The sequence below is a fragment of the Micromonospora sp. GCM10011542 genome, from assembly GCF_042650685.1.
GTDB lineage: Bacteria > Actinomycetota > Actinomycetes > Mycobacteriales > Micromonosporaceae > Micromonospora.
Map to the genome: position 1 here is coordinate 1 of NZ_JBHSBO010000045.1, position 57,434 is coordinate 57,434.

General features: G+C 72.8%; 48 protein-coding genes, 1 tRNA gene and 1 riboswitch (1 of these 50 running past the window's edge). Of the genes, 16 read left to right on the plus strand and 33 right to left on the minus strand.

Annotation, left to right across the window (positions count from 1 at the left end; translation table 11 throughout):
• Window positions 1–95 precede the first annotated feature (95 nt).
• Window positions 96–1,136, minus strand: coding sequence for an NlpC/P60 family protein (locus ACFOW4_RS16485; RefSeq protein ID WP_377528577.1), 1,041 nt, complete (start codon window positions 1,134–1,136; stop codon window positions 96–98).
• 12 nt (window positions 1,137–1,148) lie between these two features.
• A riboswitch (cyclic di-AMP (ydaO/yuaA leader) is annotated at window positions 1,149–1,285 on the minus strand.
• A 230-nt stretch (window positions 1,286–1,515) separates the two neighbouring features.
• On the opposite strand from ACFOW4_RS16485, the gene ACFOW4_RS16490 reads away from it, so the two are divergent.
• Entirely contained in the window at window positions 1,516–3,534 is a 2,019-nt protein-coding gene (locus tag ACFOW4_RS16490; protein WP_377528579.1) for an N-acetylmuramoyl-L-alanine amidase, read from the plus strand.
• Between the two features lie 57 nt (window positions 3,535–3,591).
• Here the strand turns inward: ACFOW4_RS16490 and ACFOW4_RS16495 are convergent, their stop codons facing one another.
• The 5 genes from ACFOW4_RS16495 to ACFOW4_RS16515 form a co-directional block, all read right to left on the minus strand.
• Complete coding sequence (locus ACFOW4_RS16495) at window positions 3,592–4,605, minus strand: NlpC/P60 family protein (RefSeq protein ID WP_377528581.1); 1,014 nt, start codon at window positions 4,603–4,605, stop codon at window positions 3,592–3,594.
• A 167-nt stretch (window positions 4,606–4,772) separates the two neighbouring features.
• Complete coding sequence (locus ACFOW4_RS16500) at window positions 4,773–5,774, minus strand: hemolysin family protein (RefSeq protein WP_377528583.1); 1,002 nt, start codon at window positions 5,772–5,774, stop codon at window positions 4,773–4,775.
• On the minus strand, window positions 5,767–7,080 hold the full coding sequence (locus ACFOW4_RS16505) for a hemolysin family protein (protein ID WP_377528719.1): 1,314 nt from the start codon (window positions 7,078–7,080) through the stop codon (window positions 5,767–5,769). The genes ACFOW4_RS16500 and ACFOW4_RS16505 overlap by 8 nt, the downstream gene beginning before the upstream one ends.
• A gap of 155 nt (window positions 7,081–7,235) precedes the next feature.
• Window positions 7,236–9,434, minus strand: coding sequence for a (Fe-S)-binding protein (locus tag ACFOW4_RS16510; RefSeq protein WP_377528585.1), 2,199 nt, complete (start codon window positions 9,432–9,434; stop codon window positions 7,236–7,238).
• Window positions 9,435–9,726: 292 nt separating this feature from the next.
• On the minus strand, window positions 9,727–9,990 hold the full coding sequence (locus ACFOW4_RS16515; protein ID WP_377528587.1) for a cell division protein CrgA: 264 nt from the start codon (window positions 9,988–9,990) through the stop codon (window positions 9,727–9,729).
• A 231-nt stretch (window positions 9,991–10,221) separates the two neighbouring features.
• Here ACFOW4_RS16515 and ACFOW4_RS16520 point away from each other — a divergent pair, with 231 nt between their 5' ends.
• Genes ACFOW4_RS16520 through ACFOW4_RS16535 form a run of 4 tightly spaced genes read left to right on the plus strand, consistent with a single transcriptional unit; the run spans window position 10,222 to window position 13,756 of the window.
• The gene (locus ACFOW4_RS16520) at window positions 10,222–11,025 is read left to right on the plus strand and encodes a DUF881 domain-containing protein (protein ID WP_377528589.1); all 804 of its coding nucleotides are present in this window, start codon (window positions 10,222–10,224) and stop codon (window positions 11,023–11,025) included.
• A 55-nt stretch (window positions 11,026–11,080) separates the two neighbouring features.
• Window positions 11,081–12,811, plus strand: a complete 1,731-nt coding sequence (locus ACFOW4_RS16525) for a class E sortase (protein ID WP_377528591.1) — start codon at window positions 11,081–11,083, stop codon at window positions 12,809–12,811.
• Between the two features lie 4 nt (window positions 12,812–12,815).
• Entirely contained in the window at window positions 12,816–13,103 is a 288-nt protein-coding gene (locus ACFOW4_RS16530; protein WP_377528593.1) for a hypothetical protein, read from the plus strand.
• Between the two features lie 2 nt (window positions 13,104–13,105).
• Entirely contained in the window at window positions 13,106–13,756 is a 651-nt protein-coding gene (locus tag ACFOW4_RS16535; RefSeq protein ID WP_377528595.1) for an aminodeoxychorismate/anthranilate synthase component II, read from the plus strand.
• 31 nt (window positions 13,757–13,787) lie between these two features.
• Here ACFOW4_RS16535 and ACFOW4_RS16540 read toward each other — a convergent pair whose 3' ends face one another.
• From ACFOW4_RS16540 to ACFOW4_RS16580, 9 genes are read right to left on the minus strand one after another with little or no spacing between them, the layout of a single operon-like run.
• Window positions 13,788–14,456 carry a vancomycin high temperature exclusion protein gene (locus ACFOW4_RS16540; protein ID WP_377528597.1) on the minus strand — a complete coding sequence of 223 codons (669 nt, stop codon included), beginning with the start codon at window positions 14,454–14,456 and terminating at the stop codon, window positions 13,788–13,790.
• A complete protein-coding gene (locus ACFOW4_RS16545) occupies window positions 14,453–15,382 on the minus strand; it encodes a hypothetical protein (RefSeq protein ID WP_377528599.1) in 930 nt (309 codons plus the stop codon). Before ACFOW4_RS16545 ends, ACFOW4_RS16540 begins: the two co-directional genes overlap by 4 nt.
• A gap of 31 nt (window positions 15,383–15,413) precedes the next feature.
• The gene (gene pknB, locus ACFOW4_RS16550; RefSeq protein ID WP_377528601.1) at window positions 15,414–17,237 is read right to left on the minus strand and encodes a Stk1 family PASTA domain-containing Ser/Thr kinase; all 1,824 of its coding nucleotides are present in this window, start codon (window positions 17,235–17,237) and stop codon (window positions 15,414–15,416) included.
• Window positions 17,234–18,667 carry a protein kinase gene (locus ACFOW4_RS16555; RefSeq protein ID WP_377528603.1) on the minus strand — a complete coding sequence of 478 codons (1,434 nt, stop codon included), beginning with the start codon at window positions 18,665–18,667 and terminating at the stop codon, window positions 17,234–17,236. Before ACFOW4_RS16555 ends, pknB begins: the two co-directional genes overlap by 4 nt.
• A 1-nt stretch (window position 18,668) precedes the next feature.
• On the minus strand, window positions 18,669–20,174 hold the full coding sequence (locus ACFOW4_RS16560) for a peptidoglycan D,D-transpeptidase FtsI family protein (RefSeq protein WP_377528605.1): 1,506 nt from the start codon (window positions 20,172–20,174) through the stop codon (window positions 18,669–18,671).
• Window positions 20,171–21,664, minus strand: a complete 1,494-nt coding sequence (locus ACFOW4_RS16565) for an FtsW/RodA/SpoVE family cell cycle protein (protein WP_377528607.1) — start codon at window positions 21,662–21,664, stop codon at window positions 20,171–20,173. Before ACFOW4_RS16565 ends, ACFOW4_RS16560 begins: the two co-directional genes overlap by 4 nt.
• A gap of 30 nt (window positions 21,665–21,694) precedes the next feature.
• The gene (locus ACFOW4_RS16570; protein WP_377528609.1) at window positions 21,695–23,164 is read right to left on the minus strand and encodes a protein phosphatase 2C domain-containing protein; all 1,470 of its coding nucleotides are present in this window, start codon (window positions 23,162–23,164) and stop codon (window positions 21,695–21,697) included.
• Window positions 23,161–23,646: an FHA domain-containing protein gene (locus ACFOW4_RS16575; protein ID WP_074315675.1), complete on the minus strand. Its 486-nt coding sequence runs from the start codon at window positions 23,644–23,646 to the stop codon at window positions 23,161–23,163. Before ACFOW4_RS16575 ends, ACFOW4_RS16570 begins: the two co-directional genes overlap by 4 nt.
• A gap of 6 nt (window positions 23,647–23,652) precedes the next feature.
• Entirely contained in the window at window positions 23,653–24,441 is a 789-nt protein-coding gene (locus ACFOW4_RS16580) for an FhaA domain-containing protein (RefSeq protein WP_377528611.1), read from the minus strand.
• 207 nt (window positions 24,442–24,648) lie between these two features.
• On the opposite strand from ACFOW4_RS16580, the gene ACFOW4_RS16585 reads away from it, so the two are divergent.
• From ACFOW4_RS16585 to ACFOW4_RS16595, 3 genes are all read left to right on the plus strand, one after another.
• Window positions 24,649–24,734, plus strand: a tRNA-Leu gene (locus tag ACFOW4_RS16585).
• A gap of 64 nt (window positions 24,735–24,798) precedes the next feature.
• Window positions 24,799–25,914: an NAD-dependent epimerase/dehydratase family protein gene (locus ACFOW4_RS16590; RefSeq protein WP_377528613.1), complete on the plus strand. Its 1,116-nt coding sequence runs from the start codon at window positions 24,799–24,801 to the stop codon at window positions 25,912–25,914.
• Window positions 25,911–26,717 carry a WecB/TagA/CpsF family glycosyltransferase gene (locus ACFOW4_RS16595; RefSeq protein WP_377528615.1) on the plus strand — a complete coding sequence of 269 codons (807 nt, stop codon included), beginning with the start codon at window positions 25,911–25,913 and terminating at the stop codon, window positions 26,715–26,717. The genes ACFOW4_RS16590 and ACFOW4_RS16595 overlap by 4 nt, the downstream gene beginning before the upstream one ends.
• Before the next feature lie 78 nt (window positions 26,718–26,795).
• Here the strand turns inward: ACFOW4_RS16595 and ACFOW4_RS16600 are convergent, their stop codons facing one another.
• Window positions 26,796–28,670: a S8 family serine peptidase gene (locus ACFOW4_RS16600; protein WP_377528617.1), complete on the minus strand. Its 1,875-nt coding sequence runs from the start codon at window positions 28,668–28,670 to the stop codon at window positions 26,796–26,798.
• A 221-nt stretch (window positions 28,671–28,891) separates the two neighbouring features.
• Between ACFOW4_RS16600 and ACFOW4_RS16605 the strand changes: the two genes are divergently transcribed.
• Complete coding sequence (locus ACFOW4_RS16605) at window positions 28,892–29,491, plus strand: hypothetical protein (RefSeq protein WP_377528619.1); 600 nt, start codon at window positions 28,892–28,894, stop codon at window positions 29,489–29,491.
• On the opposite strand, the gene ACFOW4_RS16610 is transcribed toward ACFOW4_RS16605, so the two are convergent.
• From ACFOW4_RS16610 to ACFOW4_RS16620, 3 genes are all read right to left on the minus strand, one after another.
• Window positions 29,459–29,860, minus strand: a complete 402-nt coding sequence (locus tag ACFOW4_RS16610) for a hypothetical protein (protein WP_377528621.1) — start codon at window positions 29,858–29,860, stop codon at window positions 29,459–29,461. The two genes, ACFOW4_RS16605 and ACFOW4_RS16610, sit on opposite strands and share 33 nt — an antisense overlap.
• Before the next feature lie 202 nt (window positions 29,861–30,062).
• Complete coding sequence (locus ACFOW4_RS16615) at window positions 30,063–30,284, minus strand: DUF397 domain-containing protein (protein WP_377528623.1); 222 nt, start codon at window positions 30,282–30,284, stop codon at window positions 30,063–30,065.
• Window positions 30,254–31,135: a helix-turn-helix domain-containing protein gene (locus ACFOW4_RS16620; protein ID WP_377528625.1), complete on the minus strand. Its 882-nt coding sequence runs from the start codon at window positions 31,133–31,135 to the stop codon at window positions 30,254–30,256. The genes ACFOW4_RS16615 and ACFOW4_RS16620 overlap by 31 nt, the downstream gene beginning before the upstream one ends.
• 679 nt (window positions 31,136–31,814) lie before the next feature.
• Here ACFOW4_RS16620 and ACFOW4_RS16625 point away from each other — a divergent pair.
• The gene (locus ACFOW4_RS16625; RefSeq protein ID WP_377528627.1) at window positions 31,815–32,099 is read left to right on the plus strand and encodes a hypothetical protein; all 285 of its coding nucleotides are present in this window, start codon (window positions 31,815–31,817) and stop codon (window positions 32,097–32,099) included.
• Window positions 32,100–32,197: 98 nt separating this feature from the next.
• Window positions 32,198–32,635 (plus strand): hypothetical protein, encoded by a 438-nt coding sequence (locus ACFOW4_RS16630; RefSeq protein WP_377528629.1) that lies wholly within the window; start codon window positions 32,198–32,200, stop codon window positions 32,633–32,635.
• Window positions 32,636–32,642: 7 nt separating this feature from the next.
• Here the strand turns inward: ACFOW4_RS16630 and ACFOW4_RS16635 are convergent, their stop codons facing one another.
• Together ACFOW4_RS16635 and ACFOW4_RS16640 are read right to left on the minus strand one after the other, a co-directional pair.
• On the minus strand, window positions 32,643–33,515 hold the full coding sequence (locus ACFOW4_RS16635) for a PASTA domain-containing protein (RefSeq protein ID WP_377528631.1): 873 nt from the start codon (window positions 33,513–33,515) through the stop codon (window positions 32,643–32,645).
• Between the two features lie 114 nt (window positions 33,516–33,629).
• Entirely contained in the window at window positions 33,630–34,310 is a 681-nt protein-coding gene (locus ACFOW4_RS16640) for a PASTA domain-containing protein (RefSeq protein ID WP_377528633.1), read from the minus strand.
• Window positions 34,311–34,444: 134 nt separating this feature from the next.
• Between ACFOW4_RS16640 and ACFOW4_RS16645 the strand changes: the two genes are divergently transcribed.
• Window positions 34,445–35,764: a hypothetical protein gene (locus tag ACFOW4_RS16645; RefSeq protein WP_377528635.1), complete on the plus strand. Its 1,320-nt coding sequence runs from the start codon at window positions 34,445–34,447 to the stop codon at window positions 35,762–35,764.
• Window positions 35,765–35,783: 19 nt separating this feature from the next.
• Here ACFOW4_RS16645 and ACFOW4_RS16650 read toward each other — a convergent pair whose 3' ends face one another.
• Window positions 35,784–37,262, minus strand: a complete 1,479-nt coding sequence (locus ACFOW4_RS16650) for a glutamate--cysteine ligase (protein WP_377528637.1) — start codon at window positions 37,260–37,262, stop codon at window positions 35,784–35,786.
• A gap of 309 nt (window positions 37,263–37,571) precedes the next feature.
• Window positions 37,572–38,153, minus strand: coding sequence for a YceI family protein (locus ACFOW4_RS16655; RefSeq protein WP_377528639.1), 582 nt, complete (start codon window positions 38,151–38,153; stop codon window positions 37,572–37,574).
• 99 nt (window positions 38,154–38,252) lie between these two features.
• On the opposite strand from ACFOW4_RS16655, the gene ACFOW4_RS16660 reads away from it, so the two are divergent.
• A complete protein-coding gene (locus ACFOW4_RS16660; RefSeq protein ID WP_377528641.1) occupies window positions 38,253–38,774 on the plus strand; it encodes a MarR family winged helix-turn-helix transcriptional regulator in 522 nt (173 codons plus the stop codon).
• A gap of 255 nt (window positions 38,775–39,029) precedes the next feature.
• On the opposite strand, the gene ACFOW4_RS16665 is transcribed toward ACFOW4_RS16660, so the two are convergent.
• The 8 genes from ACFOW4_RS16665 to ACFOW4_RS16700 form a co-directional block, all read right to left on the minus strand.
• Entirely contained in the window at window positions 39,030–41,729 is a 2,700-nt protein-coding gene (locus tag ACFOW4_RS16665) for an ATP-binding protein (protein WP_377528643.1), read from the minus strand.
• Window positions 41,730–41,864: 135 nt separating this feature from the next.
• The gene (locus ACFOW4_RS16670; protein WP_377528645.1) at window positions 41,865–43,019 is read right to left on the minus strand and encodes an acyl-CoA dehydrogenase family protein; all 1,155 of its coding nucleotides are present in this window, start codon (window positions 43,017–43,019) and stop codon (window positions 41,865–41,867) included.
• A gap of 95 nt (window positions 43,020–43,114) precedes the next feature.
• Window positions 43,115–44,647 carry an acyl-CoA carboxylase subunit beta gene (locus ACFOW4_RS16675; RefSeq protein WP_377528647.1) on the minus strand — a complete coding sequence of 511 codons (1,533 nt, stop codon included), beginning with the start codon at window positions 44,645–44,647 and terminating at the stop codon, window positions 43,115–43,117.
• A 112-nt stretch (window positions 44,648–44,759) separates the two neighbouring features.
• Window positions 44,760–45,680: a hydroxymethylglutaryl-CoA lyase gene (locus tag ACFOW4_RS16680; protein WP_377528649.1), complete on the minus strand. Its 921-nt coding sequence runs from the start codon at window positions 45,678–45,680 to the stop codon at window positions 44,760–44,762.
• A gap of 210 nt (window positions 45,681–45,890) precedes the next feature.
• Window positions 45,891–47,228, minus strand: coding sequence for an acetyl/propionyl/methylcrotonyl-CoA carboxylase subunit alpha (locus tag ACFOW4_RS16685; RefSeq protein WP_377528650.1), 1,338 nt, complete (start codon window positions 47,226–47,228; stop codon window positions 45,891–45,893).
• A gap of 59 nt (window positions 47,229–47,287) precedes the next feature.
• A complete protein-coding gene (locus ACFOW4_RS16690) occupies window positions 47,288–47,887 on the minus strand; it encodes a TetR/AcrR family transcriptional regulator (protein ID WP_377528652.1) in 600 nt (199 codons plus the stop codon).
• 63 nt (window positions 47,888–47,950) lie between these two features.
• Window positions 47,951–50,872, minus strand: a complete 2,922-nt coding sequence (locus tag ACFOW4_RS16695; protein WP_377528654.1) for a hypothetical protein — start codon at window positions 50,870–50,872, stop codon at window positions 47,951–47,953.
• A 2-nt stretch (window positions 50,873–50,874) separates the two neighbouring features.
• Window positions 50,875–52,662 carry an HSP90 family protein gene (locus ACFOW4_RS16700; protein WP_377528656.1) on the minus strand — a complete coding sequence of 596 codons (1,788 nt, stop codon included), beginning with the start codon at window positions 52,660–52,662 and terminating at the stop codon, window positions 50,875–50,877.
• 118 nt (window positions 52,663–52,780) lie between these two features.
• Between ACFOW4_RS16700 and ACFOW4_RS16705 the strand changes: the two genes are divergently transcribed.
• Window positions 52,781–54,049, plus strand: a complete 1,269-nt coding sequence (locus ACFOW4_RS16705; RefSeq protein ID WP_377528658.1) for an MFS transporter — start codon at window positions 52,781–52,783, stop codon at window positions 54,047–54,049.
• Here ACFOW4_RS16705 and ACFOW4_RS16710 read toward each other — a convergent pair.
• Window positions 53,940–54,506: a VanZ family protein gene (locus tag ACFOW4_RS16710; protein WP_377528660.1), complete on the minus strand. Its 567-nt coding sequence runs from the start codon at window positions 54,504–54,506 to the stop codon at window positions 53,940–53,942. The genes ACFOW4_RS16705 and ACFOW4_RS16710 overlap by 110 nt on opposite strands.
• Before the next feature lie 9 nt (window positions 54,507–54,515).
• Entirely contained in the window at window positions 54,516–55,838 is a 1,323-nt protein-coding gene (locus ACFOW4_RS16715) for an FAD-dependent oxidoreductase (RefSeq protein WP_377528662.1), read from the minus strand.
• Here ACFOW4_RS16715 and ACFOW4_RS16720 point away from each other — a divergent pair.
• Together ACFOW4_RS16720 and ACFOW4_RS16725 are read left to right on the plus strand one after the other, a co-directional pair.
• A complete protein-coding gene (locus ACFOW4_RS16720; RefSeq protein WP_377528664.1) occupies window positions 55,780–56,361 on the plus strand; it encodes a TetR family transcriptional regulator in 582 nt (193 codons plus the stop codon). The two genes, ACFOW4_RS16715 and ACFOW4_RS16720, sit on opposite strands and share 59 nt — an antisense overlap.
• 272 nt (window positions 56,362–56,633) lie before the next feature.
• Window positions 56,634–57,434 carry the 5' portion of a hypothetical protein gene (locus ACFOW4_RS16725; RefSeq protein ID WP_377528666.1) on the plus strand. 258 nt of this gene lie beyond the right edge of the window, so the window shows 801 of its 1,059 coding nt (coding positions 1–801); the start codon lies at window positions 56,634–56,636; its stop codon lies beyond the right edge, outside the window.

Sequence of the window (57,434 nt, forward strand, 5' to 3'; positions counted from 1 at the left end):
GAACCTCGAACACAACAACCCCTGATCAAGTCAGGCATTGCAACGATCCCTAGAACCGAAGCCGCCGGCGTTAAGAAGGGGCCCTTCCTTGCGTCTCAGCCCGGGCGGCCGTAGCTGTGGATCGGGCCGTCGTCGACCTTCTTCATCTTGATCGGCGTGCCGGCCTGGGAGGCGTGCACCACCCAGCCGTTGCCGACGTACATGCCGACGTGGTGGATGTCGCTGTAGTAAAAGACCAAGTCACCAGGGCGTAGGTCGGCCCGGCTGACGTCCTTGGTCACCCGGCTCTGCTGGGCGGCGTTGTGCGGCAGGGACACGCCGGCCTTGGCCCAGGCGGCGAGCATCAGACCGGAGCAGTCGTACGAGTTCGGGCCCTCGGCGCCCCAGACGTAGGGCTTGCCGATCTGGGCGCAGGCGAACTTGACGGCGACGCCGGCACCACCACCGGGGTAGCTGGCCGGGCACGGCGCGGGCCGCAGGGAACCGCCTCCGCCGCTGCCGTACACCTTGAGGCGCAGCTTCTGCAGGCGGTCGATCTCCTCGTTGATCTGCTTCTTCTTCGCCGCCAGCTGGGCCTCGGTGCGGGTCAGCTGGGCGACCATCTCGTCCAGCGGCGCCTTCTGCCGAGCCAGCTCGTCACGCAGGTCGGTCACCTGCTGGACGTCCTGCTGCTGATCGTGGGCGAACCGGTCGAGCATCTCCAACTGCCCGACCATGTCGCTGGGCGACTGGCTGCCGAGCATGGCGTTGACGGTGGAGACGTTTTCGCCCTTGTAGGCGCGTACGGCCAGGGCGCTGACCTTGTCCATCGCAGCGTCGACCTGGCGCTCCAGCGGCGCGATCCGGGCGGCCAGCGCGTCGGCCTGCCTGCGCTTGACGGCCAGGTCGGCCCGGGTGGCGTTGTGCCGTTCGATGATGGGTTCGAGCTTGTTCCAGTCGGCGTCGATCTGGCGCTCGATCTCGGTGACCGACGGGTCGGCGTGGGCCGCCGTCGCGCTGCCGGTCAGGACGACGGCGACGCCGACCAGGGCGGCGAGGGAGGTGGTGAAGCGGGACCAGCGTGGGCGCGGCACGTTCGTCGTCGGGTCGGCTGACGCCGACCGCTCGGACGACGGCCGCCGGGCATGGTGGGCCACCGGGCTCCGTACTCCTTCTTCCTGACCGCCTACCGGGTTAGCTGACGGGTTCGGGCGGGAAGGTAGGCGCCCTACCGCAGTGACTGCGGATTCACCCCGGAAAACCTGGGTCCCCGGTTCGCTCGGAGGCGACTCGGCGGTGTCGGTCCGTTACCGTCCGGGTTGGGCGGAGCTGCTGTCGGGCCGACAAATGACCAGAGTAGAGACGGCTGTTACCGATCCGCAACCCACCCGGCCGTGACACTCCGTACCGATGCCGGATCCGGCGATCCGTCCGAAGATTTTTTTCCACTGGCGTTGCTGCATCGAAAGGTATTGACGTGAGCTCCGGGCGGGACGAGGGTGACCTCACCTTCACCCGTCACATCTGGGGGTATCGATGCATCGTCCAACCCTGTCGGCGAGCAGGCGCGCACTGCTCGCCACGGCCGTGGTCGCCGCCACCGCGGTCACACCGTTCAGCGCCGGTCCGGCCACGGCAGCGCCGGCCGACGACCGGCAGCAGCAGTACGCCGCCGCAGCCGCCGACCACGGCGTGCCGGAGAGCATCCTGCTGGGCGTCTCGTACCTGGAGTCTCGCTGGGACACTCATCCCGGCACGCCGAGCACCAGCGGCGGCTACGGCCCGCTGCACCTGACCGACGCCGCCCACGTGACCTCGCTGCCCGCCGGTGGTCACGTCGACGAGGACGAGGACCCGCGCGGCGACGAATCTCGGCCGCTGACCGTTGCGGCGCCGACGGTGACGGGATCGCGGGAGGCCGCACCCGCCGCAGAGGCGCTGCAGACCCTCCAGGCCGCCGCCGCCCTCATCGGGGCCAGCCCGGAGACGCTCCGCTCCGACCCGGCCGCCAACATCCGGGGCGGGGCCGCGCTGCTCTCCGCGTACCAGAAGGACCTCGGCGGCCCGCTCGGTGGGATGAGTGACCCCGGAGCCTGGTACGGCGCGGTGGCCCGGTACTCCGGCGCCGACACCGAGGACGCCGCGGCGGCCTTCGCCGACGAGGTGTACGACCAGATCCGCTCGGGGGCGAGCCGGCGGACCGACGACGGCCACCAGGTCACCCTCGCCGCGCGGGCGGTCGACCCGGACGACAGCGTGCTTCACCGGCTCGGACTGCGGCGCGCGGAACGGCCGGACGGGCTGGAGTGCCCGGTCCGCCTGGCCTGCGAGTGGATCCCGGCCCCGTACGCGAAGTACGGCCCGCGCGCCGGCGACTACGGCAACCACGACCTGGGCAACCGACCGGCCCAGCAGAAAATCGAGTACATCGTCATCCACGACACCGAGGGCTACTTCGCCCCCAGTGTCGACCTGGTCAAGAAGGCGACCTACCTGGGCTGGCACTACACGCTGCGCTCGGTGGACGGTTACGTGGCCCAGCACATCAAGGCCAAGGACGTCGGCTGGCAGGCCGGCAACTGGTACGTCAACGCCAAGTCGATCGGCATTGAGCACGAGGGCTTCGCCGGGCAGGGCACCTGGTACACCGAGGCGATGTACCGCACGTCGGCCAAGCTGGTGCGGCACCTGGCGCTGCAGTTCAACATCCCGCTGGACCGCCAGCACATCATCGGCCACGACAACGTGCCCGGCACGATCGCGGCGAACGTCGCCGACATGCACTGGGACCCGGGCCCCTACTGGGACTGGTCGCACTACTTCGACCTGCTGAAGGCCCCGTTCCGTACCACTGGCACGGCGCGAACCGGCCTGGTCACGATCGACCCGGACTTCGCCGCCAACCGGCCGGCCTTCTACGGCTGCAATCAGCAGCCGCCCGGCGTGCCCCCGGTGCCGCCAGCCGCGCCGTGCCCGCTACGCGGCTCGTCCGCAGTGCTCCTGCGCAGCGCGCCCAACCACGACGCGCCGCTGGTCAACGACCTCGGCGAGCGCCCGGACGGCTCACCGGACACGATGTACATCTCCGACCACGGCGCCCGCGCCTCGGCCGGCCAGACGTACGCGGTCGCGGAGGTCCGCGGCGACTGGACGGCGATCTGGTACCTCGGCCAGAAGGCCTGGTTCCACAACCCCGCCTCGGCGCCGACCGCGAAGTGGGCCACGGGCTTCGTGGTGACGCCGAAGCCCGGAAGGAACACCGTCCCGGTCTACGGGCGGGCCTACCCGGAGCGGGCCGCCTACCCGACCGGAGTGCCCTACCAGACCATCTCGCCGTTGCAGTACACGTTCGCCGCCGGGCAGCGGTACGCGGCGGGCGGGATCCTACCGAGCGAGTACTACCGCGCGACCACCTTCGACGGAACGTCGCCCGGGGACTGGACGGTCGTCCGCGGTGAACTGCGCTACGTGCAGGTCCAGTTCGGTCACCGGATGATGTACGTCAACCTGGACGACGTGCTGCTGCTTCCGTCCCCGGTGGGCGCACCCAGCTGAAATGAAAGACGAGGGCCCCCAGTCGTACAACCGGGGGCCCTCGTCGTGCCTGCTGGATCAGCTGGGTCTGCGGAACCCGGCGACCGGCATGTAGTTGATGCTCGAAACGTTGACCGGTTTGCCGGCGCGTGGCGCGTGCACCATCTTGTCGTTGCCGAGGTAGAGCCCGACATGGTGCAGGTCGCTGAAGAAGAAGACCAGGTCACCCGGGCGCGCCTCGGAGCGGGGGATGGCCTTGCCCTCGTTCCACTGGGCGCCGGTGAAGTGGGTCAGGCTGATCCCGGCCGCCTTGTAGGCGTACTGGGTCAGACCCGAGCAGTCGAACGCGTTCGGGCCGACGGCGCCCCAGACGTACGGCTTGCCGACCTTGCCGCAGGCGGTCCGGATCGCGGTGCGGGCCGCCTCGCTGACCACGCCCTGGATGGTCGGGCAGCCCTCCGTCTTGACCACGGTCTTCGGCAGGGATGCCTCCAACCGCTTAATCTCGGCGTCGATCTCCTTCTTCTTCTTCGCCAGGTCGTCCTGCTGCTTGGTCTGGGTGGCGATCAGGGCGTCCAGCTTCTGCTTCTGCCCGTCGTACTTGGCCCGCACGGCCAGCACACCCTCGACCTCCTTGCGCTCCTGCGCGGCGAGCCGGTCGAGGACGGTGAGCTGCTCGGTGAGGGTGTCCGGCTTGGCGCTGACCAGCAGCGCGCCGATGTCGTGCGAGGGCCCCGACATGTAGTAGCGGGAAGCGAGGTCACCGACGCGGTTGAGCGCCAGCTCGCTCTGCAGGGCCAGCGGCTCGATCTTCTTCTGCAGGTCCGCCGACTTCTTCTTGTTGACCTTCAGCTGGGCCCGTACCTTGTTGTACTGCTCGATGGTGGGCTCCAACTGCTCCCACTGCTTGTCGATCTGCGCCTCGATCTCGTCGACCGAGGGCGCGGCCTGCACCGGCGCGGCCAGCAGGCCGGCACCGACGGCCGCGGCGGCGACCAGCACGAGCAGACGTTGGGTGACCCGGCGCAGACCGCCCGGACGAGCGGACAGTCCCGGGGCGTGACGATGGGGGGGCATGGTTGCCACCGGCACCGACTCCTTTGCAACCGACCGCCGGGCGCCTCGCGTGAGGGAAGGGCCGAGGCAGACGACCCACAGCGGTCGGTGCCCCACACTAGGGAAGCGCCGCAGCGGAATCAAGGCGACGACTGTATACATCACTGTGGCGGGACCGCTTGCACACCAAGGGTATTGACCGATCAGCCAACGATCGCGGTCAATACGTCGTCCAGGGTCACCACGCCGAGCGGCCGGCGCCCGTCGCTGACCAGCACCATATGCCGCCGCTCGCGCCGCATGGCCAGCAGCAGATCGGCGAGCGTACGCTCCGGCGGCACCACCGCCAGCGGGCGGTACACCTGCGCCGGCACCGGCGCCCGGCGCCCCGGCCCGGCGTACCCGAGCACGTCCTTGACGTGCACGAAACCGAGCACCCGCCGGGTCGAGCGCTGCACCACCGGGAACCGGGACCGCCCGGTCCGGGTGGCCAGCACCTCCAGCGACGCCGGCGAGACGTCCTCGGCCACCGTCACCACCGTCGACCACGGCTGCAACGCGTCCGCCGCGGTCCGGCTGTGCAGCGCCAGGGCTCCGGTGATCCGGGCGTGCTCCTCGGCGTCGAGCAGCCCCTCCGTACGCGCCTGGGAGACCAGCCCGGCCAGCTCCTCGGCGGTGAACACCGTCTTCACCGCCTCGGTCGCTTCGATCCGCCAGAGGCTCAGCACCCGGCGGGCCGCCCACTTCATCGCCAGCAGCAGCGGCTTCGTGGCCACGCAGAACGCCAGCATGGCCGGGCCGAGCCAGAGCGCCGACACCTCCGGACCGGCCAGCGTGATGTTCTTCGGCACCATCTCGCCGACCACGGTGTGCAGGAAGACCACCACGCCCAGGGCCAGCACGAACGCCACCGGGTGCACCGCCCGCTCGGGCAGACCGGCCGCGTGGAAGGGCACCTCCAGCAGGTGGGCCAGCGCCGGCTCGGCGATCGCGCCCAGGCCCAGCGAGCAGACCGTGATGCCGAGCTGCGCGCCGGCGATCATCAGCGGGATCTGGTTCATCGCCGACAATGCCCAGCGGGCCCGCTTCGAGCCGGCGGCGAGCGGTTCGAGCACCGTACGCCGGGACGCGATGAGCGCGAACTCGCTGCCCACGAAGAACCCGTTGCCCAGCAACAGCAGCACGGTCACCAGCAGTTCAGTCATCGTCGTCCGGTTCCGCCGGGCGCAGCACCCGGACCTGCTCGATCCGGTGCCGGTCCACCTCCACCACGGTGAACTCCCAGCCGTCCGCCTCGACCGTCTCGCCGGCCAGCGGGATGTGCCCGAGCCGGGCCATCAGGAACCCGGCCAGCGTCTCGTACGGCCCCTCGGGCAGCCGGAAACCGGTCTGCTCGGCCAGCTCGTCGGAGCGCAGCACCCCGTCGACCAGCACGGTGCGCTCCCCACCCGGCACGGTCAGCTCGGCCGGGCCGGTGTCGTCCACGGCGGCCGGGTCGAACTCGTCGGCGATCTCGCCGACCAGCTCCTCGACCAGGTCCTCGACGGTCACCACGCCGTCCGTGCCGCCGTACTCGTCGACCACGATGGCCAGGTCCGCGCCGGCGGCCTTCAGCGCGGCCAGCACGCCGTCCAGGTCCAGGCTCTCCGGCACGTACACCGGCTCGCGGGCCACCGATCCGACCATGGTCGACGCCCGGCGGGCCGGCGGCACCCCCAGCGCGTCGGGCACCCCGGCCACCCCGGTGACCAGGTCCAGGGTCTCCTCGTACACCGGGAACCGGGTCCGCCCGGTCTGCCGGGAGAGGTCGAGCAACTCGGCCACGCTCGCCGTGGCGCGCAGCGCCACCACGTCCACCCGGGGCGTCATCGCCTCGGCGGCCCGCTTGTCGCCGAACCGGATGGTGCGCCGCAGCAGCATCGCGGTGTCCGGGGGCAACGCGCCGGCCCGGGCCGAGATGGCCGCCAGCAGGCCCAGTTCCTCCGGCGACCGGGCGCTCGCCAGCTCCTCCTGCGGTTCGACACCGAGCCCGCGCACGAGCCGGTTCGCCGAGTCGTTGAGCGCCCGGATCAGCCAGCCGAAGGTACGGGAGAAGCGGTGCATCGGGCCCGCCGTGGCCAGCGCGGTGGGCATCGGCCGGGCCAGCGCGAGGTTCTTCGGCACCAGTTCGCCGAAGAGCATGGAGAGCAGCGTGGCCAGCGCGAGGGCCAGGAACGGGGTGAACCGCTCGGTGGCGTCGCCGACCACCGGACGCAGCAGCGGGGTGAAGATCCGGGCCAGCGCCGGCTCGGCCAGGTAGCCGGTCAGCAGCGCGGTGATGGTGATGCCCAGTTGCGCCCCGGAGAGCTGGAAGGAGAGCTCACGCAGCGCCGTACGGACCGTCGTGGCGGCGGCGTCGCCGCCGGCGGCCCGCCGGTCGATCTCGGCCCGGTCCACGGTCACCAGGGCGAACTCGGCCGCGACGAAGAACGCGTTGCCGGCGGTCAGCGCACCGAAGCCGACCAGGGGCAGCAGCGTGGTCAGGAACAGCCCGTCGATGATCGCCTCACCTCGGCGCGATTCTCGCACGGGTGGCGCGCGGTTCACCGGCCGGCGGAGGCTGACACGACGACGGCGGTGCCACCCGAGGGTGCCACCGCCGTCCGGCGTCTTCCGGGGTACGCGCCTCAGCCGGCGACCGGTGCCGCCTGCTTGTCGCCCTGCGGCTGCTCGGGCCGGACCGAGCGGAGCAGCACGCTGGCCACGTCGACGACCTCGACCTGCTCGCCGGCGCCCTTGCCGTTCACCCCGTCGTTCAGCATGGTCGAGCAGAACGGGCAGCCGACGGCGACCGTCTTCGCCCCGGTGGACATGGCCTCCTCGACCCGGTCCACGTTGATCCGCTTGCCGATCTTCTCCTCCATCCACATCCGGGCGCCGCCGGCGCCGCAGCAGAAGGAGCGCTCGCTGTTACGCGGCATCTCGGTGAGCTCGCCCTCGATGGCGGTCCCCAGCACCTCGCGCGGCGGGGCGAACACCCGGTTGTGCCGGCCCAGGTAGCAGGGGTCGTGGTAGGTCACGCCACCGTCGACCGGCTGCACCGGGGTGAGCTTGCCGGTGGAGACGAGATGGGCCAGCAACTGGGTGTGGTGGACCACCTCGAACTCGCCGCCGAGCTGGCCGTACTCGTTGCCCAGGGTGTTGAAGCAGTGCGGGCAGGTCGCGACGATCTTGCGCTTGGCCTTCTCGCGGCCCTCGAACGCCTCGTTCAAGGTCTCGACGTTCTGCTGGGCGAGCATCTGGAAGACGAACTCGTTACCGATCCGCCGGGCCGGGTCACCGGAGCAGGTTTCGCCCTCGCCCAGGATCGCGAACGTCACGCCCGCCTCGTTGAGCAGCGTGGCCACCGCGCGGGTGGTCTTCTTGGCCCGGTCCTCGAAGGCACCGGCGCAGCCGACCCAGAACAGGTACTCGAAGTCGTCCACCTCGCCCACCCGCGGCACCTCGAAGTCCAGGCCCTTGGTCCAGTCCTCGCGGGTGTTCTGCGGGGCGCCCCACGGGTTGCCCTTGTTCTCCAGGTTGCGCAGCATGACGCCGGCCTCGGACGGGAAGCTCGACTCGATCAGCACCTGGTAGCGACGCATGTCGACGATGTGGTCGACGTGCTCGATGTCCACCGGGCACTGCTCGACGCAGGCGCCGCAGGTGGTGCAGGACCAGAGCACGTCCGGGTCGATGACGCCGCCCTCCTCGGCGGTGCCGATCAGCGGCTTGTCCGCCTCGGCCAGCGCCAGCACGTCCATGTGGGCGAGCTGCGCGGCGGTGGCCTTCTCCTCACCGGTCAGGTCCTTGCCGCCGCCGGCCAGCAGGTACGGCGCCTTGGCGTACGCGTGGTCGCGCAGGCTGAGCACGAGCAGCTTGGGCGACAGCGGCTTGCCGGTGTTCCAGGCCGGGCACTGCGACTGGCAGCGGCCGCACTCGGTGCAGGTGCTGAAGTCGAGCAGGCCCTTCCAGGAGAACTGCTCGACCTGTGCGACACCGAACTGGTCCTTCTCCGGGTCGGCCTCCTCGAAGTCCAGCGGCTTGCCCTGGCTGGTCATCGGCCGCAGCGCACCGAGGCCGGAGCCCGCCGGCTTGGCCGGCTCGCGCTTGAAGAAGATGTTGGGGAAGGCCAGAAAGCGGTGCCAGGCCACACCCATGGTCACGTTCAGCGAGATGACGATCAGCCAGGTCATCGAGATGACGATCTTAATGAGCGCGGCGACGCTGGCCCCGTCCTGCCAGTCGGGCAGCACCGCCCCGACCGCGTGGCTCACCGGGGTGGCCCAGAGCGGGTACTCGAAGTGGTCGGTGGCGACCTTGAAGCCCCGGATCACGAACCCGAAGATCAGGACCAGCAGCACGATCCACTCGACGAAGTAGCCCTGCCACATCGTCGAGCCGGTGAACCGGGAGCGACCGCCCGGCCGGGTCGGCCGGTTGCGCAGCCGGATCGCCATCAGCACCAGGATGCCGACCAGGCCGAGCACCCCGATGACCTCGGTGGCCAGGCCGAAGACCGTCCAGTGCCCGACGACCGGCAGACCGCCGGTCGGGGTGACCACCTCGAAGTACGCCTCGAGCACCAGCAGCGACAGCACGATGAAGCCGACCATCACGAACCAGTGCGCGGCGCCCACCACGCTCCACTTCAGCATGCGGGTGTGACCGGCGGTCTCCACCAGCATCGTCCTGGTACGCGCACCCTTGTCGGTGAACCGCTCCGGGGCGGGCTGCCCGAGCCGGATGACTGCCGTCATCTTCATGACCGCGCGTACCGCAAGCCACACCGCCACGGCGGTGATGGCGGCCGCGAGGATCGTCGTGACGATCTGGACGCTGCCCATCGAGTTGGCCTCCCGGTCTGCTGCCTGTCGAGCGGCTCGGCGACCGGGGCCGGGTCAGGCCGGGATCGGCGTCGCGCCGCTGCCACACCTGCGACCGGACCGGTCGATGACCTCGCTCCGCTCGGTCATGCAGTGCAGCCTACGCGCAAGGTTACCCAGCAGTAACGTGAGTCTTCTCGCAACCGGCCACGCCGCCCTGCGGACACCATAGGGTGCCCCGCCCGAACCCGCCGGGCAGGGGCTCCGCGGGGTGACGTGAGCCCTCGATGCGGCCGACGCGACCGCGGCTGGCTCAGCGCCAGCGGGAGAGCAGGACCAGCGAGGCGACCATCGCGCCGAAGCCCACCGCGAGGTTCCAGTAGCCCCAGGCCATGACCGGGTACTGCTGCTCCGAGAGGTAGTAGATGACCAGCCACCCGATGCCGGCGACGATCAGAGCGACCGCGGTGATCGGCAGCCAGACCGGGCTAGGCTTGCGCGACGTGGCCGCCGCCGTCGGACGAACGTCCGTGGGCGCGGTGTACACCTTCTTCTTGCGGACCTGAGACTTGGGCACGACGCTCTCCAGAGGGGGTGACGACCTCGTCCGGCCTGACAACCGGGCGCGGAGGCGACGGTCCATGGCCAATAATGTTCGACAGCTAGCGTAGTCCCGAAGGCCGGCCCAGACCACGAATGGGGTCAGGCCGGTGCACGGAGTGACCGAAAAGGGCGGGACTGTTCGCATCACCGGGCCGGCCGGCCGGGGCGGGGCGGACCGATCCCCGACACGCGGAAGGAACGCTCGGTGGAGTACACATCCGGCGCCGCCTCCTGGCAGAAGGCCCTCCGACGGGCCGTCGCCGGGCTGCTGCCCCGGCGCCCGCGGCAGCGTCGACCCGGCTGGTCGATCGGCGTTCCGCTGATCGCCGCCGCGGCCGGGCTGCTCTTCACCACCACCGCGACCACCGCCGGCGGCACCGCGCTCCGGGAGGACCGCCGACCCCAGCTCAACCAGCTCATCGAGGACCGCCGCGAGCAGGTGGCGGCGAGCGAGCAGCGGGCCGCCACCCTGCGCGACGAGGTCGAGCAGCAGACCGCCGAGCTGGCCGGATCGGACGGCCCGATCAAGGCCCAGCAGGACCGGGCGGAGGGCAGCCTCCAGACCGCCGGCTTCACCGCGCTCACCGGCACCGGCATCACCGTCGAGCTGAACGACGCGCCCCAGCGCAGCGACCAGACGCCCAAGGAAGCCACCAACGACGACCTGGTGGTGCACCAGGGTGACGTGCAGGCGGTGGTCAACGCGCTCTGGGCCGGCGGGGCCGAGGCCATGTCAATCATGAATGTCCGCGTGCTCGCCACCAGCGCGGTACGCTGCGTCGGTAACACCCTGCTGCTGCACGGCCGGGTGTACTCCCCACCATTCAAGATCGTAGCAATCGGCGACCCCGCTGCCCTCCAGCAGGCCCTCGCCAGCTCTGAGGGAGTCCGGTGGTTCAAGGACGCGGTCGACGACTACCAACTCGGCTACAAGGAGACCGTCTCCACGGTGACAGTGCCGGCGTTCGAGGACTCGACCGCCCTCCGCTCGGCGGCGGTTCCCCGATGAGCGGCCGCGCCGAGCCGGGGTGCCCGACCGCCCCGCACACCGCGACGGCGCGCCGATGAGCGGCCCGGACGAGCGTCGCGACGGCCGGCACCGGGACCAGGGCGACGACCCGACGGCGCACCTGCCGACCGTCGACCCGGCCGGGACGGATCGGAGCGGCAACTGGCCGGACCCGGTGCTGCCCTCCCGCCCCCGGGCGGCGCAACCGCCGGCCGCCCCCGAGCCGCCACCCACCCCCGCACCGCCGTGGAACGACCGCCAGCCGCGCGTCGGCCGCGCCGGGCACCCCCCGCGTACCGACCGACCGGCGCAACCGAGCGCCAGCCGACCCGACGCGCAGCGCGCCCCTCACCAGCCAGGCCCCGACACACCGGCCGCGCCGCCGCACTGGCCCGGTGCCGCCCAGGCCGCGAGTTGGCACGGTGGTCCCGGCCGCCCGCCCACATCCGGTCCGGACGCCGGCCGCCCGCCCGCGCCCAACCAGGGCCCGGTCCGCCCGGCCGCCCCCGGCAACGCCCCGACCCGACCGCCCGCACCCGGCGGCGCGACGACCCGACCGCTGGCACCCGGCGGCGCATCGACCAGACCGCCGGCACCCGGCGGTACGCCCGGCCGACCGGGAGCACCGGGCAGCACGCCCATCGGACCGGGCGCCGCCCCGACTCACCCGGGCCCGGCGACCCAACCCGACCCCGCGGCGGCTGGCCCGGCACGCCCGGCCAGCCCCGGTGTCCCGGGCCCGGCCGCGCCGACCGGCGACGCGCCCACCGCGTTCATCCCCAAGGTCGGTGCCGGACCCGCTCGCGGGACCGGCACACCGGCCGTCCCGGTCTCCCCGGCCGGCCCGGACCGCGTGGCCGACCCGGCGGCGACCGCGCTGATCCCGGCCGTACCCGCCGGGCCGCCGACCCGGCCGCCGGCACTCGACTCCACCGCGCTGATGGGCGCCGTCCCGCGCCCGCCGACCACCGACGAGCCGGCCGGCCCCGACGAGACCCCCGGCGAGCCGCCCCGGCCGCGGCGTGGCGAGCGGGTGGTCCAACTCCGGCCGCACCAGACCGGCGAGGGCTACAAGAGCGTCTACTCGGAGCTCACCCGCCCCTCGCTCGCCTCCCGGCTGCGCAGCGGCATCCGGGTCACCGGCGAGGTCCTGATCACGTTCGGCCTCGTGGTGCTGCTCTTCGCCGGGTACGAGGTCTGGGGCAAGTCCGCCATCGTCGACGCGCACCAGGACGACCTGAGCAACCAACTGGCCCAGGCGTGGGCCCCGACCGGCGACCCGACCGTCGCGCCCCCGTCGGCCCGCCCGAGCGCCAAGCCGTCGCCCGCGGTGCACGGCACGCCGATCGCCGGCCTCTACATCCCCAAGCTCGACAAGAACTGGGTGGTGGTCGAGGGGGTCACCCAGGCCGACATCCGGTACGCGCCGGGCCACTACCCGACCAGCGCCCTGCCCGGGCAGGTCGGCAACTTCTCCGTGGCCGGGCACCGCAACCGGGCCACCTTCTGGCGGCTGGACGAGCTGGACAACGGCGACGCGATCGTGGTCGAGAGCAAGACCGACTGGTACGTCTACCGGGTCTCGAAGACGCGGATCGTCAAGCCGACCCAGGTCGAGGTCGTGGCGCCGGTGCCCGGCGAGCCGGGCGAGAAGCCGACCAAGCGGATGCTGACCCTGACCACGTGCAACCCCAAGTTCGACAACTACCAGCGCCTGATCATCCACGCCGAGCTGGACCGGACCCAACCCAAGTCGGCCGGTCGCCCGGCGGAGCTGGGAGGCTGACCCGTTGTACGCGTTCATCTGGCGCAAGCTGCCCTTCGGCCTGGCCGGCAAGCTGACCGGCTCGGTGCTGCTCGCCGCCGCCACGGTGGCCCTGCTCTGGTACGTGGTCTTCCCGTGGGCCGAGCCGCTGCTGCCCTTCGACGACGTGCAGGTCACGCAGGACTCCGGCGTACCCGGTGACCCCGCCGGCGGCGGCGACTCCGTCCCCGGGGACGCCCCGGCCGGCGACGACCACGACCTGCCCTACGACACCGACCAGAACAACACCGCGCCCCCCTCCCCGAACAGGTGACCATGCGCGTCCTGGTGATCGACAACTACGACTCGTTCGTCTTCAACCTCGTGCAGTACCTCGGCCAGCTCGGCGTGGACTGCGAGGTTCGGCGCAACGACGAGATCGACCTGGCCGAGGTCGGCCGGGTCGGCGCGGCCGGCATCCTGCTCTCGCCCGGGCCGGGCAGCCCCGACCGGGCCGGCATCTGCCTGGACGTCATCCGGGAGTACGCCGGTCAGCTGCCGATCTTCGGCGTCTGCCTGGGCCACCAGGCGATCGGCAAGGCGTTCGGGGCCACCGTGACCCGCGCCCCCGAGCTGCTGCACGGCAAGACCTCCGAGGTACGGCACCAGTCGGTCGGCGTGCTCGCCGGCCTGCCCGACCCGTTCACCGCCACCCGCTACCACTCGCTGGCCGTGCTCCCCGAGACGCTCCCCGACGAGCTGGAGGTGACCGGCTGGACCGGCTCCGGCGTGGTGATGGCGATGCGGCACCGAACGCTGCCGATCGAGGGCGTGCAGTTCCACCCCGAGTCGGTGCTCACCGAGGGGGGCCACCTGATGCTGGCCAACTGGCTGGCCGCCTGCGGTCACCCGGAGGCGCTGGAGCGGGCTCCCGACCTGGCCGCCGAGGTGGACGCCCGTCGCCGGGCCGCCTTCGCCACCACCTGACCGGCGTCCTCCCGCGCCCTGGAGCGGGCGGTCAACCCCGCAACGCGTCGGACAACGCTGGGCTGGCAGGTGAGTGGACCGCGGGCGGTCTGCGCCGGACCGCGTCCCATGCCGCCTTGCCGCTGGCGAAGTAGTCCCGGACCGACTTCCCGACGAGCAGGACGGGTCCGCAACCGTCGCAGCGCGCCGTCACCCCCTGCACGTCGAGACCGAGGTGCCGACACAGCGTCACGGCCCGGGACAGGTGGTACGACTGGGTCACGATCAGGGCGCGCTGAACTCCGTAGACATCGCGCGCTCGTACGCAGCTGTCATAGGTATCCAGGCCGAACGGGTCCGCCACCACCCGACGGGGATCGACACCGAGTTCGGTGAGGTACGACGTCATCGCCGCCGGCTCATCACCCGACGCGCCGCCCCCGTCGCCCGACACGAGGACCACCCGGGCCCGTCCGCTGTTCACCAACTCGGCGGCGGTCTCCAGTCGGCCGGCCAGCCGGTCCCCGGGTTGGCGTCGATCAGCTGCCACGGCGGTGCCGAGGACGATCACCACGTCGGCGCTCGGCGCGTCGGCCTCGTCGTACAGGTGGCCGTGCGCGGCGATCGTCGTCCAGAGCCAGGGCAGGCTGACGAGCAGCAGTGCGACCAGCCCACCGGCGGCCACACGGGTCAGGCGCCGCCGCCACCTGACGTGGCTCATCCGCCGCGCCGCATGACGGTGGCGAGGCGCTCCGTGGCCAGGCAGGAGACGAGGCAGCGTTCCTTGGCATCGCCCATCAGCTGGGCCGTCCAGGTGGTGAAGCCGCCGTCACCCAGCTCGACCTCGTCCGCACCGTCCCGCACGACCAGCCGCAGCGCGACGTCGGTGTAGTAGCCGCGCCCCCGCGTCCTGGTCGGCTCCTCGACCACCGCGGTCTGCCCGTCCGGCAGCCCCGGCAGGACGCTGTCCACCAGCCGCTCCCGCACGACCGTCTCGTCGAGGACGCTGTACTCGATCCGCGGCGCGGCGTCGGGTACGAGGGCCGCGAGGACCGCACGCCAGTAGCCCAGGTGCAGGGCCAGCAGCCGCGCCTCGGTACGCCCCGAGCCGGCGTCGCGTGCGCTGGACACCAGCGCGAAGAGTCGGAAGTGCGCGGAGAAGCCCGGGGCGAAGACCTGCGCGCGCAGGTGCCGGTGACAGGCGGCCAGGTGCACCTCGCCGGTACGGTGCTGCCGTTGGCGTCGTACTGCCGCTTCGATCGCCAGGGCGTTGGTGGCGTCGCTGAGCACCTCCGTCGAGCGGACGGTGGAGACGATCCGGTTCTGGCTGACCGGCCCGACCGCCGAGCAGGTGCCCAACGGCACGACCGGCGACAACTCGACCCCGTCGACGTCGTCGGGCAGCAGGTGCCACAGCTCCGCCTCAAGGGCGGCCAGGACCCGGGGATCGCTCGCCGCCGGACGGACGAAGCGGTCCTCGCGCCACCGGCGCAGCAGGTCGGCCGGACGGACGGTCGCGGCCCGGGACCGCGCCACGCTCAGCAGCACGGTCCGCAGGTCGGCAGGTGGAAGCCGCTCGGTGAGGGCCCGTTGCGTGCCGTCCGGCAGGCGAGCCCACACCCGGCGTTCGGCGTCCCCGGCGGTCACGCCGACGGCCCCCCGAGCCGGAACACCGCGTCTACTCCTGCGGGTTCCGGACCGGCGGCGGGAAGATCGGCTGGCCGCTGCCGCCACCGGTACCGGGAGTGGTCGGCGTGGGGCTTGGCGTCGTGGTCGGCGACGCCGACCCGGTGGGCGTGGGATCGACCACCTCGGGCTGGCTCACCTTGATGGTCACCGTCGTGTTCCTCGGCTTCTTGTCGCCGCCGTTCGGGTTCTGGTCGGTGACCTTCCCGGCCTCCGCGGCCGGCACGTCCGGGCCGTCCTGCGGGTTGACCTTGAAGCCGGCGTTGCGCAGGGTGCGGGTGGCCTCTTCCTCGCTCAGCCCCACCACGTCCGGCACCGCGCGGACGTTCCCCCTGGACACCGTGAGGGTGACCTTCGTGCCCTCGGGGACGCGCTGCCCCTCGGGCGGGGAGACGCTGAGGACGATGTCCTGGCTCTCCTCGTTGTCGACCTCTTTGATGTCGTAGCCGAGCTTCGCGTCCTTGAGCCGGGCGATGGCGCTCTCCTGCTTGCTGCCCTTGAGCCCGGCCGGGACGGCCACCTCGGGCTTGCCCCCGCAGACCTGGATGGTCACCAGGCTGTTCACCTTCAGCCGTGCATTGGGCTGCGGGTTCTGGCTGACCACGGTGCCCTGCTTGCAGTCGCTGCTCAGCACCGGCTCTCCCAACTGCGGGCGGAGGCCGGCGTTGCTGATCTCGGTGAACGCCACGTCCTGGGTCTTGCCGGCGAGCGTCGGCACCGACTTCAGATCCTTGTCCTGCTGCTGGCTCCAGAGCAGGGCCGCGACCAGGGCGATCACCGCCAGCACGCCGACCGCGCTGAACACGGCGATCAGCCAGGACGACGCCTTTCGTTGGCGCGGATCGCCGACCCGGGCCGGGATCTGCCGGGTCTGCGGCGCCCCGGCGGCGGTCGGGTAGCCCGCCCCACCGCCGGCCGGCGCCATCGCCACCGTCTCCGCCTCGCGCAGCACCGGAGTCGCCAGCACGGGCCGACCGGCGGCGGCGCGGAGCAGGTCCGCACGCATCTCACCGGCGCTCTGGTAGCGGTTGAGCGGGTTCTTCGACAGTGCCTTGAGCACGATCGCGTCGACCGCCGGGTTGACGTCCGGGTTGATGTCGCTCGGGGTCGGCGGTGCCTCCCGCACGTGCTGGTACGCGACGCTGACCGGGCTGTCGCCCACGAACGGCGGGTTTCCGCAGATCAGCTCGAAGAGCACGCAGCCGGCCGCGTACACGTCGGAGCGGGCGTCGACCGCCTCACCGCGAGCCTGCTCCGGCGAGAGGTACTGCGCCGTGCCGATCACCGCGCTGGTCTGCGTCATGGTCGTCGCGCCGCTGGCCAGCGCCCGGGCGATGCCGAAGTCCATGACCTTGACCTGGCCGGTCTGGGTGAGCATCACGTTGCCCGGCTTGACGTCCCGGTGGATGATGCCGTGCCGGTGGCTGAACTCCAGCGCGGCGCACATGTCGGCGCAGATCTCCAGCGCCCGGCGGGGCTGCAACCGACCCTCCGCGCCGAGCACCTCCTTGAGCGTCCGGCCGTTGACGAACTCCATCACGATGAACGGCAGCGTCTCGCCGGTCGGCGCGGTCTCCTCGCCGGTGTCGTAGACCGCGACGATGGCCGGATGGTTCAGCGAGGCGGCGTTCTGCGCCTCCCGGCGGAACCGCATCTGGAAGGTCGCGTCCCGGGCCAGGTCCGTCCGGAGCATCTTGATCGCGACGTCCCGACCGAGCCGGAGGTCGCGACCGCGATGCACCTCGGCCATGCCGCCGTAGCCGAGCAGCTCGCCGACCTGGTACCTGCCACCGAGCAGGCGGGCCTGCGCTGTCATCGCGTCTGTCGTCCTTCGCTCGTCGTCGTCCCGCCGCCATCCGGCTGGAGCCGTACCTCCCGACGGTACGACGTCCGGATCGGATCGTCGCGTCCGTCGAGTCGCAGCGCGCCGGACGCAACGGTGCGCGGAGCGAGCGCGCCGGGTTCACCGGCCTGCGACCGCTTGCGCATGTTGTAGGAAATCACGCCGGAGCAGAGCAGTATCAGCGCGGCCAGGAGGACGGCGAGGAGCACCATCCCGGGCCGGGACCGGCGAGGGGCGGGCGCCGGCAGCGCCGGGCCGGGCTGCCGGGCGTACGCCGGGGGGTGGTCCTGCCGAGCCGGCGGCACCGCCGCGGCGCCGCGCGGATAGCCGGCGGGAGAGACCGGCGGCCGGGAGTGCGGCACGGCCGGTGCGACAGCGGTCGGACGCTGCTGCTGCGCCGGAGCGACGGCGGTCGGACGCTGCTGCCCCGCGCCAGCGGGGCGCGAGCCGGCGGCCGGCGGCCGGTATGGGGCGGCCGGCGGGCGCAGTTGCTGTGCCGACGGCACCTGGGCGCGACCGGGTGCCGCGGGCGAGGCGGGGGCCGCCGAGACCGGCGCGGGATGCCCACCGGCGCGGGCCTGCTGGGAGAGCGCGGCCTTGAGCTGACGGGCCACCCCGGCCAGGGCGGCGGCGCTGGGCCAGCGCGCGGCCGGATCCTTGGCGAGCGCCCGCTCCACCACCGCCCGGACCTGCGGCGGGATGTCGGCGGGCAGCGGCCGGGGCGTTTCCCGGACGTGCCGCATGGCGATGTCGAGGGGGTTGTCCCCCTCGAACGGACGCCGGCCGGCGAGGCACTGGTAGGCGACCACGCCGAGTGCGTACACGTCGGACGCCGGGGTGGCGACGCCGCCGGTGGCCTGCTCGGGCGAGATGTACGAGGCGGTGCCCAGCACCGAACCGGCCGCGGTGAGCTGACCGACCAGATCGGAACGGGCGATGCCGAAGTCGGTCAGCACCAGCGTGCCGTTCGGCCGGACCAGGAGGTTGCCCGGCTTCACGTCGCGGTGCACGATGCCCTTCTCGTGCGCGGCGTGCAGCGCGTCGGCGGCCTGCGCGACCAGCGCCATCGTGCGGGCCGGGGTGAGCCGGCCGACCCGACTCAGCGTGGAGGACAGCGCGTCGCCCTCGACGTACTCCATGACCAGGAAGGCGATCTGCTGGTCGTTGCCGAAGTCGTAGACGTCCACCACGCCGGGGTGGTTGATGGTGGCCATGGTGCGGGCCTCGCCGCGGAACCGCTCGGCGAAGTCGGGGTCGTCGAGGAGCGCCGGGAGCAGGCTCTTGACCGCGACCGTCCGGCCGAGCACCTGGTCGGTGCCGCGCCAGACGTCCCCCATGCCGCCGCTGGCGATCCGCTCGTCGAGGCGGTAGCGGTTGCCGAGCTGGACGCCGGGACTGAGCATGTCAGCGGCCCCCGGAGTCGGCGATGGCCGCCTGCATGATCTTGCCGCCGATCCGGGCCGCCTCGGCGCTGCCGCCGGGGCCGGCCTGCTCCAGCATGACGCAGACCGCGGAGACCGGGGTGCCGTTCTTGTCCAGGGCAAAACCGATGAACCAGCCGTGGTCGGGCCGGTCCGGGGCGGACTGGGCGGTGCCCGTCTTGCCGCCGACCGTGTAGCCGTTGATCTGGGCTTTCTTGCCAGTGCCGTTCTCGACCACGCTGACCATCATGTCGCGCAGGTCGCTGGCGACCGGACCGCTGACCGGCCGCCGCAGCTCGCGGGGTTGGGCGGTGTAGTAGCTGGTGGTGCGGTCCGGGGCGAGCAGCTGCCGGACCAGGTACGGGCGCATCTGACTGCCGCCGTTGGCGACCGCGCCGGCGATCAGCGCCCCCTGCAGCGGCGTCATCCGCACGTCCCGCTGGCCGATCGAGGACTGCGCGAGCGCGGCCTGGTCGACGGTGCCGTCGGCGTTCTGGATGGTGCCGGTCCGGCTGGCCTCGACCGGCAGCCCGTCCTCGCCGATCTGGCCCACGGTGAGGTCGTCCTGCTCGAAGCCGAACTGCCGGGCCTTCTCCTTGATGGCGTCGGCGCCGAGCCGTACGCCGAGCTGGGCGAAGCCGGTGTTGCACGACTCGGTGACCGCCTCCAACAGGGAGACCTGCCGTTCCGGGCAGATCGACGGGGCGGCGTTCTTGATCGGCACGCCGGAGGTGGGCGGGGTGTAGCTGGGACCGGCCAGGATCTGGGTGTTCTTGCCGATGCCGTTTTCCAGCGCCGCCGCGGCCACCACGATCTTGAAGGTGGAGCCCGGCGGCAGCGTCTCGCCGAACGCGCGGTTGATCAGCGGCTTGCCCGGGTCCTGCTCGAGCTTGTTGTACGCCGCGGTCGCCTCGTCGGTGTCGTGGCTGGCCAGCGGGTTGGGGTCGAAGCTGGGCATGGAGACCAGCGCCTGCACCGCCCCGGTACGCGGGTCGATGGCGATCGCCGCCCCCCTCTTCACCCCCTGCTCGTTGTTGCGCATCTGGTCGTACGCGACGTCCTGGGCCCGCTTGGAGAGGGTGAGCAGCACGTTGCCGCCGCCGCTCTCGTCACCGGTGAACATGTCCTTGATCCGGTCGCCGATCAGCTGGTCGCTGGTGCCGGCCAGGAAGTCGTTCTCCACCTTTTCGATGCCCTGGTCGGCCAGGTTGACCGGCTTGTAACCGAGCACGTGCGCGTACTTCGCCCCACCCGGGTAGGTGCGCTTGAACTTCAGCTTGCCGGTGGTCTCCTTGCTGGTGGCCAGGGCCGTGCCGCCGGCCTCGATGTTGCCGCGCTTGCGCTTGTAGTCGGCCACCTGGACCCGGCCGTTGTAGTCGCTGGTGCGGTACTCGTCGGCCTTCTGGAACTGGACCCAGTTGAGGTTCGCGAAGAGCAGGCCGAACAGGACCATGACGACGACGCCGACGCGGCGCAGGGGTGCGTTCACGGCTTGATCACCTCCGTGGGGGCACCGTGCAGCTGCTCCGGCGGACCACCGGCGGGCCGTGCGGCCTTGCCACCGCTCGCGGCGACCGGCCGCCGTGCTCCGTCGGAGACCCGGAGCAGGACCGCGATGAGCAGCCAGTTCGCCATCAGCGACGAACCACCGGCGGACAGGAACGGCGTGGTCTGACCGGTCAGCGGGATGAGCTTGCTGATCCCACCGACGATCACGAAGACCTGCAGGCCGAGGGTGAAGGCGAGACCACCGGCGAGCAGCTTGCCGAACGAGTCGCGCACCGCGAGCGCGGCGCGCAGGCCGCGCTCCACGATCAGCAGGTAGACCACCAGCAGCGCGGAGAGGCCGAACAGGCCGATCTCCTCACCGATGCCGGCGAAGATGAAGTCGTTCTGCACCTCGGGCAGGATGTCCGGCTGACCGCCGCCCGGCCCGGCGCCGAAGAGCCCACCGGTGCCCAGGGCGAGCAGCCCCTGGACCAGTTGGTAGCCCTTGTTGGTCGGGTCGGCGAACGGGTCCAGCCAGATCTCGGCGCGCAGGTAGAAGTTGGCGAACGGGCCGCCGACCATCTCGCCGAGGACGTAGGCGAGGTACGCGCCGCCGAAGAACAGGATCAGGCCGATGAGCAGCCAGCTGACCCGTTCGGTGGCGATGTACAACGTCACCACGAACATGCCGAAGTACAGCAGCGAGGTGCCCAGGTCCTTTTCGAAGACCAGCACCAGGAGGCTGATCAGCCAGACCACGACCACCGGGCCGAGGTCGCGACCACGCGGGAAGTCGATGCCCAGGAGGCGCCGGCTCGCCAGCGACAGCACCTCGCGCTTGCGCACCAGGTAGTAGGCGAAGAAGACCAGCAGCGCCAGCTTGGCGAACTCACCCGGTTGGATCTGCCCCAGCCCGGGCACGATGATCCAGAGCTTCGCCCCGTTGATCTCGGAGAACCGCGACGGCAGCACCGCCGGGATCATCACCAGCACGATGCCGGCCAACCCCAGGGTGTACGCGTACCGGGACAGCGAGCGGTGGTCCCGCATGATCGCCAGCAGCCCGGCGGCGAGGATCACGGCGGCGAGCGTCCAGGCCAGCTGCCGGCCACCGATGCCGGCGAAGATGGCCAGGTCCTCCCGGTCGACCGGCGCCGCCTCGCCGAGGTCGATCCGACGCAGGAAGCCGACCCCGAGGCCGTTGAGCAGGGCCACCGCCGGCAGCAGGGCCGGATCGGCGAACGGGGCCAGGAACCGGATGACCAGGTGCAGGCCGAGGAAGACCGCACCGAGCGCGGCAGCCGGCATCCAGAAGTCGGGGGTGACCGTGTCGAGCAGGTTCGCCTCGACGGTCGCGGAGTATGCGGCCACCAGCACCATGGCGAGCAGCAGCAGGGACAGCTCGGCGTTGCGCCGGGACCGGGCCAGGCGTACGCCGGGCTGCTCGCCCGTGGTGGCGGGCGAGGGTGCCGGTGTGGCCGCTGCGGTCACGGGTGAGTTCCTCGGAATCTCAGCCGACGCTCACTCGGGCGACCGGCAGCCGGCCGGGTCGAGCGCCGGCGGTGCCGAGTCGGAGGGCGTGGCGTCGGTGGTGGCGGTGGGTGCGGGCGTGCCGGCGGCCGTCGTGCCGGCGGCGGTGGTCGCGACGGCGCTCCCGCTGGGGGTCGCCGGTGCGCTGGGGGTGGGGGTGCCGATAGGCGTCTTGGTCGCCCCGGCCGGGCTCGGCGTGGGGCTGGCAACCCCGGCCACCGGGGTCGGTTCGGGCGGGCAGACCGGCTTGAGGTTCGGGTTGCTCGGCGTGTCGCTGGTCAGCTCGGCGAGCTGACGCTCGGCGTCCGGCTCGCTCCTGGCCCGGATGCCCACCTTGACGGTGTCCTGTGCGGCCACGGTCAGGTCGTCCAGCCGGGTCTCGCTGCGGCGGTGCACCGAGGACAGGTCCATGCCGGCGATCTGACCCTGGATGCCACGGAACACGGCGACTTGGCCGTCCTCGGTGGCGCCCACGTAGTACTGCCGCTGGGTGTAGCTCCAGCCACCGAAGAGCGCGCCGCCGAGGATCACCAGCAGCGCCACCGCCATGGCGGCGGCCCGTACCGGTCGGCGCTTCGGCCGGTCCGGCTCGTCGTCGGCGGCCGCGGGCTCCTCCGGCGCGGCCGGACGCGGCGCGGAGAGCGCCGAGGCCCGGGCGGCCGGGGTGGAGTCGTCGGCGGACGTGGCCATGCCGCGGTCCCGGGCGGCGGCGCCGCCCACGATCGGGGTCGCCTCGACGATGTCCTGGTCGGTGGCGTCCGCGATGATCACGGTGATGTTGTCCGGCCCGCCGCCACGCAATGCGAGCTGCACCAGCCGCTCGACGCACTGCTGCGGGTCGGTGTACTCGCGCAGGGTCTCGCCGATGGTGTCGGCACTGACCACGCCGGAGAGGCCGTCGCTGCAGATCAGGTAGCGATCGCCGGGCAGCACCTGGCGCACCGAGTACTCCGGGTCGATGTCCCGGCCGTCGAGTGCCCGGGTCAGCAGCGACCGCTGCGGGTGGCTGCTCGCCTCCTCGGCGCTGATCCGGCCCTCGTCGACGAGCATCTGGACGTACGTGTCGTCCTTGGTGATCTGCGCGAACTCGCCGTTGCGCAGCAGGTAGGCCCGCGAGTCGCCGATGTGGACCATGCCCAGCTTGCTGCCGGAGAAGAGGGTCGCGGTCAGCGTGGTGCCCATCCCCTCCAACTGCGGGTTGGCGTCCACCGTGTCGCGGAGTTGTTGGTTGGCGGTGCCCACGGCCGAACGCAACGCGTCGACGAGAGCGTCCCCTGGGACGTCCTCGTCGAGCGGCGCCATGGCACCGATGACGATGTTGCTGGCGACGTCACCGGCGGCCATGCCGCCCATGCCGTCGGCGACGGCGAGTAGCCGCGGCCCGGCGTAGACGGAATCTTGATTGCCGTCTCGGATCAGACCGCGGTCGCTGTGGGCCGCATAGCGCAGGGTCAGAGTCATGGCCGTAATTCGAGGGAAGTGCGGCCGATCCGGATCGGCACGCCGAGGGGGACGGGGGTTGGTCCGGTGACCTTAGCGCGATCCAGGTAGGTGCCGTTAGTCGAGCCGAGGTCCTCGACGAACCACTGACCGTCGCGCGGCACGAGTCGGGCGTGCCGCGCCGAGGCATAGTCGTCGGTGATGACCAGCGTGGAGTCCTCGGCGCGACCGATGGTGATCTGCGCTTCGCCCAGGGTGATCCGCGTGCCGGCCAGCTGACCGGCGGTCACCACCAGCTGATGTGCCGCCCTGCCCCGCTTCACCTTCGCCGGCTTGGCCGCCTGCCCGGTCGAGGCGCCCACCGCGCGCGGCGCGGCCACCAGGCGACCGGACCGGGCTCCGGCGAAGAGATCCCGACGGATCACGCCCACCACGGTGAACACGAAGATCCACAGCAGGATCAGGAACCCGAACCGGGCAACGGTGATGACGAGTTCCGGCAAGGCGGGTCAGCCGTCCACGCGGAAGGTCAGCGTCGTGGTGCCGAGCTGGATCATGTCGCCGGGGTTGAGCGCCACGGCGGAGACCCGCTGGCCGTTGACCATCGTCCCGTTGGTCGAGCCGAGATCGGTCAGGACGACCTGCCCGCCGTCGAAGTCCAGCCGGGCGTGTCGCCGGGAGATCCCGACGTCGGGCAGACGCAGATTGGCCTGGTCGCCGCGACCGATCACCGTCGAGCCCATCTGCAGGGGATAGGTGCGCCCGTCCCCCGAGACCAGCCGGACGTTGCGGGTGCCGCCGTGCCCGGCCGGTGGGCCGTAGCCGCCACCCTGGTCGTACGCCGGGTAGGCGGGCGGGCCGGCGTCGTAGCCGGGCGCCGAGACCGGGGCGACCTCGCCACCGGTGTAGACCTCGGCGGTGACCCGGAACATGCCGGTGTCCAGGCCCTCGCCTCGCTCGATCTCGACGATCACGTCGCCGTAGACCGTCCAGGCCTGCTCGCCGATGAACTCCGCCTGCGACTGGGCCAGCTCCTGGGCCAGCGCGGCGGCGTACGGCGCCAGACGACTGTGGTCGTAGGGCGAGAGATCGATCACGTAGCGGTTGGGCACCAACGTGCGCCCACCGGCCAGGATCGCCTTGTGCGCCTCGGCCTCCCGCTGCATGGCGTTGAGGATCTCCACGGGGTGGACCACCCCTTTGAAGACCTTGGCGAAGGCCCCTTCTACCAGGCCTTCCAGACGCTTCTCGAAGCGTTGCAGCACGCTCACCGGCTCCTCCTCGGGTCCCGAGGACATGATGGTATCCGGCCGGCGCGCGCGCAGCTCACACGCCGCTCGGCCGCCTGCTACCGGTCCGTTCGGACGGGCCGGGACTGCCGTGCTACTCTTTCGTCCGCCACGAACGGTAACCGCTCGTGGCGAGCACCGGGGACAGCGTAGTATCTCCGGGGCCCGTTGGAGACAGCGGGCTCGGGGCGGCTAGAGTGTTCCGGGTCGTGCCACGGGGATGTGGCGGAATGGCAGACGCGCACGGTTCAGGTCCGTGTGCCCGAAAGGGCGTGGGGGTTCAACTCCCCCCATCCCCACCACAGACGAGGGCTCCGCATTTTGCGGGGCCCTTCCGTCATATCGAGGCGTGCCGGGCGTCACGCTATGCTCCGATGGTTTCTGCCTCCGAATGACCAGGAGTGGCGTGTGAGTGTCGCGTTGGTGACCGGGTCGGGCGGTCTGATCGGCTCCGAGGCGGTCCGGCACTTCGCCGGCCTCGGTCTGGACGTCGTCGGCATCGACAACGACATGCGCCGGTACTTCTTCGGTGCGGACGGGTCCACGGCATGGAGCCTGGAGCGGCTCGGCCGCGACCTGGGCGACTCCTACACCCACTTCGCCGTGGACATCCGGGACCGCGATGGCCTGGAGCAGGTGTTCAAGAAGTACGGCTCGGACATCGCAGTGGTGATCCACAGCGCGGCCCAGCCCAGCCACGACTGGGCGGCCAAGGAGCCGTACACGGACTTCGACGTGAACGCCGGCGGGACGCTCAACATCCTGGAGAACACCCGGCGGCACGCCATCGACGCGCCGTTCATCCACTGCTCGACCAACAAGGTCTACGGTGACCGGCCCAACAGCCTGCCGCTGGTCGAGCTGGAGACCCGGTACGAACTGCCCGAGGACCACCGGTGGTACCAGGGCATCACCGAGGAGATGTCGATCGACCACTCGCTGCACTCGGTCTTCGGCGCCTCCAAGGTCGCCGCGGACGTGATGGTGCAGGAGTACGGGCGCTACTTCGACATGAAGACCGCCTGCTTCCGCGGCGGCACGCTGACCGGTCCGGCGCACTCGGCGGCCGAGCTGCACGGGTTCCTGGCGTACCTGATGCGCTGCGTGATGGAGGGCCGGACGTACAACCTGTTCGGCTACAAGGGCAAGATGGTCCGGGACGCGATCCACTCGCACGACGTGCTGACCGCGTTCGAGGCGTTCTTCCGGGCACCCCGGTCGGCGGAGGTCTACAACCTCGGCGGCGGCCGGCACTCCAACACCTCGCACATCGAGGCGTTCCGGATCGCCGAGGAGATCACCGGTCGCGAGGCCAACATCAACTATGTCGAGCAGGCCCGCACCGGCGACCACCAGTGGTACGTCAGCAGCATGGCCCGGTTCGAGGAGCAGTACCCGGACTGGAAGATCACCTACGACGTCCCGATGATCCTCCAGGAGATCTACGAGGCCAACGTCGACAAGTGGGTGCCGCAGGCATGACCGCCCAGACCAAACGCAACGTGCTCGGCGTCCTGGTCGACGCCACCGACTACGCCACCGCGACCGACGCGGTGGTCACCGCCGCGCACGACCGGCGTCCGCTCGCGCTGACCGCGCTGGCCGTGCACGGAGTGATGACCGGGGTGCTCGACCCGGCGCACAACGCCCGGCTCAACTCCTTCGACGTGGTCACCCCGGACGGGCAGCCGGTGCGCTGGGCGCTCAACCTGCTGCACCACGCCGGGCTCACTGACCGGGTGTACGGGCCGACACTCACCCTGCACGTGCTGTCCCGTTTCGCCGACGAGGGGCTGCCGGTCTACCTGTACGGCTCGACCGAGGAGACCCTGGCCAAGCTGATCCCGGCGCTGGAGCGGATGTTCCCGGCGCTGAAGATCGCCGGGGTGGAACCGTCGAAGTTCCGCGCGGCGCAGCCCGGCGAGGACGCCGAGATCGCCGACCGGATCCGGTCCAGCGGCGCCCGGCTGGTCCTGGTCGGGCTCGGCTGCCCGCGCCAGGAGGTCTTCGCGTACGCGATGCGGCCCCTGCTCGACATGCCCCTGATGGCGGTCGGCGCGGCCTTCGACTACCACGCCGGGCTGCTCCGCCAGCCCCCGCCGTGGATGCAGCGGGCCGGCCTGGAGTGGTTCTGGCGGCTCGGCCTGGAGCCGAAGCGGTTGTGGCGCCGCTACGTCATCCTCAACCCGGCCTACCTGACCCGACTCGCCGCGCAGAAGACCGGCCTGTGGAAGGCCCGCCCGCCGGCTCCGGCCACCGAACGCCCGGCGAGCTTCGCGGTCTGACCGGTACGCCGCCCGCACAGCGACCCGCCCCTCCGCGGGGCCCTTCCCGTCCGGAAGGAGCCCCGCGGAGGGCGTGCGTCACAGGGTGAGGGTCCAGGTGTTGATGTAGCCGCTGTCGCCCGCGTAGACGTCCCGCACCTGGAGCCGCCAGGTGCCGTTCGCCGCCTCCGACGAGAGGTTCGCGGTGTAGGTGGTGTTGACGTTGTCGGCGCCGTCGAAGTAGCTGCTGTTCTTCAGCCGGTACGCGGAGCCGTCCGGGGCGACCAGGTCGACGACCAGGTCACCGCGGTAGGTGTGCACGATGTTCACCGCGACGGTCGACGCCGACGAGGCGTTGCGGGCACACCCGGAGATGACGACCGAGCTGGCTACCGTGGCACCGGTGTCCGGGATCGCGATGTCCGTGCCGTTGCTGCCGGAGCAGCCACCACCGCCCGAGCCGGTCACCGTCAGCGAGTACGTCGCCGTGCGGGTGCCCGACGCGGCGGTGCCGGTGACGGTGACGGTGTACGTGCCGGCCGGGGTGCTCGCCGAGGTGGCGATGGTGAGGGTCGACGAGCTACCCGAGGTGACCGTCGACGGGCTGAACGACGCGGTCGCGCCGGCCGGCAGCCCGCTGGCGGAGAGGCTGACCGACTGGGCGGAGCCGTTGGTGGTGGCGGTGGCCACCGTGGCGGTCACCGAACCGCCCGGGGCGGTGGAGCCGGAGGTCGGCGACACCGAGACCGAGAAGTCGTTGGTCGGCGGGGTGGTGCCGTTGACCACGTAGAGCAGCCGGTTCGGGGTTCCGGTGCCCACGTTGGTCACCACGTTCGGGGTCGCGGCGTTGACCAGGTTGTCGCGAACTTGCTGCGGGCTCCACGCCGGGTTGGCCGAGAGAACAAGCGCCGCGGCGCCGGCGACGTGCGGCGACGCCATCGAGGTGCCGCTGATGGTGTTTGTCGCGCTGGTGCCGGTGTACCAGGCGGAGGTGATGTTGACGCCCGGAGCCAGGATGTCGACGCAGGTGCCGAAGTTGGAGAAGCTCGCGGCGGCGTCGTTGTTCTGGGTGGCGCCGACGGTGATCGCCGACCCGACCCGGGCCGGGGAGTAGTTGCAGGCGTTCTGCCGGTTGCCGAAGATGTCGCCGTTGCCGGCGGCGACCGCGTAGGTGATGCCGGAGTTGATGGAGTTGGTGACCGCCGTGTCGATCGAGCTGTTGGCGGAGCCCCCGAGGCTCATGTTCGCCACGGCCGGCTTCACCGCGTTCGCGGTCACCCAGTCGATGCCCGCCACGACCTGGGCGTTGGTGCCGCTGCCCTGGCAGTTCAGCACCCGGACGCCGACGATCTGGGCACCCTTGGCCACGCCGTACGAGGAGCCACCGACGGTGCCCGCGACGTGCGTGCCGTGCCCGTTGCAGTCGTCGGCGGAGCCGCCGTCCACCGCGTCGAAGCCGGAGACGGCCCGGCCGCCGAAGTCGTTGTGCCCGTACAGCACGCCGGTGTCGATGATGTAGGCACGCACGTTGGACGCCGTGTTCGGGTAGGTGTACGAGCTGTTCAACGGCAGGTTGCGTTGGTCGACCCGGTCCAGGCCCCAGGAGGGCGGGTTCGGCTGCGTGCCGGAGATCGAGACGGTGTGGTTCTGCTCGACGTACGCCACGGCGGGGTCGGCGGCGATCCTGGACGCCGCGGCGGCGCCGACATTGACCTCAAAGCCGCGTAGCGCGGTGCTGTAGGTCCGGGCGACCTGGCCGCCGTGCCGTCCGACCAGCCGTTCGGCGTTGTCACCCACCCGGTTCCGGCCGACGACGCTGTCCTTGAATACCACGATGTAGCTGTCCGCGACGGCGGTGGCCCCGCCCGCGTCCCGGATCGCCCCCACGGGCTCGGCGGCCATGGCGGGCGTGGCGGTTGCCAGCATCGCCAGGGTGGCCACCCCGACGAGTACGGACCTGTGTGAAAGACCCATCTCCCTAGCTCCCTCCGACCGGCAGCCGACCGTCCACCCGCCGATCCGAGGTGAATCGATAGTTGCCGATTTAGCTGAGGGTAGTGCGGAGGGATGCCGAAGATAAACATGTCGAAGTTTCCATAACCCAAGCGGGATGACCCCCTAAGGGGTTGAGCTGCGGGGCGAACGGGGGAACCGCCCGGATCCGCCGCGTGCGGAAACGGGAAAGACTGTCCGACATGGAGAGCCAGCTCACCATCCTGTTGCCGGTCGCCGCCCTCTGGCTGGCCGCCGGTGCCGTCGCGGACGGACTGCCCCGACTGCACAACACCCGCGCGCTGCGTCGGCGTACCGGATGGTTGCTGGTGCTGGCCCTGGCCGGCGTGGCACTCACCGCGGCCGTGCTGACGGCCGGGCTGCTCAGCGCCGGCACCACGCCGGTGGACCGGGCCGCCGGCGCGCTCGCCCTCGCGGTCGTGCCGTCGCTCCTGGTGGCGGTCAGCACCGTGCCCCGGGTGCGCCGGTTGCGGGCCGGCGCCGGCGCGTTCGCCAACGCACCCGGCACGCCCGCCCCGTACGGGCTGCGCACCGCCGCGGCGCATCCCCTGGTCGGGCTGCCGGTGCAGGTGACCGCACTGACCATGGTGCCGGCGCTGATCGTGGCGGGCGGCACCGACCTCGGCGCTCAGCCGGCCGTCGCCGGGCCGGCCATCACCGTCGGGACGCTGGCGGTGGCAGCCATCGGCGTGCGGCACGCGCTGCGGCACAACCGGCTCGCCGAACGGGCCCGGCCGCCTGCGACGCGGTCAACGCGAGCGGCTGGGGCCCTGCACGTATAGCAGCTCCAGGATCGCCCGGGTGGCCTCGAACCAGCGGTCCAGCCAGCCCGGGGGCGGGACGCTGCCCTTCGGCGGCAGCTCCATGAGCAGGCCGCGCAGCAACGGGTGGTCGACCAGCGACTCGGTCGGCTCGATCGGCCAACCGGTCGGCGGGAAGGACGGCTCGACCAGCGGGTTCGGGTCCAGCGATGGCAGGGACAGCGGCGGCTCGGTCGCCTCGGCCGTCGACGCCTCCCGTCCGGACATCTCGGAGTCGGTCGACACCACCTCGGTCAGCACGGTGTCCCGGCGCGCCCCGCGGTACTTGCCTCCGAACCGCTCCGGCTTGCCCGGACCGTTGGTGAGGTTGTCTGACCCGATCGTCGTCATCCGTCTCGCCTGCCTCGCTCGTTGCCGACGGTTGCGCCGGCCTCCCGACCAGCGCCGCACCGACCGGTTCAACGAGACGGGCCGGCTGTGGCGACGGGATTCCCGGCGGAACCTGGCCGGGGGGACGGCCTGGTCCCGCCCCCGGACACGGGGATGTCCCCGCCCGGTCGAGACCGGACGGGGGCACCGTCGACCACCCCGGTCAGGCGGGGTCGAACGCACCGCCTCTGGTGCCGGCGACGAAGGCGTGCCAGTCGCCGGGGGCGAAGACCAGGGCCGGGCCGGCCTTGTCCTTCGAGTCCCGCACTCCGACCGCCCCGGTCACGTACGCCACCTCCACGCAGTTGTCACAGTTCGGCCCGCTCTTCGAGCTCTTGAACCACGTTGCCTGCGTCAGGTCCACGGGGAACTCCTTGGTCGCCATTTCCACAACGGCTCCTCTGCCAGTTTTGCGATGTGTGCGACGGACTCCTCCGGACGAATGGCCGCGGCGCGGATGTGATCGAAGATGAAGCTGTACTTCTGCAGTTCGTCGTTCTTCTCGAGGAAGAGCCCACCCGTGGCGTTCTCCGCGTACACGACATCCGGATCACCGGGCTCGGGGAAGCTGAGGATCGTGAAGGTGCCGTCCATGCCGGCGTGCGCCCCCACCTCGAAGGGCAGGATCTGCAACGTCACGTTCGGCAGTTCGGCCACCTCGACCAGCCGTTTCAGCTGGCCACGCATTACCTCGTCCCCGCCCACCGGCCGGCTCACCACCGCCTCATCGAGCACCACCCACAGATCGACCGGATCGTCCTGAGTCAGCAACGACTGACGACCGAGCCGGACACGGACACGTTGTGCGACCTGATCCGGGGTGAAGTCGGGCCGGGCGGCGCGGATCATCGCGCTCGCGTACTCCTCGGTCTCCAGCAGGCCGGGCACCACCTGCTGCTCGTACGCCCGGATCGAACTCGCCGCGGCCTCCAGCCCGACGTAGGCCCCGACCAGCACCGTGCTGTACGGGTGCCACCAGCCCTTCTGCCGGGCCTCGCGGGCGATCTGCACGAGCTCGTCGCTCTCGGCGCCCACCACGCCGTAGATCCGCAGCATGTCGCGCACGTCGCGCGGGGTGGCCGTGGTGTGCCCCGTCTCGATCCGCGACACCTTCGACGCCGAGCACTCCAACTGCTCGGCGACCGCCTCGATGGTGATCCCGGCCGACTCCCGCTGGCGGCGCAGTTCGGCGCCGAGCCGGCGGCGGCGGATGGTCGGGCTGCGCCGTTCGCTCACCGGGTCACCCCGGCTCGGGTCTGCGGGGCGCGCGGATCCGGCGCGCTCCTGGCGTTCACGGTGCGACCCCGGCCGCCGGTTTCCGACGTTGGCTGCTCGACCCCACCCGGTCTACCTCCGGTCGACGCGCCGCTGGCCGCCGCCCGCCGGGGGCGCGACCGTCGACCGGCGGGCGTTCGCGGCGAGGGCTGGTGCCGGTCATCGGCCGGCCGCGACGGGCGAAACCGGTCCTCAGTGTGCCGTCCGGACGCGGATGGCTTCAAGCGCCGCTTTGCGCGAGCCGCTCACGTATTGGCAAAAGTCGACGTGCAACTTGCATGTGGCACGTCGCTGATGCAGTCTGTCGGTATGCCACGGGTTACTCACCGTCCCCGCCCGCTTTCCCGGTGTGATGATCACACCGACCCCGGGAATCCGGGCGGAGCGTGTGCCCGGCTGGCGACACCGAGACCTGCCCCGGGGTGAAGACCCCGCCGCTGCAGGCCAGCCGGCTGCGGCGGCGGGCGCGGTTTCCGGGAGCAGCCGGGTGATGGTCGGGTGGCGGCACGCCACCAGCGGGTACGGCCCGACCACCACCACCCGCACCAACGGTCCACGAGGCACGACCCGTCACCGGGCCGAGACGTCCCCCGACAACTCACCGCCGGCAGGTCCGCCGGCCGACCTACCAGGAGCCCATGTGCTTCCCCGCTCTGGTGACGTACTGCACGTGACTCGCGCGGCGAGTGTCCAGTTCCTCAGGCCCATCATGTTCCGGGTGATCCGGGTGCTCGACTGGCCGACCTACGACGGTTGGCTCTGGCTCGACGGCTACGAGTTGAACGCGGCGGGGGACGCGGTCAACCGACGGTCGATCTACGTACAGCGGGAAGGGCTACGGCAGGTGCAGACCACGCCGGAGTCGCGACCGCACAACGTACGGGCCCGGCGACCGGTCGCCCGTACCCCTGTCCGGGTGGGCTGACCAGCGCGAACCGCCGCCGGTGGACGTGCCGTCGCCATAGAATCGGTACGCCCACCCCGGCACCGTTCCACCCGCGCGTCCAGGACCCTGAACCTGGGATGGTCATGGTCAATCAGCCCGCCGCGCGGCGGCTCCACCGCTCCCGTATCGCCTACGCTTTCGGTTTGCTCGCGCTGATCGGAGCCGCGACCACCCTGGTGGTCCTGGTCCGCGACCCGGCGCTGTCGTCCACCCGGCTGACCACTCCGGTGCCGGCGCCGGAGATCACCGTGGTCGATGCCGACCCACCGCTCGAGGACGAGCCGGGCTGGGCCCGGCTCGACGCTCCCGACCGAGCGGCCGACCCGACCGGTTCGGCGACGGTGCCCGGGGGTGGAGCGGGCGTTCCCGCGGAGGGACAGCAGGACGTCGCCGAGGCGGCCCCGACCGACGCCGCGGCGGACGTCCGCCGCTCCCTGTTCTGGTCCGGCATCTTCGGTCTCACCATCTCGCTGGCCGGCCTCGGCCTGGTCGGCACCCGCCGCAGAATGTGGTGAGCGCGGCTCAGGGCGTGCCGGTGACCGTGGGCGTCGGCGCGGCCGGCGTGGTCGGCGTGGGCTCCGCCGAGGGTGTGACCTGCGAGACGATCAGCAGCACCTCCTCGTCGGTGGACACCAACGCGCCCGGCCCCGGCTCGGAGCGGACCACCGTCCCCGGTGGCAACTCGGACGGGCGGTACTCCACCCGGTAGCCCAGGCCGAGCCGGTTCAGCAGCCGTTGCGCCGTCGCCTGGGGCAGGCCCGCCACCGGTGGCACCGGCACCTGGGCGGGAGCGGTCGTGGCCGCCGGGCTGCTCGGCGCCGCGCTGGTCGGGGCGGCCGAGGTGGGTGCCGCGCTGGTCGGGGCGGCGCTGGTCACCGAGGGCGACGGGGTCGGGTCGGGGTCGCTCCCGTCGTCCTGCGCGCTGAGCACCACCCAGAGCGCGGCCCCCAGCAGGCCCGCCAGCAGCAGCGCGAGGACGCCCCAGAGGATCGGCAGCCACCAGCGTCGGCCGGGCTGCTCCTCCGCGTACCACTCCCCGGCGGGCTCACTGGGCCGCGAAGCGCGCACCTCCGCGCGCCCGGACCACGGCGCCGGGGTGGACCGCTCCACCGGCACCCGTGCGGTCCGGTCCGCCGGCGTGCCGCGGTCGATCGGCCTGGTCTCGTCGATCGGCCGGGTCTCGTCGATCGACGCGGTCCGGTCGACGGGCATCGTCTCGTCGGCCGGACGGGTGCGGTCGATCGGCATCGTCGCGTCGATCGGCGTCGTGCCGTCGGCAGGGGCGGCCCGCCCGGTGGGTTCCCCGGGCACCCGGCGCCCGCCGCTCGGTGGAAGGGGGCGGGTCAGGTCGTCGTCGTGCTCGCCGGTGGGTGGCTGCTGGCGGTCGTCGCTCATGGCAGGTCCTTTCCCGAACCGGGCGCACGCCATGGCCCTCGACCGCCAACCTAACCGCCAGGTGCCACGTCGGCCGGGATCGCCGGGCCGAACCGCCCGCGTGCCGGCACCCGGTCAGGGCGTGGGATCGGCGCTCGGTGAACCGGATGCGGACGCGCCGCACCAGATGCTGATCTCGTCGTTCCACCGGGCGGCGCTGTCGGCGGCCGGTTCCTGCTGGCTGACCTTGCCACTGCGCCCGGTGCGGTAGCGGGGGTAGAACCCCTCCTCGCCCAGATCGTCGGCGGCCTCGGCGCAGTCGTCACCGACCAGGTCCGGGACGGTGGCGGCCGGCGCCGGCCCGGCCACGTACAGCTGCACGGTGGTGCCCCGCGCCACCTCGGCGCCGACCTCGGGCGAGGTGCGGACGACGGAACGACCAGCTCCGGTGCCGAAGACCAGACGCCAGCCCAGCCGCCGGTCACGCAACGCGTCGCGGGCGTCCTCGAAGTCGGTGCCGACGACCGGGGGCACGGTCAGCCCGGTGGGCCTGGCCGAGGCGGAGGTCCGGGGGGCCGAGGGCGTCGTCCGGCCGGTGCTGGGCCTCGGGGCCGAGGTGGAGGCGGTCGGCTCGCCGGTCACGCTCGCCGACGCCACCGGGGTACCGGCGGGCACGTCGTCCCCGCCGGCCAGCAGCCAACCGCCCGTCGCGCCGATCGCGGCGAGCAGCACGGCGGCCAGCCCGCCACCGAGCACCACGGTGGCCCGGCCCGTACCGCTGTCGGAGCCCTGTCGGTCCGTGTTCCCGTCCGTCATACCGCCCACCGCCTCATCACCGGCGACCGTACCGGCCGTCGCCAACCCGTTGCGCCGGCGGTCCGTCCGGCCGGTCCCCGTCGATCCGTCCGCGCGGCTCGCCGCACCGACCACGGGACGTTACGCTCCCCGGCATGGCCAGACGGGGCTGGGGAGTATCGATCGCGACGGCGGTCGGCGTAGCTGCCGGCGCGGGCGCCGCCCAACTGGGCTTCGGCTACGGGCTCGGCGTCATCACCTGGACGCCGACCGGTGCCGGCGCCGCAGGCACCACCTGGGCGGACGGCCTCACCTGGGCGACCTGGCTCGCCGCCAGCTCGACCGTGCTCGGTGCGGTCTGCGCACAGCGGCTGCACCAGCGGCCACCGGCGCCGGCCGGGTCGGGCCGGCGGGTCACCGAACCGACGCGTGAACCGGAGCCGGTCCGCGAGCCGGTGCTCGGCCCACCGGAGACCGATCGGCGGGCCGACGACGAGACGGCCACGCCGGACGGGGTCGGGTCCACCGACCGTGGCGGTGCCCTGCGCCGGCTGGCGCTGGCCCTCGGCGCCGGGCTCGGCGGCTTGGTCACCGTGCTGCTGGTCGCCGTGCCGGCCCGGGTCGCCGTGGGCGCCGACACCGGCGCGCCGCAACGGGTCGCCGCCGCGTACGCCGCGCTCGGCGTCCTCGTCGGCGTGCTCGTGGCGCTCTGGGCGTTGCGCTCGCGCGCCGCAGCCACGAACGTGATCGGCACCGCCGCCTGGCTGTGGCTGCTCGCCGTGGTGTCGGTGGTCGACGGCGTACGCGTCGGGCGCGGGCTGACCGGCGCCGCGCTCGGGACCTGGCAGCTCAGCCCGGACCGTCCGGGGTTCTGGATCGGCGAGCGGCTCTACTGGCCCGGCCTGCTGCTCGCGCTGGTCCCCGCGCTGGTGATCGGCGCGCTGGCCGCCCGACGGACGGCCCGCTCGACCGGGCACCGGGTGGGCGCGGCTGCCTCCGGGGCGGCCGGACCGCTGCTGGTCGCGCTCGCCTACCTGCTGGCCGTGCCGCGCTGGACGGCGTTGGGGCCGGAGCAGGTCTCGGCGCAGCTGATCGCCCCGTACGCGGTGATCGCCGGCGTCGCCGGTTCCGTGCTCGCCGCCGCGCTGGCCGAGCGGGCCGACCGGAACCGCTCCGGCGCTCGGGCGCTCGCCACGCCGGCCGATCCGGCGCCGGCGGAACGACCCGAACCGACCGACACCGCACCGGAGCACGCGGGACGATCCGAACCGACTCCGGTCGCCACGGTCGACGCCGAACCGGAGCCGGCCGCCCCGGTCGACGCTGTGCGCGTACCCCGGGTGCCGGCACCGCGCACGGACCCGGACCGGACCGATCCGGTCGGTGCCGACGGCGCCGGGCCGGCGGAGGGTCCGGCCTCCGGCGGCCGGCGCGGCCGGTCGCCGCGACAGGCCGGACGACCCACGACCGACTGAGCGTGCCCACCCCGGTGGGTCAGTCGACGGGCCAGGTGTGCACCGGCTCGTTGCCGCGCTGGAGTTCGGCGTAGCGCTGGACCATGTGGTGCAGCGCGGCGTTCCGGTCCATCCCCCGGTGCCGTTCCGCGGCCCAGACCGCCTCGGTCTGCCAGACGGCGCCGTTGCGGCCGGTGCGGCAGCGTTGCTCGATGATCCCGAGCAGCCGGTCCCGCTGCGCCGGGGCGACCGCGAAGCGGTCCAGGCCGGCGGCGGCGATGGGCAGCAGCTGGTCCAGGACCAGCTGCGTGACGGGTACGTCGCCGAGCCGGGGCCAGTGCAGGACGGCGTCCAGCCCACGCCGGGCGGCGGCGTGGAAGTTCTCCTCGGCGGAGCTGAAGGTGAGCTGGCTCCAGATGGGACGGTCCGACTCGGCCAGCCCTCGGGCCAGACCGAAGTAGAAGGCGGCGTTGGCCAGCATGTCCACCACGGTGGGGCCGGCGGGCAGCACGCGGTTCTCCACCCGCAGGTGCGGGCGGCCGTTCATGATGTCGTAGACCGGGCGGTTCCACCGGTAGACGGTGCCGTTGTGCAGCCGCAGCTCGCCGAGCTGCGGCACCCCGCCGGCGTGCAGCACCTCGACCGGGTCCTCGTCCTCGCAGATCGGCAGCAGCGGCGGGAAGTACCGGACGTTCTCCTCGAACAGGTCGAAGATCGAGGTGATCCACCGCTCGCCGAACCACACCCGGGGGCGTACGCCCTGGGCCTTCAGCTCGTCCGGGCGGGTGTCGGTGGCCTGCTGGAACAGCGCGATCCGGGTCTCCGCCCAGAGTTGGCGGCCGTGCAGGAAGGGAGAGTTGGCCCCCACCGCCACCTGGACCCCGGCGATCGCCTGGGAGGCGTTCCAGTAGTCGGCGAAGCTGTCCGGCGCCACCTGGAGGTGGAACTGGAGGCTGGTGCAGGCGGCCTCCGGCGCGATCGAGTCGGTGTGGGTCTGCAACCGTTCGACGCCGCGGATGTCGAGCTCGATGTCCTCACCGCGGGCACCGACGATCTGGTCGTTGAGCACCCGGTAGCGCTCGTTGGTGGAGAGGTTGTCCTCGACCAGGTGCCGCTCGGTGAGGGTGGGCAGGATGCCGACCAGCACGATCTTCGCGTCCGACTTGGCCGCGCGCTCGTCGGCCCGGGACAGGCTGCCGCGCAGGTCGTGCTCGTAGTCGCCGAAGCCGTTGCCCTCGATCAGCCGGGGTTCGGCGTTGAGTTCGAGGTTGAACTGGCCCAGCTCGGTCTGGAAGAGCGGGTCGGCGATGTGGGCCAGGATCTCCTCGTTGCGCATGGCGGGCTCGGCCGCCGAGTCGACCAGGTTGAGTTCGATCTCCAGACCGGTCATCGGCCGGTCGGCGTCGAAGCCGAAGTCGTCCAGCATCAGGGCGAACACGTCCAGGCATCGCCGGACCTTCTGCCGGTAACGGACGCGATCCTCCCGGGAGAAGGCGCCCTGCGAGACGTCCCTGCCCATGTGTCCTCCCGGCGGCTGGCGCGATCGGGATTCTGCCGTCCCGGACGCGCGTTGTGAACCATCCACGGTAAGAGCGCCCACCTGCCCGGACCAGAGGCCGGCACCGGCTGTCGACGCCGGGGCGGCCACCCGCCCGACGGCCGGACGCGCTCCTCGCGCCATCAGTACCCCACCGAGACCGCGACGGACCCCGGGCCAGCGCGAACAAGTCGTGACAATTCACACGCGTTGCGGCCGATCCCGCTGGCGGAGACGACGCCGAGCCCGCGCCGACGTGCGGCGCGGGCTCGGGCGTACGGGATCCGAGGATCAGGCCTGGCGGACGCCCTCGCCCTCGATCTCGATCTTGATCTTCCGGCCGACCAGCACGCCACCGGTCTCCAGGGCGACGTTCCAGGTCAGACCGAACTCCTCGCGGTCGATCTCGGCGTGCGCCGCGAAGCCGAAGATGTCCTGGCCGAAGGGGCTGCGGCCGACGCCCTCGAACTCCACCTCGAGGTCGACCGGGCGGGTGACGCCCTTGACGGTCAGCTCACCGGAGAGAACGAACTTGCTGCCCTTGTGGGACTTCACGCCGGTGCTGCGGTACTCGATCGTCGGGAAGGCCTCGGACTCCAGGAACTCGGGGCTGCGCAGGTGGGCGTCCCGGTCGGCCTGCTTGGTGTCGATGCTGGCGGCCTGGATGGTCGCGACGACCGACGACTGCAGCGGGTCCTCGGCGACGGTGATCGTGGCGGTGGCCTCGGCGAACTCGCCGCGAACCTTGCTCACCATCATGTGCCGGGCAACGAAGCCGACGCGCTTGTGCGCCGCGTCCAGCACGTAGGTGCCGGCGGTGGGGATGGTGAGGCCGTCCCAGTCGCGGGTAACCGCATCGATGCTGCTGGTCATGGTGCTGTCCTCCAGGAGATTGTTTAGTAGCCCAACGACTGTCTAAGCAACTATAGTCACAGCAATATTCCCCGTGTCAAGTACTGATAGGATGAACGGGTGGACAACGTGTTCGACGATCCCCGGATCACTGCGGTCGGCCTCCTCTACGAGGCGCACGCCGGCCTGTCGGCGCGGTTCGCCGCCCAGTTCGAGGAGCACGGCCTCTCCGCGGTCGAGTTCGAGGTGCTCACCCGGCTGGCCCGCTCGCCCGGCAACCAGCTGCGGATGACCGATCTCTCCGCCCAGACCTCCCTCTCCACCAGCGGTGTCACCCGGGTGGTGGACCGGCTGGAACGCGACGGCCTGGTCACCCGCCAGGCCTGTCCCTCCGACCGGCGCAGCTCGTACGCCGTGGTCACCTCCGCCGGCCTGCAACGCCTGGACGAGACGCTGCCCGGGCACCTGCGGATCATCGAGCAGTGGTTCACCGGTCAACTCGACCCCGACGCCCTGCGGGCGCTGCTCGACGGCCTGCGCCGGGTGCGGGACGCGGTGCATCCCTGCGCCACCGCGGGCAGCACCGACCCCACGATCCAGGACGAGGCGACCGCCAACGGCGCGGCACCGGCCCAACGCTGACCGCCCGGCACTACCGGCAGAAAGACCGGCAGAACTGGCCATCCCAGCCGGATAGAGCACCCGAAACGGACTTTCTCCGCCGTCGGCGGTGGCAGTCTTCGTCGAGCGGGGATTCACCGGGGGGTGACGGCGCGGGCGAACAGCGAGGGGTAGCAACAAGGGGGCTCTTCGCTCGCGCCACTCCCACCCGCACCCGGCTCGGCGTCTGTCGTCGGCCGGGATGCTCGCGGGACGCCCCGCGCCAGCAGGTTGCGGTCAGCGGGGCGTGCCCGGTGCGCGCCGGGCCGCGGCCAGCGCGTACAGCAGCCCCTCCTCCTGCGGCAGCAGCCGGATGCCGCTCTCCCGGCAGACCTCGTCCAGCCGGTCCAGCACGCCCGGGTCCCCGGTGCTCGCGGCCAACCCGACCAGCGCCTCCACCACGTCGCGCCGATCCTGGCTCACGACCCCGGCTTCGGCCGCCGCGGCGAACCACTCCGCCGCCACCTCGCGCTCCCCCCGGTGCAGCGCGAGATTGCCCTCGATCAACGCGCAGATCCCCGCCTCCGGCCCGGCCCAGGGCGTCGCCGTGCCGCCCGGGCGCGGACGCGGCAGGCCCGCGCCCTCCGCCCAGAGCCGTGGCGACTCTTCCGCGGCCAGCTCGACGGCCTCCGCGCGCAGCTCCGCCAGTGCCTCGCCCGCCTCGTCGACGCGGCCGTCCTGGGCCAGCGCCAACCCGACCCTGCCCAGCGCAAGCAGGCGGTGTCCCGGATCGCCCAGCTCGGACATCGCCGCCACGGCCTGACGGCCCTGGTCCACCGCGTCGGCGTACCGGCCCGCGAGGCGGGCGACGTCGGCCCGGTTGGCCCGGGCCAACACTCGCAGCCGCTGCTCCCCGCACTCGGCGGCGAGCCGGTCCACCGCGGCCAGCCGGCGCCGGGCGGCGGCCAGGTCGCCGATCCGAATCTCGTGCCAGGCGAGGTTGTTCTGGGCCACCGCCATCTCCCGGACCCGCCCGTCGCGGGAAGCCAGCCGGAGCACCGCCTCGTCGTGGTCGCGCGCCTCCGCCTGCCCACCGGCGGCGACCAGCAGCGCGCCGAGCACGGTGCGCGCCTCCAGTTCCCCGCCCACGTCGCCGGCCTGCCGGAACGCCGCCAGCGCCGCGCGTGCCGTGGGCAGCTCGTCCGCGCCCGCACCGTGTTCGGCGGCGAGCCGGGCCACCCCGAGCGACGCCCAGGCGCGCAGCACCGGGTCGGCATCGGCGGTACGCGGGTCGGCCAGCAACCGGCGCAGCCACTGCCGGCCGGCGACGTCGCGGCCGCGAAACCGCCACCAGCGGCTCAGGCAGGCCGCCAGCCGCAGCGCGGTCAGCGGGTCGTCGGTGGCCGCGTGGGCCAGCGCCGAGCTGATGTCGCTGCTCACCTCGTCCAGCCGGTGCATGGCGTCGGGCAGCCGGGGGCCGACCAGATCGGTGGCGGCCCGCGCCGCCAGCCGGGCGATCACGATCGCGTGCCGACGCCGGATGCAGGTCAGCTCGCCGGCACCGGCGGCCTGCTCAGCGGCGTAGTCGCGTACCGCGTCGAGCAGCCGGAACCGGTACGGCCCGGTGCCGCGCACGCTGAGCAGGCCGAGTTCGACGAGGCGGTCCAGCAGAGGGACGGGGTCGATCGCCACGGCGTCGTCCCGGTCGGCCTCGTCGGCGAGCATCTCCTCGGCCAGCTCCACCGACCATCGGTTGCCGAACACGGCGAGCCGGCGCAGCGCGGCCCGCTCGTCCGGCGCGAGCAGCCGGTAGCTGGTCGCCACCGCGTCACGCAGGGTCACCGCCACCGCCGCCCGGGTGCTGTCCGTGCCTCGCGGGCTGGCCGGATCGGGACCGTCCCAGGCCGGTCGGACCGCCGACTCGGTGGGCGTGGTCAGGTCGAGCACCCGGTCGCCGTACCGGTCGAGCAGCTCGGTGAGGTCGAGGAGCCGTCCCCGGGCGGCCATCAGCTCGATGGCCAGCGGCAGCCCACCCAGCCGGCGGACCAGGGCGGCCAGGGCGGGCAGCTCGACCGGCGTCGGCGGCTCCCGGCGGACCTGGGCGAGCCGGGCGGTGAACAGGGCGACCGCCGGCCAGGCCCCGAGCGCCGCCGACCCGGACCGCTCGGCGTCCGGGGGCGGGACGTCCAGCGGCGCGACCGGCCAGACCCGCTCGCCGGGCAGCCCGACCGGGTGCCGCCCGGTCACCAGCACGCGCAGCGAGGGCAACGCCCCGATCAGCTGGTGCAGCGTCGCGGCCACCGGGTCGGGCGCGCGCTCCACCGCGTCCACCACCAGCAGCGCGGGCCGCCCACGGAGCCGGGCTGCGAGTTCCGGCAGTCGGGCCGCGCCCAGCACCGCCACCGAGGCGGCCAGCACGTCCGGCCCGTCCGAGCCCTCGCCGATCAGCACGCCGGCGACGCCGCCGGGGTGTCGGCTGGCGATCGCGTGCGCCACGGACAGCGCCAGCGCGGTCTTGCCGACACCGGCCAACCCGATCAGGCTCACCAGGCGGGGGCCGCGCTCGTCGATCATCATCCCGGCCAGCTCCGTGACGTCGCGGTCGCGGCCGATGAGCGCCACCGGTGGCGGGAGCGCGACCGGTGGGTCCGATCCGGGAGGCTCGGCGGGGGACGCCACGGTGCCGGTGACCGGGAGCGTCGACGGGGTGACCTCGACGGTGACCGGGTCGCCGGCGGCGGGGCCGCGGGCGGCGGCCAGGAACGCCGCCCGGGTGGCGCCGGTCAGGTCCAGTGCGCCGGCGAGCAACTCGACGGTGGTGCGCTGGGGCCGTACGGATCGACCCCGCTCCAGGTCGCGGACGGTCCGGACGCCGACACCGGCCCGGGCGGCCAACTCGGCCTGGGTCAGGCCGGCGGCACGCCGGTGCCCGCGAAGCAGCTCCGGCAGACCGGTACGACCGACCGGGCTCCGCGGACGATCATGATCCGGAGTCATGGGCAGGAAGAGTACGGATCCGTGCCGACCGCCGGCAGTCGAACGTCGGGCTGCCGACGCCCCCTCGCCGAAATCCGACAGCCCGTGCGGGGCGGGCACCCGGGCCCGGCTGCCGGCGGACCCGGGACCTACCGCTCAGAGACCGAGGTCGCGAGCGATGATCATGCGCTGCACCTCGCTGGTGCCCTCGCCGATCTCCAGGATCTTCGAGTCCCGCCAGAACCGGGCCACCGGGTACTCGTTCATGAACCCGTAGCCGCCGTGGATCTGGGTGGCCTCCCGGGCGTTGTCGACCGCGATCGTGCTGGCGTGCAGCTTGGCGATCGCGGCCTGGCGCTTGAACGGCTCGCCGGCCAACATCCGGGCGGCGGCGTCGTAGTAGGCCAGCCGGGCGGTGTACGCCTTCAGCTCCATGTCGGCGATCTTGAACTGGATCGCCTGGTTCGCGCCGATCGGCTGGCCGAAGGCGTGCCGCTCCTTCGCGTACTTGATCGACTCGTCGACGCAGCCCTGGGCGAGGCCCACGGCCAGGGCGGCGATGGCGATCCGGCCCTCGTCCAGGATGCGCAGGAACTGGGCGAAGCCGCGACCGCGCTCGCCGAGCAGGTTGGCCGCCGGCACCCGGCAGTCGTCGAAGGTCAGCTCGTGGGTGTCCGACGCGGTCCAGCCCACCTTGGAGTAGCCGGGTGCGACGCGGAAGCCCGGGGTCCCGGTGGGGACGATGATGGTGGACAGCTCCTTCGAGCCGTCCGGCCGGGTGCCGGTGACCGCGGTGACGGTGACCAGCACGGTGATGTCGGTGCCCGAGTTCGTGATGAACGCCTTCGACCCGTTGATCACCCACTCGTTCGTCGTCTCGTCCAGCACCGCCCGGGTCTGGGTGCCGCCGGCGTCGGAGCCGGTGCCCGGTTCGGTGAGCCCGAAGCCCGCGAGGGCCTCGCCGCTGAGCAGCTTCGGCAGCCAGGTGGCCTTCTGCTCCTCGGTGCCGAAACGGTAGATCGGCATCGCGCCCAGCGAGACCGCCGCCTCCAGGGTGATCGCCACGCTGGAGTCGACCCGGGCCAGCTCCTCCAGGACGAGGCAGAGCGCGAAGTAGTCACCGCCCATGCCGCCGTACTCCTCGCTGAAGGGCAGGCCGAACAGGCCCATCTTGCCCATCTGCCGGATCACCTCGTACGGGAAGGTGTGCTGCTCGTAGTGCTCGGCGATGACCGGGGCGACCACCTCGCGGGCGAAGTCCCGGACGCTGTCCCGCAGTGCCTCTTGCTCGTCGGTGAGCCGGAAGTCCATCGGTTCCTCCTGTACGGGTTCCTCCGCCGGGCGCTCGTGACGCCGGAGCGGTCGCTGGCCACGGGTGACACCGGCCGGGTGGGCCGGCGGCGGGATCAGACCGGGGTGACGCCGTGCCGGCGCCGGGAGAAGTGCCGTTCCTTGGTACGCGCGGCGGCGAACCGCCGGACCAGCTCGGTGCGCAGCTCGTGCGGCTCCACGATCGCGTCCACCACCAGCTCGCTGGCGAGCCGGACGATGTCGATGTCCCGCTCGTACTCGGCGCGCTTAGCGGCGACGAAGGCGGCCCGCTCGGCCTCGTCCTCGATTGCCGCGATCTTGTTGGCGTAGACCGCGTTCACCGCCGCCTCGGCGCCCATCACCGCGATCTTGGCGGTGGGCAGCGCGATGGTGGCGTCCGGCTCGAAGCCCGGCCCGGCCATCGCGTAGAGGCCGGCGCCGTACGCCTTGCGCACCACCACGCAGATCTTGGGCACGGTCGCCTCGGAGATCGCGGTGATCATCTTGGCGCCGTGTCGGATGATGCCCTGCTTCTCCACCGCGCTGCCCACCATGAAGCCGGGCACGTCGCTGAGGAAGAGCAGCGGCACGTTGAACGCGTCGCAGAGCTGCACGAACCGGGTGGCCTTGTCGGCCGAGTCGACGAAGAGCACGCCGCCCTTGAACATCGAGTTGTTGCCGACCACGCCGACGACCTCGCCGTTCAACCGGCCGAAGCCGATGGTCAGCTCCTTGGCCCAGAGCGCCTGGATCTCGAAGAAGGAGCCGTCGTCGAGCAGGCCCTTGACGTACCGGCGCATGTCGAACGCCTGCCGCTCGCTGGCCGGCACCAGCGCGGCCAGGTCGACCTTGTCGGACGCGGCCACCGGCTCGACGGCCGGCGGCGCCTGCGTCCAGTTCGCCGGCAGGTACGACAGGTAGGTCTTCACCACGTCGAGCGCGTCGGCCTCGGTCTTGCAGAGGAAGTGCCCGACACCGGACTCGGCGCAATGCACCTTGGCGCCGCCCATCGCCTCCAGGGTGGTCTTCTCGCCGGTGACCATCTCGACCATCCGGTCCGAGCCGAGGTACATGCTGGCGTTGCCGTCCACCATGGCCACCACGTCGCAGAATGCCGGGATGTACGCCCCGCCGGCCGCGCTCGGGCCGAACAGGGCGCAGACCTGCGGGATCGAGCCGGAGGCGCGAACCTGATTCCAGAAGATCTTGCCGGCGCCGCGACGGCCGGGGAAGAGGTCGACCTGGTCGGTGATCCGGGCCCCGGCCGAGTCGACCAGGTAGACCATCGGGACGCCGGCCGCGTACGCGCGCTCGATGATCCGGATGATCTTCTCGACGGTGCGGGCGCCCCAGCTGCCGGCCTTGACCGTGGAGTCGTTGGCCATCAGGCAGACCTGCCGGCCGTCGATGGTGGCGGTGCCGGTGACCACGCCGTCGGCCGGCAGGCCCTCGGCCAGCGCGTTGGCGTAGAGGCCGTCCTCGACGAAGGAGCCCTCGTCGACGAGGAGCGCGACCCGCTCCCGGGCGAAGAGCTTGCCCTTGGCGGCGTTCGCCGCGTGGTACTTGTCCGCGCCGCCGGACCGGGCCCGCTTGCGCAGCTGCTCCAGCGCCTCACCGTCGAGCGTCACGCCGACTCCCTCGCCACCTGACCCGGCCGCCACCCATGCGCGCACCGGTTGACCTGAACGATCGTTAGGTTAGCGCATCGACGGCCGTTCCGGCGACCTCCGGCCGGTGCGTTCAGGTGGGCATCGGTGTGAGCCGGGTGCGGGGGCCGGCGCGCAGCACACCGGAGGGCAGTTTCTTGCCGAGCAGCTCCTCGGCCAGCTCGGCCGCCCCGATCAGCGCGTCGAGGTCGATCCCGGTGTCGATGCCCATGTCGTGCAGCATGTGCACCGCCTCCTCGGTGGCCAGGTTGCCGCTCGCGCCCGGGGCGTAGGGGCAGCCGCCGAGGCCGCCGACGCTGGCGTCGAACTCGGTCACCCCGAGCTCCAGCGCGGTGAGCAGGTTGGCCAACGCGGTGCCCCGGGTGTTGTGGAAGTGCAGCAGCACCGGGACGTGCGCGTTACGGTCGCGTACCGCGCCGACCAGCTCGCGGACCCGGCGCGGCGTGGCCATGCCGGTGGTGTCGCCGAACGCCACCCGGTCGGCGCCGTCGCGGACCACCCGGTCCACGATGCCGGCCACCCGCTTCGGGTCGACGTCCCCCTCGTACGGGCAGCCGAAGCTGGTCGCCACGATTACCTCGGCCCGGGCGCCGGCACCGTGCAGCAGGTCGATCAGCTCGGCGATGTCGTCCAGCGACTCGTCGGTCGACCGGTTCACGTTGCGCCGGTTGTGGGTGTCGCTGGCCGAGACCACCACCTCGATCTCGGTGAACCCGGCGGCCAGGGCCCGCTGGGCGCCCCGACTGTTCGGCACCAGCGCCGAGTAGCGCACCCCCTCGACCTTCACCGCCCGCTGCCACACCTCGTCGGCGTCGGCCATCTGCGGGATCGCCTTCGGGTGCACGAACGAGACGGCCTCGATCCGGCGGACGCCCGTGTGCGAGAGCGCGTCGAGCAGCCGCACCTTGGCGTCGGTGGGAACCGGCTCCTCGTTCTGCAGACCGTCGCGCGGCCCCACCTCGCGGATCGACACGGAATCTGGCATCTGGCTCATCGGTCACCTCGCTGTGACGGCGGATCGGGACGGGACGTCGCGCGCCCTTTGCTCTGCTTCAACGGACGCGACGGCAACCGTCCGGTATCCGGACATCCGGTGTTGCGTCCAGGTAAGCAGAGCAAAGGGCGCCGGTGCCAGTGTCGCCGGGCCGCCGGGAACGGCCCGGCCCGGGCCAGCGCATCCGGCGGGTCAGCGCATCCGGCCGGGTCAGCGCATCCGGCCGACGATGCCGGTGTCGTAGTCGCCGGAGAGGAACTCCTCGTTCTCCAGCAGCTCGGCGAAGAACGGGAGGTTGTTCTTCGGGCCGGCCAGCTCGAAGGTGGCGACCGCCGCACGGGCCCGCTCGATCGCCTCGGCACGGGTGGCGCCGTTGACGATCAGCTTGGCCAGCAGGCTGTCGTAGAACGGGGTGACCGTGTTGCCGTCGACGTAGCCGGCGTCGACCCGGACACCCTCGCCGGTCGGCTCCACCCAGGTCCTGATCACGCCGGGCCCGGGAAGGAAGCGCTTCGGGTCCTCGGCGTTGATCCGCAGCTCGATGGCGTGCCCGCGCGGGGCCAGCGCGTCCGGATCGAAGGTCGGCGCCAGGCCCGCCGCCACCCGCAGCTGCTCCTCGACCAGGTCGACGCCGTAGACCAGCTCGGTCACCGGGTGCTCCACCTGGAGCCGCGTGTTCATCTCCAGGAAGAAGAACTCCTGCGTCGCGACATCGAGGAGACACTCCACCGTGCCCGCGTTGCGGTAGCCGACCGCCTCGCCGGCGCGCACCGCGGCGGCCAGGAAGCGCGCCCGCAGCTCCGGCGAAACCGCTGGCGACGGGGACTCCTCGACGAGCTTCTGGTTGCGCCGCTGCACCGAGCACTCGCGCTCGCCGAGCGCCACCACCCGGCCGTCCGCCAGGCCGAGGATCTGCACCTCGACGTGGCGTACCCGGGGGAAGTACCGCTCGATCAGCACCGAGCCGTCGCCGAACATCCGCTCGGCGAACGCGCGCACCTTGTCGTACTCGGTGCGCAGCGCGGCCTCGTCGGCGGCCACGCCCATGCCCATGCCGCCGCCACCGGCCGCGGCCTTGACCATCACCGGGTAGCCGATCTCGGTGGCGGCGGCCACCGCCGCGTCGAGGTCGGCCGCCGGCTCCGTGGTGCCGGGCGCCACCGGCACGCCGGCCGCCGCCATCAGGTTCCGGGCGTTGATCTTGTCGCCCATCGCGGTGATCGCGTCCGCGCCGGGCCCGACCCAGATCAGCCCGCTCGCCTCGACGGTACGGGCGAAGTCGGCGTTCTCCGACAGGAAGCCGTAGCCGGGGTGGATCGCCTGCGCGCCGGTCGCCTTGGCGGCCGCGAGGATCGCCTCGACGTTGCGGTAGCTCTGCGCCGGGTTCGCCGGGCCGATGCAGACCGCCTCGTCGGCCTCGGTGACGAACGGCAGATCGGCGTCGGCCTCCGAGTGCACCGCGATCGCGCGGATGCCGAGCCGCTTCGCGGTCCGGATGATCCGGCGGGCGATCTCGCCCCGGTTGGCGACCAGCAGTGCCTCGATCATGTTTCCTCCCGGCGTCCAAGGGTTGGGACGATAGTCAGGGAACCACGAGTCGGCGGGGGTCAGGCGAGCAGGGCGGCCAGGGTGGCGTCACGCAGCAGCTCGGCCCGGCGCCGCCGGTCGACCTCGCCGCCGAGGAAGGGAGTCGAGTTCATGAGGCCGAACGCGGCGTGCGCCAGCACCCGCGCCTCACCGTCGGGCATACCGGGGTGCAGCGCGGTGAGCACGGTCACCCACTCCTCGACGTAGAGCCGCTGCAACCGGCGGATCCGCCGCCTCGGCTCGTCCGGCAGCCGGTCCAGCTCGTGCAGGTGCAGCGCGATCACCGCAGGATTGGCCAGCGCGAACTCGACGTGGAAGTCGATCAGCGAAACCAGTGCGCCGCGCGGGTCGTCCGGGTGCCCGGCGGACCGCTCCCGCCCGCCGGCCAGCAGCCCCTCGCTCACCGGGATGAGCGCGGCGGCCAGCATGGCCTCCTTGCCGGCGAAGTGGTGGTAGAGCGCCGGACCGGTGACGCCGGCGGCCGCGCCGATGTCGTCCATCGACACACCGTGGTAGCCCCGGGACGCGAAGAGACCGACCGCGATCTCCAGGATTTCGTCCTTGCGGGACCGACGCCGGCCCGCGCCCGCCGCACCCCGCGCCTGCTGCTCCACCGTCACCGGGCAAGCGTAGACCGCGGGCAGGCTCGGGTGGAGCCGTGGTTACCGGTCAGTTGGTCACACTCAGTCCTCCGGATCGAGGTCGTGCTCCGCCCGCAGCGCCGCCGCGTCGGCGGGGCGATCCAGCAGGTCGAGCGCGCGGGCCAGCAGCCAGGCCGTCTGCCGTACCGGGCGGGAGTCGGCAGGCAATCCGCCCAGCACCCGGCGCAGCAGCCGCTCCGCGTCGGCCGGCCGGTCCACGCGCAGCAGCAGCTCACCGACGAGGATCTCCACCTGCGCCGCCTCGCCGAACGCCTCGATCGACCGGAGCTGCTCCGGCACCCCCGCGAGCCGGTCCAGCGCATCCGCCGCCCGACCCTCCCCGGTCAACACCCGGGCGCCGGCCTCGGCCGCCATCGCCAGCTCGTACGTCACCGGCGGCGGCTGCTCCGGCTGCCCGGTCAACGTCGCGGCCAGCGAGTCCATCAGCTCGACGGTGCGTACCGCCGCCGGCAGGTCGTCCCCCCAGAACCAGGCGTACGCCTCCCGCCGCCGGGCGCGCAGCTCGTCCAGCGGCAGCTCGGCGAGCCGGTACGCGGTCGCGGCGGCGGCGAACCGCTCGGCGGCCACCGCGTCCCGGTCGGCCTCGTAGAGGATCCCGCCGGCCTCCTCCAGCACCTGCGCCCGATGCGGCAGGTTGTCCGGCCCGTCCAGGTTGCCGGCGAGCTGCTCCAGCAGTGCGAGCGCCGGGTCGATCTCGCCGAGGCCCGCGTAGACGCCGGCCAGCAGATGCCGGCAGCGGTCCGCCTCCGCCTGGGCGCCCAACCGGTCGAGGCCGAGCACCGCCTCCTCGGCGACCTCGGCCGCCTCGCCCAGGCGCCCCGCCATCCGGTACGCGTTCGCCAGCTCCCAGCGCAGGAAGGCGTCCCCCTCGGCGCCCCGCTCCACGCAGAGCGTCACCGCCTCGACGAAGTCGTCCACCGCGTCGGCCACCCGCCCGGTGGAGAGCAGCGCGCGGGCGCGGGCGACCCGGGCCGGCAGTTCCGCGTCGGCCGGTGCCACCCGGACCGCCTCTTCGCAGGCGGTCACCGCGTCGGCCGGGTCGTCGGCCACCCGCGCGTACACCAGGCAGGCCGACGTGATCAGCTCAGCGACGCCCAGCTCACGGCCGATCCGGCGGGCCTCTCCGGCCGCCGCGCGCGTCTCCTCGTAGCGCTCCAACTGCTCCAGCAGGTGAGCCCGGTGCAGGGCGATCCGGGCCGCCAGGTGCGCGTCGCCGCCCGCGTCGGCCGGTGCCCGGTCGAGTGCGGCGAGCGCCTCCGCCCAGCGTTCCCGGTGCAGCAGCGCCAGCGCCACCCGGTCGTGGCCGGCGGCCCGCTGCCGGGCGTCGCCGATCCGGTCCAGCACGTCGGCGGCCGACCGGACCAGCGCCAGCCCCTCCTCGGCGGCCTCGTCGGAGCGGGTCAGCAGCACGCCGAGTCGCCCGGCCACCACTTGGGCGTCGGCCAGCTCGCCGCCCGCCTCCCGGTACCGGTCGAGTGCCGCCCGGTTCAGCTCGATCGCGCCCTCGACGTCGTTCTCGTCACCGCGCTGGGCCGCCCGCAGGGCCAGCCGGTGCGCGACCGTGGCCGGCGGCAGGTCGTCGCCGCCGAACCGCTCGTCGTAGGCGGCCAGCATCGCCCGGAACGTGGCCCGGTCGTGCCGGCCCCAGCTCTCCTCGGCGAGCGCCAGCAGCTCGTCCGGGCCGGCGTCGGCGGGCACGGTCACCTCGGGTGCGTCGGCGCGTCCAGCGGCGACACCGGGCCGCGCCCGATCGGCGGCGGCAGGCGTGGCGGCCAGGTCGAGCGGGATGGTCGGGCCGTCCCCGGCCGGCGCGGGGGCGGGTCGGCGGCGCAGGCTCGCCGAGAGCGGCAGGTGTGCGCCGGTCGGCCGGACCGCGAGCCGGCGGGCGATCCACTCGGACTGGTGGGTGGTCCCGTTGCGGGCGTCGAAGCGGGCCGCCAGCGCGGTCGCGGTGTCGGCCAGCTCGTCGGCGAGCGCCAGCGCCGGCACCTCGCCGGCCGGGCGGCCCTCGACGGCCCGGCGGTACACGGTCGGCGCACCGACCCGGCCGACCTGCCGCAGGGCCGCCGCGGCGGTGGCCGCGAAGTGCATCGCGGCGGCCGGCGACGGCGGCCGGTCCAGCCAGTCCAGGTGCCGCTCGACCAGCTCCACCGCCCGCGCCTCGTTGCCGGTCAGGGTGCAGAACTCGATGTGGTCGCCGATGTCCCACAGGTCCGCGAGGTTGCCCCGCAGCCGGCGGTACGCCTCCCGGTGCGCGTCCCGCGCGGCCTCGCCCCGCCCGGTACGCAGGTACGGCACCAGCAGCGCGGTGAGGATCGCCTGCGGCTGCTCGGTGCAGGTGAGCCGGCCCGCGAGCACCGGCTCGGCCAACGCCACGGCCTCCTCGTCCCGGCCGGTGTCGGACAGGTAGCCCACCTGGCTGGTCGGGTCGCAGCCGGCGCAGTCGGAGAGATCGTCGCGCGGCGTGGTCTGCCAGAGCCGGTACCACTGTGCCGCGGCCTCGGCGTCGCCCACGTGGTCGGCGATCCGGAACCGGTGCTTGTGGACGGTCTGCAGGCTGTGCCCGGCGGCCCGGTAGCGCCGCTCCATGTCGTCGAGTACTGCGTACGTGCGCTCCAGCGGCACCTCCGGGAACTTCAGCAGGCCGGAGACCATGTACTTGAAGTGCCAGAGCAGCTGGTGCAGGTGGCGCTGGTGGTAGGGCTGCGGATCGCGGTCGAACTCGGCCAGGCACCAGGAGAAGGTCACGAAGGACTTCGCCGGTTCACCGCCGTAGATGTACCCGGTGGTGGCCTGCATCCGGGTGACGAAGGCGAGGTGCCGGTCGTCGGCGGCGTCCACCCGGCGCAGCAGTTGCTCCAGTGCCGCGATCTGCCCCGCCCCGTACGGCATGTCGGCGATGCCGCGGAGCACCCGCCACAGGTCCTCGTCGCTGGCGCCCACGCTCACTCCCGTCCCGGTACGGCCCGGCCCAGCAGGCCGAGGAAGGAATCGTTCAGCAGTGCGGCGTCGGCGGCGCGGATCGGATGGTGACCGAGCAGCAGCGCCTGCCCGTACAGCGCCTCGACGGCCAGTCCGACCAGCTCCGGGTCGGCCAGCGTGGTGACCCGGCGGACCAGCGGGTTGCGGTGGTTGAGCACGAGCTGCGGCCGGTCCGGTGGGGCGGTGGCGGCGAGCGCGTCGAGCACCCCGCCCCACAGTTCGTCGGCCCGGTCCCGGCTCGCCGCGAGCTGGTCGTTGAACGCCGCCGACCGGCTCACCAGGTAGAGGGCGGGCAGCGAGACCGGGTCGTACGCCCGGATGACCACCTCGCACCCGGAGCGCTCCACGGCCCGCTGGGCAGCGGTGAGGAACGGCCGCAGCGCCAACTCCACCTGCGGATCGAGGCTGTCGAAGCGGGTGGTCAGGTCGCTCGGCTCCAGCCGCTCGATCAGCACCGACCGGTCCACCGCCGGCAGCCGTTCGATCAGCTCCGTGTCGTACGTGTAGCCCGCGTTGACCACCGCCAGGTCCTGCGCGGCGGCCACCGCGGCGAGCTGCCGGAACTCGTCCAGGCTCGCGGCGTAGCGGAGGACCCCGTGGCGCTCGCGGAACTCGGCGAGGGTCAGCGTGCCGACGTTGGTCTCCATCGGCCACCACCGGTCCACCAGCCGCAGCATCTCGTCGTCGTGCAGCGCCAGCGCCTTCACCCCGAGGTGGTGCACCTGGAGGAACTCGGCCAGCCGGTGCGGGTCGTGCCGGGCCAGCCGGACCAGCCAGCCGCGTACCTGGTCACCGAGCGCGTCCCGGGTGCCGGTGAGCAGGGTGTCCTCGTAGAGCGCCTCGCGGCTGGCGGTCGGGCGCAGCTCACTGGCGTCCACCACGCAGTGCGCGAAGAACGCCCAGTCCGGCAGCAGCCCGTCGGCGTGCTCGGTGAGCAGCATCCGCTTGAGGTGGACCCGGTGCCCGGCCCGGGCCGCCGGGTTCACCGGGGTGGGCAGGATGAAGGCGACCCCGGTCAGCCCGGCCTCGGGCACGGAGAGCGGCAGCACGTCGAACGGGTCGAAGCCGAGCGTTTCCCGGGCGTACCGGATCAGCCCCGCGCGGTCGACCGGCGCGCCCGGCGTCGTCGGCCAGGGCGGCTCACCGGTGGTGGTCACCACGTCGCCGACGCGGACGGTGACCGGCAGCAGCGAGCCGAAGAGCCGGGCCAGGTCGGTGACGGTGGGGGTGGTGAACCACTGGTCGGCGTCGCGCCGGGGCACCAGCGTGACGGTGGTGCCCGGCTCGGCCCGCGCGTCCTCCGAGGGCGCGACGGTCACCGCGTAGCGGCCGTCCGCGTACCCGGTCCAGCGGACCGTCGGCTGGTCGCCCTGCCGGGTGAGCACCCGGATCTCGTCGGCCACCAGGAAGCAGGAGAGCAGGCCGATGCCGAACTGTCCGAGGAACTCGTGCCGGGAGAAGCCCAGCTCGTCGCGCTTCGAGCTGCGGCCGATGGTGGCCAGCAGCTCGTGCACCTGCGCCTCGGTGAGGCCGATGCCGGTGTCGTGCACCCGCAGCGTGCCGTCGCCGGTGATCTCGGGCGGCTCGATCCGCACCAGTGCCGGCGCGTCGGGCTCGGCCGCGCGGCGCGCGGTGATCGCGTCCACCGCGTTCTGGAGCAGTTCCCGCAGGTAGACCCGCGGGCTGCCGTAGAGGTGATGACTGAGCAGGTCGACCACGCCACGGAGGTCGACCTGGAAGGTGTGGTCCACGCCTGAGTGCTCCCCGGTCCCGATGCCGGCGCCCACCGTACCGATGATCACCGACGGGCGCGTCCCCCTTTGCCGTCGACTTGACCCTCGACCCGGTCGAACCCGCACGGTGGCCGGCATGACCTCCTCCGCTCTCGGTCGGGACTTCCGGCTGCTCTGGTCGGCCGCCGTCTGCTCCCGGTTCGGTGATGCGCTGCGGACTCCGGCGCTGGCGCTGCTGGCCACCACGCTGACTCGCGACCCCCGGGTCATCGCGGCGGTCACCGTGGCCGGCCAGCTCCCGCCGCTGCTGTTCGGCCTGCTCGGCGGGGTGTACGCGGACCGCTGGGACCGGCGCCGGACGATGGCCCTGGTGGACGGGGTACGCGCCGCCGTGGTGGCGGCGCTCGCCGTGGCGGTGGCCCTGGACCGGGCCGGCATCGCGGCGCTGCTGGTGGCGGCGCTCCTCCTCGCCGCGCTGGGCACCCTCTTCGACGCCGCCTCGTTCGCGCTGCTGCCGGCGCTGGTCCCGCCGGCCGCGCTGCCCAGGGCGAACGGCCGGCTCCAGGCGGGTACCGCCCTGGCCGGCGGTTTCCTCGGTGCGCCCGCCGCCGGTGTGCTCTTCGCCGCTGCCGCTGCCCTTCCCTTCGCCCTGGACGCCGTCAGCTTCGCCGTGGCCGCCCTGCTCGTGCTCGCTCTCAACCCGGCACCCACCGCGGCTGCGGTGACCGGAGCCCGCCGCGGCTCGGTGTGGAGCGAGATCGCCGAGGGGGTGCGATGGCTGCGCGGGCACCGGATCATGTGGCGGGTCACCCTGCTCGCCGCCGCCAGCAACCTGGCCATCAGCGGTCTGATCGCGGTGCTGGTGCTCTACGCGTTGGACGTGCTGCGGGTGCCGCCGTCCGGGTACGGGCTGTTCGCCGCGGCCGCGATCCTCGGCGGCGTGGCCGGGGCGCTCGGGGCGGGTTGGCTCGCCGCCCGGCTCGGCACGGTGCCCGCGCTCCGCGCGGTGCTCGCCGGGCAGACCGTCGCGCTGACCGGGTTCGCGTTGGCCCGGCATCCGGTACCGGGCGGGCTGGCGCTGGCCGTCTTCGCCGCCGGCACGGTGGTGTGGAACAGCCTGTGGGCGTCGTACGGGCAGCGGCACGTGCCGGCGGGGCTGCTCGGTCGGGTCGGTGCCGCCCAGCGGATGGTCGGGCTGCTCACCGCACCGGTCGGCGCGGCGCTCGCCGGGCTGGTCGCCGCGGCGTACGGGACGGTGCCGGTGGCGGGTGCGGCGGCGGGCACGTTCGCGCTGGTCACTCTCGCGGCGTGGCGGATGCTGCGGCCGGTCGCGCCGGTGCCACCGGCGGCCGCGCCCACCAGCGGCGCGACAGCAGCCCGGCCAGCGCCGCGCCCGTCGCGTTGAGCAGCACGTCGTCCACCGAGGAGACCCGGCCGAGGTCCAGCGCGTACTGGAGGGACTCGACCAGGATCGAACCGACCGCACCGAGCAGGAAGAGCCGACCGACACCGGCCAGCGCGGCGAGGCGTACCGGGGCGAAGAAGCCCAGTGCGGCGAAGACCAGCAGGTTGCCGACCACCTGCACCACCGCGGTCGTCGGGGAGCCGGTGAGCAGGTCGGCCAGGTCGCGCAGGGGCACCGGGTCCACCTGCCGCGGCACGTCGCGCGGGGTGAGGATCATCCACACCCAGGGCAGGGTGCCGGCGACCGCGCCCACCTCGGCGACGCTGCGTCGCCACGCCCGCCCGGGCGGCACATCCCGACGCAGCCGGGCGAGGACGGCGGTGACCAGGACCGACAGCGGCAACCCGGCCAGCACGGCGAGCAGGACACCGCCCCAGTCCCGCCAGACCTGACCCACCGGCGCAGCCTAGCCCGGCGTTCGATCCCGGTGGGACAGCCCGGACAGGCGCAGCGCGATCCGCCGCCGGGCCGGCGGGACGGCACCGACCAGCCGGAGCAGCACGTCCCGGACCGGCCGGCGGACCGGGGAGAGCGTGGCCAGCCGGGTCAGCCCGGCGGTGAAGCTCAGCACGTCCTCGGCCATCGGGCGCTGCCGGGTGGTGTAGTCGTCGAGCAGCGTCTCCGGGCCGCCGTCGAGCACGTCGGCCAGGGCGGTGCCGAGGGCCACCGCGTCGCAGATGCCGAGGTTCATGCCCTGCCCGCCCGCTGGGCTGTGCACGTGCCCGGCGTCACCGGCCAGCAGCACCGGCCCGGACCGGAAGGTGTCGGCGATCCGGTGGTGCACCCGGAAACGGGAGCCCCAGAGCACCTCGGTCACCCGGTCGGGCCGCCGCGCCGGGCCGCGCTCGTCGAGGAGCGCCTGGAGGTACGCCAGGTCCGGCTCGGCCGGGGCCGTCGGCACGGCGGCGACCAGCCGGACCACCCCGTCCGGGATTGGCGCCCAGACCAGCGGGCCGGAACGGGCCAGGAAGAGCGAAGCCTCGTCGCGGGGCAGGGCGCTGCGCACCCGGACATCGGCGAGCACGAACGATTCCTCGTCGCTGGGGCCGGTGAAGCCGATGCCGGCCAACTCTCGGACCGTGCTGTGCAGGCCGTCCGCGCCCACCACGTACCGGGCGCGCAGCGAGGTGCCGTCGACCTGACCCAGCACCCCGTCGCCGGCCCGACTCAGGCCGGTCAGCGGGCACGGCCGCCGCACCTGGACGCCGAGGTCGGCCAACCGCTCGGCGAGCACCGCCTCGGTGACCGCCTGGGAGACCATCAGCGCGTACGGGAAGCGGGAGGGCAGCCGGTCGAAGGGCACCGTGAGCAGCACCCGGTCCCGGTCGCGGACGGTGAACCGCGGCGCTCGGACGCCCTGCTCGATCAGGGGCGTCGCCGCGCCGATCCGGTCGAGCACCTCCAGGGTGTACGCGTGCACGACGGCCGCCCGGGACGTCGTCGGCGGCTCGGCCGCCCGCTCGACGAGCGTCACGTCGACCCCGCGCCGGGCCAGCATCAGCGCGGTGGCGAGGCCGGTGGGGCCGGCGCCTACCACCAGGACGTCGGTGCTCGTGGGAAGCACGGTCCACCTCCGGCATCTTGCCAACGTGTGTTGGCCAACGGTTGTTGACACACGGTAGGGCGAGGCTCGATGGGATGTCAACGCTTGTTGGCATACGGTTGTGGGCATGACGACCGCCGCCGGGCCTACCCGCCCCCGCCGCTCCGACACCACCCGGGCCGCCATCCTGCGGGCCGCCCGCGAACGGTTCGCCGCCGACGGATACGAGCGGGCCACGATCCGGGGCATCGCCGCCGACGCCCGGATCGACCCGTCCATGGTGATGCGGTACTACGGCAGCAAGGAGGGTCTGTTCGCGGCGGCGGCCGAGTTCGACCTGCGGCTGCCCGACCTGACCGCCGTTCCGCCCGGGCAGCTCGGCGTGGCGCTGGTCCGGCACTTCCTCACACGCTGGGAGGGCGACGAGACGCTCGTGGCGCTGCTGCGGGCCGCCAGCACCAACCCGGGCGCGGCCGAGCGCATGCGCGGCATCTTCGCCGACCAGCTCACCGTGGCCGTGGCCACCTTCGGCACCGACCCGGCGACGACCGCCCGGCGGGCCGGCCTGGTGGCCAGCCAGATCCTCGGCCTCGCCTTCACCCGCTACATCGTCCGTCTGCCGCCGATGGTGGACGCCGATGCGGAGGAGCTGGTGGCGTGGATCGCGCCGACCCTTCAGCGCTACCTGACCGGGACGGCCCGGGTCTGACCCAACCTTTTCCGCCTCCCCGTGCGTCTGCCTGCTGAAGGGGTGGCGCACCACCGGGATGAGGAGGGGTCGATGCGACCGGTGACGACCGACGACGGGCGGGCCAGCTACGTGGCGTTCGTCGAGGTCCACCAGCACCGGTTGCTGCGCGCCGCATACCTGGTCTGCGGCAGCTGCTGACCGTCAGCGTCGAGGACGTCCTGCCCAGCCAGCCGGCGACGGCCGGATGGGAACGCGCGCGGCGTACCCGGCGCACCCGGCGGGCCGCCGGCGTGGTCGCCCTGGCCGTGGCGCTGGCCGGCGGCGGCGCGGTGGCCGCCCTACGCCCGCCCAACGCTCCGCCGCCGGAACACTCGGTGGCCCCGACCGTCGAACCCACCCACGCCGGTCCGGTGCAGCGGCCCCCCGCCGAGCTGACCTACCCACCCGATCCGCTGGCCCGGCTCGCCAACCCGGCGACCGTGGCGCTCTCCTCGCGGCCGGTCCAGCGGGCGCTGGCGCTGTTCCAGCCCTTGAACCAGGAGTACCGCGCGGACGGTCCGGTTCGGATCCTCGGTGACGACGGCGTGGTACGCAGTCTCGATGTGGTCACGCCGGCCCCCACCCGGGATCGAGGCGGCAACGAAGCGCCCGCCGTCAAGCCGGGAGTCCTGTCACCCGACGGCCGCTCGATCGCGTTCGCGCAGACCAACGAGCTGATCCTGGTCGACCTCGCCACGGCGGGCGTGCGCCGGATCCCGCTGCACGGCTACCTGGAGCTGGTGCTCTGGAGCGTCGACCGGGTGCTGGTCGGCGGCGACGACGGCGCGTACGCGGTGGACCGGGTCTCCAGCGCGTCGACTCCACTGGACGTCTCGGCCTGGGACCTCGTCGCACCCGACCCGGAGGCCGGCCGGGAGGCGGCGCTGGTGGAGGTCGGCGGCGAGCGCGAGGGGTTGCTGCTGCGCAGCCGGACGCCCCGCGACGGGGCGGTCCGTACCGAACAACGGGTCACGGACGGCATGTTGCCGTCGCCGTACCGGGTCAACGAGTTCTACGGCCGGGGCTGGCTGCACGGCGAACGGCTGGCCCGC

Coding starts and splice junctions, on each gene's coding strand:
- ACFOW4_RS16605 (WP_377528619.1), top strand. CDS start 28,892: ATGGAGAGCCAGCTCACCATCCTGTTGCCGGTCGCCGCCCTCTGGCTG.
- ACFOW4_RS16680 (WP_377528649.1), bottom strand. CDS start 45,680: ATGAGCCAGATGCCAGATTCCGTGTCGATCCGCGAGGTGGGGCCGCGC.
- ACFOW4_RS16595 (WP_377528615.1), top strand. CDS start 25,911: ATGACCGCCCAGACCAAACGCAACGTGCTCGGCGTCCTGGTCGACGCC.
- ACFOW4_RS16580 (WP_377528611.1), bottom strand. CDS start 24,441: ATGTCCTCGGGACCCGAGGAGGAGCCGGTGAGCGTGCTGCAACGCTTC.
- ACFOW4_RS16610 (WP_377528621.1), bottom strand. CDS start 29,860: ATGACGACGATCGGGTCAGACAACCTCACCAACGGTCCGGGCAAGCCG.
- ACFOW4_RS16570 (WP_377528609.1), bottom strand. CDS start 23,164: ATGACTCTGACCCTGCGCTATGCGGCCCACAGCGACCGCGGTCTGATC.
- pknB (WP_377528601.1), bottom strand. CDS start 17,237: ATGACAGCGCAGGCCCGCCTGCTCGGTGGCAGGTACCAGGTCGGCGAG.
- ACFOW4_RS16705 (WP_377528658.1), top strand. CDS start 52,781: ATGACCTCCTCCGCTCTCGGTCGGGACTTCCGGCTGCTCTGGTCGGCC.
- ACFOW4_RS16525 (WP_377528591.1), top strand. CDS start 11,081: ATGAGCGGCCCGGACGAGCGTCGCGACGGCCGGCACCGGGACCAGGGC.
- ACFOW4_RS16510 (WP_377528585.1), bottom strand. CDS start 9,434: ATGGGCAGCGTCCAGATCGTCACGACGATCCTCGCGGCCGCCATCACC.
- ACFOW4_RS16645 (WP_377528635.1), top strand. CDS start 34,445: ATGGCCAGACGGGGCTGGGGAGTATCGATCGCGACGGCGGTCGGCGTA.
- ACFOW4_RS16635 (WP_377528631.1), bottom strand. CDS start 33,515: ATGAGCGACGACCGCCAGCAGCCACCCACCGGCGAGCACGACGACGAC.
- ACFOW4_RS16715 (WP_377528662.1), bottom strand. CDS start 55,838: ATGGCGGCCCGGGTGGTGTCGGAGCGGCGGGGGCGGGTAGGCCCGGCG.
- ACFOW4_RS16650 (WP_377528637.1), bottom strand. CDS start 37,262: ATGGGCAGGGACGTCTCGCAGGGCGCCTTCTCCCGGGAGGATCGCGTC.
- ACFOW4_RS16555 (WP_377528603.1), bottom strand. CDS start 18,667: ATGCTCAGTCCCGGCGTCCAGCTCGGCAACCGCTACCGCCTCGACGAG.
- ACFOW4_RS16500 (WP_377528583.1), bottom strand. CDS start 5,774: ATGACTGAACTGCTGGTGACCGTGCTGCTGTTGCTGGGCAACGGGTTC.
- ACFOW4_RS16600 (WP_377528617.1), bottom strand. CDS start 28,670: ATGGGTCTTTCACACAGGTCCGTACTCGTCGGGGTGGCCACCCTGGCG.
- ACFOW4_RS16665 (WP_377528643.1), bottom strand. CDS start 41,729: ATGACTCCGGATCATGATCGTCCGCGGAGCCCGGTCGGTCGTACCGGT.
- ACFOW4_RS16590 (WP_377528613.1), top strand. CDS start 24,799: ATGCTCCGATGGTTTCTGCCTCCGAATGACCAGGAGTGGCGTGTGAGT.
- ACFOW4_RS16540 (WP_377528597.1), bottom strand. CDS start 14,456: ATGAGCCACGTCAGGTGGCGGCGGCGCCTGACCCGTGTGGCCGCCGGT.
- ACFOW4_RS16640 (WP_377528633.1), bottom strand. CDS start 34,310: ATGACGGACGGGAACACGGACCGACAGGGCTCCGACAGCGGTACGGGC.
- ACFOW4_RS16535 (WP_377528595.1), top strand. CDS start 13,106: ATGCGCGTCCTGGTGATCGACAACTACGACTCGTTCGTCTTCAACCTC.
- ACFOW4_RS16670 (WP_377528645.1), bottom strand. CDS start 43,019: ATGGACTTCCGGCTCACCGACGAGCAAGAGGCACTGCGGGACAGCGTC.
- ACFOW4_RS16490 (WP_377528579.1), top strand. CDS start 1,516: ATGCATCGTCCAACCCTGTCGGCGAGCAGGCGCGCACTGCTCGCCACG.
- ACFOW4_RS16685 (WP_377528650.1), bottom strand. CDS start 47,228: ATGATCGAGGCACTGCTGGTCGCCAACCGGGGCGAGATCGCCCGCCGG.
- ACFOW4_RS16630 (WP_377528629.1), top strand. CDS start 32,198: ATGGTCATGGTCAATCAGCCCGCCGCGCGGCGGCTCCACCGCTCCCGT.
- ACFOW4_RS16615 (WP_377528623.1), bottom strand. CDS start 30,284: ATGGCGACCAAGGAGTTCCCCGTGGACCTGACGCAGGCAACGTGGTTC.
- ACFOW4_RS16720 (WP_377528664.1), top strand. CDS start 55,780: ATGACGACCGCCGCCGGGCCTACCCGCCCCCGCCGCTCCGACACCACC.
- ACFOW4_RS16655 (WP_377528639.1), bottom strand. CDS start 38,153: ATGACCAGCAGCATCGATGCGGTTACCCGCGACTGGGACGGCCTCACC.